A 41,477-nucleotide genomic window follows, 5' to 3' on the forward strand; every position below is an offset into this window, starting at 1 on the left:
CCAACCCACGGGACGCAATCGTACAGACGGGGCAGAGGCCCTTCCCGACGAACGGAAAGGGCCTCTGACCTGCGGTGGAGCCAAGGGGACTCGAACCCCTAACCCCCTGCTTGCAAAGCAGGTGCGCTACCAATTGCGCCATGGCCCCTCGGTGACGCGGGCGCCACGCGGGTGATTCAGTTCGAGCTGTTGGGGGTGGTCGCGGGCAGGTCGGTCCCGCTCACCCCACCACCGTTGGTGGCCTCGGCCCACAGTCGCTGGTCGGCGCCCTGGGCGTCGAGCTTTTTCTTCACGATGCCGGCGGTGAGCGCGGTCAACGCGACGACGAGGATCTTCTTCACGCAAGCCACCTCAGCGGTCGATGATCGGATGGTGGGCCTAAGAGGACTTGAACCTCTGGCCTCTTCCTTATCAGGGAAGCGCTCTAACCGTCTGAGCTATAGGCCCGTCGCCGATCCGGCGGCGCCACCTTCACGGCGGCGCGAGAGACGAGGTTACCCCACCGTCCCGTCTACGAACAAAACGGTATGCCGCCCACGCAAGTGCGCGGACGGCATACCGGATGTGGGTGGTTCGGTCAGTCGTCGGTGAGGGTCAGCTGGAGGCCGCCGACGAGGCTGCTCGACACGTTGTAGAGGAAGGCCGCGAGGGTCGCGAGCGCCGTCATGAGGATGACGTCGATGACGCCGACGACGATCGCGAGCGAGACGACCCGGCCGAAGCCGAGGAAGTCCATGATGTCGAAGGTGTTCTCGCCGTCCTGGATGATCTGGCCGACGAGGCCGTTGACCTGGTCGAAGACGCCCATGCCGGCGAGGATCATCCACAGCACGGAGACCATGACGACGCCGGCGATGCCCAGGGCCACCGACAGCAGGAACGACATCTTCATCGCCGACCACGGGTCGACCCGCGAGACGGTGAGCCGGACGCGACGGCCGCGGGGGGACGGAGCCGACGCTGGTGCCTGCGCGGACGGGGCCGGCGTGCTGGCGCGATGGGTGTCGGACTCCGACCTCGCCATCGACCGGGTGGGCTCAGGGGACGAAGAGCTCGACGCCGAACGCATCGAGGTCCCTGCCTGGTCTGCCGTGCTCACTCGCCGTCTCCGTCACGCTCGTCGTCGCCAGCGGCGCCGTCCTGGGGTTCCGACGGTACGCCATCGGTTGTGCCGAGGTCATCCTCCGCACCTGTGACCGCGGACGTGTCGTCCGGGTCCGGTCCGTCGGGGCCGGCGGCCTCGACCGCCGTCTCGAGGGGCGCGTCGACGGGGGTGCCGTCGACCGGGGAGACGCCCTCGGCGTCGGCCTCGGCGACCTCCTCCTCGACGGCCTTCTCGGCGTTGCGGGCCACCCCGACGATCGCGTCGTTCTTGTTGGGCTTGGCGAACCACACACCACCGGTGTTGCGTCCGGTGAGGCGGACCTCGTCGACCCGGGAGCGGACGATGTTGCCGCGCTCGAACACGACCATGACCTCGTCGTCCTCGTCGACGGTGAGGGCGCCGACGAGGTCGCCGCCCTTCTCGGTCTGCTTGGCGACGGTGACACCGAGGATCGCGCGACCCTTGACGTTCCACTGCGAGGCCTTGGAGCGCTTGGCCATGCCCGTCTCGAAGACGACGAAGACGTCGGGGTCGGTGCCGTCGTCGATGACCGACATCGCGAGGAGCGAGTCGTCGCCGCGGAACTTCATGCCGGTGACACCGGAGGTCGAGCGACCCATGGGCCGCAGCGTCGCGTCGTCGGCGTGGAAGCGGACCGACTGGCCCGTGCGGGAGACGAGCAGCAGGTCGTCGGCGGAGGACGTCAGCCCGGCACCGACGAGCTCGTCGCCGTCGCGCAGGTTGACGGCGATGAGGCCGCCCGAGCGGGGCGAGTCGTACTCGGAGAGGCGGGTCTTCTTGACGAGCCCGTTCCGGGTGGCGAGCACGAGGTAGGGCGTCTGCTGGTAGTCCTTGAGCGCCAGCACCTGGGCGATCTGCTCGTCGGGCTGGAACGCCATGATGTTGGCGACGTGCTGGCCCTTGGCGTCACGGCTCGCGTCGGGCAGCTCGTACGCCTTGGCCCGGTAGACCCGGCCCAGGTTGGTGAAGAACAGCAGCCAGTGGTGCGAGGTCGTCGTGAAGAAGTGCGCGACCACGTCCTCGCCGCGCAGGGACGCGCCCTTGACACCCTTGCCGCCGCGCTTCTGCGAGCGGTAGGCGTCGACCTTGGTCCGCTTGGCGTACCCGCCCCGGGTGATCGTCACGACGACGTCCTCCTCGGGGATGAGGTCCTCCATCGACATGTCGCCGTCGAAGCCGTGGATGACGGTGCGGCGTTCGTCGCCGAACTTCTCCACGATCCCCGCGAGCTCCTCGGAGATGATGCTCCGCTGGCGGTCGGGCTTGGCGAGGATGTCCTCGTAGTCCTCGATCTCGCGCTGGATCGAGTCGTGCTCGTCGATGATCTTCTGGCGCTCCAGGGCCGCGAGGCGGCGCAGCTGGAGCTCGAGGATCGCGCGGGCCTGGATCTCGTCGATCTCGAGGAGCTCGATGAGCCCGTCACGGGCCGCCTCCGCGGTCGGGGAGCGGCGGATGAGGGCGATGACCTCGTCGAGCAGGTCGAGCGCCTTGAGCAGCCCGCGCAGGATGTGGATGCGGTCCTCGGCCTCCTTGAGGAGGAAGGCCGTGCGGCGCTGGATGACGTCGATCTGGTGGTCCACCCAGTAGCGGATGAACGAGTCGATCGGCAGGGTGCGCGGCACGCCGTCGACGAGCGCGAGCATGTTCGCGCCGAAGGAGGTCTGCAGCTGGGTGTGCTTGTAGAGGTTGTTGAGCACGACCTTGGCGATCGCGTCGCGGCGCAGCACGATGACGAGGCGCTGGCCGGTGCGGCCGGAGGTCTCGTCACGGATGTCGGCGATGCCGTGGAGGCGGCCGTCCTTGACGTGCTCGGCGATCTTCTGGGCGAGGCTGTCAGGGTTGACCTGGTAGGGGAGCTCGGTGATGACGAGGCACTGACGGCCCTGGATCTCCTCGACCTCGACGACCGCGCGCATGATGATCGAGCCGCGGCCCGTGCGGTAGGCGTCGTCGATGCCCTTGCGGCCCATGATGAGCGCGCCGGTGGGGAAGTCCGGCCCGTGCACCCGCGACATGACGGCCTCCAGGGCCTCCTCGCGCGACGCGTCCGGGTTCTCGAGCTGCCACTGCGCGGCCGCGGCCACCTCACGCAGGTTGTGCGGGGGGATCTGCGTGGCCATGCCGACCGCGATGCCGGACGAGCCGTTGACGAGCAGGTTGGGGAAGCGCGCCGGCAGGACCGTCGGCTCCAACGTCTTGCCGTCGTAGTTCGGGGCGAAGTCGACGGTCTTCTTGTCGATGTCGCGGACGAGCTCCATCGACAGCGGCGCCATGCGGCACTCGGTGTAGCGGGGGGCGGCGGCGGGGTCGTCGCCCGGGCTGCCGAAGTTGCCCTGGCCCTGCACGAGCGGGTAGCGCAGCGACCAGTCCTGGACGAGCCGCACGAGGGCGTCGTAGATCGCGCTGTCGCCGTGCGGGTGGTACTGGCCCATGACGTCACCGACGACGCGGCTGCACTTGTTGAAGCCGCGGTCGGGCCGGTAGCCACCGTCGTACATGGCGTAGACCACGCGGCGGTGCACGGGCTTGAGCCCGTCGCGCACGTCCGGCAGCGCGCGGCTGACGATGACGCTCATCGCGTACTCGATGTAGGAGCGCTGCATCTCCGTGTTGAGGTCGACCGGCTCGATCCGGTCGGTCTCGCCCGGGGAGCGGTCGGGCGCCACGGAACCCTGCTCGCCCGGGTCCTCCACGTCGAGGTCGTCCATGCCGTCGATGTCGTCAGCCATCAGTTCCCTTGTCTCTCAGTGCAGGTCAAAGCAGTGGGCGCGCGGCGAGCGGCGCGCTGGTGTCCGCAATGTTGGTCGGCTTCCCGGCCAACATTGCGGACGCTGTGGGGTGCCGCCCGGCTGCGTCCGCAGCAGTGGTCGAGATCTCGACCAGGGTTGCGGACGCAGGCGTGAGGGGGGCGGACGGCATACGCATGCCGGTCAGATGTCCAGGAAGCGCACGTCGCGCGCGTTGCGCTGGATGAACGAGCGGCGCGACTCGACGTCCTCGCCCATGAGGACCGAGAAGATCTCGTCGGCGGCGGCCGCGTCGTCGAGCGTGATCTGGAGCAGGACCCGGGTGTCGGGGTTCATCGTGGTCTCCCACAGCTCCTGGTAGTCCATCTCGCCGAGACCCTTGTAGCGCTGGATCCCGTTCTCCTTGGGCATGCGCCGGCCGCGGCTCTGGCCCTCGGCGACGAGCGCGTCCCGCTCGCGGTCGGTGAACGCGAACTCGTGCGCCGCGTTGCTCCACTTGATGCGGTAGAGCGGGGGCTGCGCGAGGTAGACGTAGCCGGCCTCGATGAGCGGCTTCATGAACCGGAAGAGCAGCGTCAGCAGCAGCGTGCGGATGTGCATGCCGTCGACGTCGGCATCGGCCATGATGACGATCTTGTGGTAGCGGGCCTTCTCGATCGTGAAGTCCTCGCCGATGCCGGTGCCGAACGCCGAGATGAGCGCCTGGACCTCCTGGTTGCCCAGGGCCCGGTCGAGACGGGCGCGCTCGACGTTGAGGATCTTGCCGCGGATCGGGAGGATCGCCTGGTTGTACGGGTTGCGGCCGCGCACGGCCGAGCCGCCGGCGGAGTCGCCCTCGACGATGTAGACCTCGGAGACCGCCGGGTCCTTGGCCTGACAGTCGCGCAGCTTGCCCGGCAGGCCCCCGGACTCGAGGACGCGCTTGCGGGTGGCCTCGCGGGCCTTGCGGGCGGCGAGGCGCGCGGTCGCGGCCTGGATCGCCTTGCGGACGATGTCGCGGCCCTCGGCGGGGTGGCGCTCGAGCCAGTCGCCGAACGAGTCGGTCATCGCGCGCTGGACGAAGCCCTTGACCTCGGAGTTGCCGAGCTTGGTCTTGGTCTGGCCCTCGAACTGCGGCTCGCCGAGCTTGACGCTGATGACGGCGGTGAGGCCCTCGCGGACGTCGTCGCCGGTGAGGTTCTCGTCCTTGTCCTTGAGCTGGTTCTGCTCGCGGGCGAAGTCGTTGATCATCCTCGTGAGCGCGGAGCGGAAGCCCTCCTCGTGGGTGCCGCCCTCGTGGGTGTTGATCGTGTTGGCGTAGGTGTGGACCGACTCGCTGTAGGAGCCCGTCCACTGCATGGCGAGCTCGAGGCTGAGCTCGCGCTCCTGGTCCTCCACCTCGATGCTGATGATCTCGGGGTGCACGGGCTCGGACTTCTTGCTCGACACGAGGTGGGTGACGTAGTCGACGAGGCCGTTGTCGTAGCGGTAGGAGACCTTGCGCTGACGACTCTCGTTGCCCTCGACCGCGTCGGACTCGGCGTCCTCGGGGGTCTCCTGGACGCGCTCGTCGACGAGGTTGATCGTCAGGCCCTTGTTGAGGAAGGCCATCTGCTGGAAGCGGGCCCGGATCGTCTCGTAGTCGTAGTCGACGGTCTCGAAGATCTGGTCGTCGGCCCAGTACGTGATGGTGGTGCCGGTCTCGTCGGTCTCGCCGACCTTCTCGAGCGGGGCGATGCGCTCGCCGTGGTCGAACTCGATGCGCCACACGTGCCCCAGCTGGCGGACCTCGGCGATGAGCCGGGTGGCGAGGGCGTTGACGACGGAGGAGCCGACCCCGTGGAGGCCACCGGACACCTTGTAGCCGCCGCCACCGAACTTGCCGCCGGCGTGGAGCTGGGTGAGCACGAGCTCGACGGTGGAGACGCCGTAGGCCTCGTTCATGCCCGTCGGGATGCCTCGGCCGTTGTCGGCGACGCGGACGCCGCCGTCCTCGAGGAGGGTGACGTCGATCGTGTCGGCGTGGCCGGCGAGCGACTCGTCGACGGAGTTGTCGACGATCTCCCAGACGAGGTGGTGCAGGCCGCGCTCACCGGTGGACCCGATGTACATGCCGGGGCGCTTGCGGACCGCCTCGAGACCCTCGAGCACGGTGATCGCCGAGGCGTCGTATGCCGCGTCCTCGGCGACCGCGGACGACTGCCGTCCCGGGGTGGTCGTGCGTCCCGTCGGGTCCGGGGTGGGCGCAGGCGCCGCTGTGGGCGCCACTGCGGGTGCGGGGCCGGTGCCGTCGGACGTCGTCACCGACGTCGCCTCGGGTGCCTCGGGTGTCTCGATGCTGTTGTCCTCGGGCGTGCTGGGCACGGTGCTCCTTCAGCTGGTCTGGCTCATGCCGCGCGCCCGGGGCGCAAATGCACCCTGGGCGCGACGTTCACCCCGAAGTTTACCCGTCAGGACCGTCAGCGCACGCCAGTGGAGGCCCGTGAAGGCGGTTTCTTCGACGGATGAGACCGGTTTCCGACCCGGCATACGGCCCCCACCCCTCTGAGGCCGTCTGAGGCGCGTTCTCGAGCAGGCCGACCAGGGCCCAGCGGGGGCGAGAGTGGGCTCAGCGACCGGTCGTGAAGAAGGTCCAGGTGCCGTCCCCGGCGATCCCGACGCGGTAGCCGGTGTAGCCGCCGTCGTCCTGACGCATCTTGGTCGCGGCCGCCCGGGTGACGAGGCCCGCGGAGACGACGACGTCCCACTCGGCGTCGGTCTGGGCGAACTGCTCCGAGAAGACGCGCGGCTGGATCGTCCCGTCGAACGTCTCGGTCGGCGGCAGGGTGAGCAGGGTCGCGAGGGCGACGAAGTTCTGTGGGGTGCGCGCGGTGAAGATCGCCGCGGGCGCCTGGTCGCCGGCGAGCCCGGTCGTGTCGGCCTTGGCCATCGCGACGAGGGTGGCGGCGTCGCAGGCCTTGGCCGCGGCGTGCACCTTCTTGGCGGTGGCGGCGGCGGCGCTGGTCATGCCGCTGGTGTTGGGGGCGCCGGCCTTCGACGCGGGGCAGCTCGTCCGGGTGGGCGACGGCGTCGCCGAGGGGGCGCGCGTGGCGGTCACGGACGGGCTCGCGGTCGGCGTCGGGGTCACCGAGGGGGTGGCGCTCGGCGTCGTCGTGACGGTCGGGGTGGCGCTGGGGGTCTCGCTCGGGGTGGGGGTCTCCGACGGCGAGGCGCTCGGGGCCGTCGTGCGCGACGGCGCCGCGGTCGGCTCGTCGTCCGAGCACGCGCCGAGCGCGAGGACGGCGACGAGCATCGGCGCGGCCATGCGGAGGGTGCGGCGGGCGGACAGGAGGGAACCCCGGGTCGTCATGGAGGTCACTGTAACGGGAGTGACTGGTGTGACTAGTTCGCCACGCGGCGGACGGGCTGGGCGGCGGCCGTGCGTTCCACCACATCGCGCACCACGGTGGGCAGGGCGACCGTGTGTCGTCCGTCGCGGTCGACGTAGACCTGAGCCCACAGCCCGTGGGCGGCGATCGCGTCGCTCCCCTCGGCGAAGAGCCCGAAGGCGAAGGTCACGCTCTTGGTCCCCACCCGCTCGACCCGGACGCCGACGTCGATCGGCTGCGGGTAGGCCAGCTCGGAGTAGAACCGGCACGAGGACTCGGCGACGACACCCATCGCCTCCGAGACCGTCTCGTCGATGCCGGTCTCCCGGATGAGCCAGGCGTTGAGGACGGAGTCGAACAGCTCGTAGTAGACGGCGTTGTTGAGGTGGCCGTACATGTCGTTGTCGGACCACCGCGTCGAGACCCGCTGGATCTCGGGGAAGTCCGAGCGCTCGAGGGTGCGGGGGTCGGGCTCGTCCGAGGTCATGCCGCTCAGGCTAGCCGCGCACCTGATCTGGCTTGCGAGCCGAGCGTCTCGTTGCGTCTGCGCCAACGGCTGCTGGAGCGACCACTGACGCAGACGCAACGAGGGGGGTTGCCGGGGGTGGGCCGGGGGGCGCGGGGGTCAGAAGGCGGGGAGTACCGAGCCGTCGGCCCAGGTCTTCGTGAGGTAGGCCTTGACCTCGGGGGAGTGGAGCAGCTCGTCGAGCTTCTTCAGCGCCGGGTTGGACTCGTCCGCGGCCTGCACCGCGAGGAAGTTGGCGTACGGGTTGCCGTCCGCCTCCTCGACGAGGATCGCGTCCTTGGACGGCGACAGGTCGGCCTCGAGCGCGTAGTTGCCGTTGATGACGGCGACGTCGAGGTCGTCGAGCGAGCGCACGAGCTGGGCCGGGTCGGTCTCGACGAACTTGAGCTTCTTGGTGTTCTCGTCGACGTCGTAGATCGTCGCGTTGGTCGCGTCCTTGCCGGCCTTGAGCGTGATGACGCCCGCCTTGGCGAGGAGCTCGAGCGCCCGGCCCTGGTTGGACGGGTCGTTGTTGATGCCGACCTGGGCGCCCTCCGGGAGCGCGGCGACGTCGCTCACCTTCTTCGAGTACAGCGCGAACGGCTCGATGTGCACGCCCTCGTAGTGCGCGAACTCGTAGCCCCGGTCCTTCACCTGCGCCTCGTAGTAGGGCAGGTGCTGGTAGTAGTTCGCGTCGAGGGTGCCCTCGGCGAGCTGGACGTTGGGCTGGACGTAGTCGTCGAAGGACTTGATCTCGAGGTCGAGCCCTGCCTCGGCGGCGAGCTCCTTGTCGACGAACTCGAGGATCTTGGCGTGCGGCGTGGGCGAGGCCCCGATGACGAGCGTGGTGACGCCCTGGTCATCGGCCTCGGGGGCACTGCTGTCGCCACCTCCGGCGCCGCAGGCCGTGAGGCTCGCGGCGACGAGGAACGAGGCTCCGGCGGCGAGGCCACGACGAGGGAAGGAGGGCATGGGGATTCCTTTCGGTATGCCGGCCGGTCGGCCGACGGGGGTACGCCGGGGTGAGCGGCGGATCACGGGGCCGACGACACTGTCGGGAGCGGACGGCATACGCCGTCCGGAGGTTCAGCGGTGGTCGACGGCGCGCGCGACGCGGTCGCCGGTCACCTGGACGAGCTGCACGACGACGACGAGCAGCACGACGGCCGCGATCATCACGTCGGTCTGGAACCGGTTGTAGCCGTAGGACATCGCGGTGGCACCGAGGCCACCACCACCCACGGCGCCGGCCATGGCGCTGTAGCCGATGAGCGCGATGACGGTCGTGGTGAGCCCGGCGACGATGCCGGGCAGGGCCTCGGGCAGGAGGACCTTGCGGGTGACGTCCCAGCGGGTGGCGCCCATCATCGTGGCGGCCTCGACCTTGCCGGACGACACCTCACGCAGCGAGGTCTCGACGAGCCGCGCGAAGAACGGCACGGCGCCGATGGTCAGCGGCACGATCATCGCCCGCCAGCCGACGGTCGTCCCCGCGACGAAGCGGGTAAACGGGATGATCGCGATCATCAGGATGAGGAAGGGCAGCGAGCGACCGAGGTTGACGACTCCCCCGAGCACGCGGTTGAGGCCGGGGCGGGGGGCGATGCCTCCCGGGGAGCTGTTGTGGAGCAGCACCCCGACGACGACGCCGAGCAAGGCGGTGATCGCCGCCGACCCGACGGTCATGGCCAGGGTCTCCGCGAGCGCGACCGGCAGCCCCTCGGTGATGACGGGGTTGTCGAGCCATTCGGCCTCGGTCCTCATGCCGCCACCTCCGGGTGCAGGTTGGCGCCGTCGAGGACCTTGTGGGCGCTCGCGACCTGGCTGGGGTCGGCGAGCTCGACGAGGAGGCGCCCGACCCGGCGGCCGGCGATGGTCTCGACGGTCGCGGCGGCCACGTCGGACTCGATGCCCTCGCGGCGGAGCAGGGCGAGGATGCCGTCGATGGTGCCGACCGTCGCGTCCGGGTGCCCGAGGGCGACCTGGAGGCGGGTGAGGCCGTCCGCCGCGGGTTCGACGAGGGGGATGAGCTCGCGGTGCAGGCGGTTGGACGGGTCGGAGATGAGCGCGCCGAGGCGGCCCTGCTCGATCACGGCGCCGTCGCCGAGCAGCGTCACGGCATCGCAGACCTCGCGCACGACCGACGGCTCGTGGGTGATGATGACGACGGTGATGCCGAGCCGGTCACGCAGCTCGCGGAGCAGGCCGAGGATCGACCCGGTGGTGGCGGCGTCGAGGGCCGACGTCGGCTCGTCGCACAGGAGGATCTCGGGGTCCGCGGCCAGGGCACGGGCGATCCCGACGCGCTGTTGCTGGCCCCCGGAGAGCTGGCCGGGGTGGTTCCGGGCCCGGTCGGACAGGCCGACGAGGTCGAGGAGCTCGGTGACGCGGGCGTCGATGCGGGCCTTCTCCCAGCCGGCGATCTCGAGCGGCAGGGCGACGTTGTCGGCCGCGGTGCGGGAGTCGAGCAGGTTGGCGTGCTGGTAGACGACGCCGAAGCGCCTCCGCGCCGCCCGGAGCTGGTCACCGCGCAGGACGGTGATGTCCTCGCCGGCGACGACGACCTCGCCCGAGGTCGGGCGCTCGAGCCCGGTGAGGCAGCGGATCAGCGTCGACTTGCCGGCGCCGGAGCGTCCGACGATGCCGTGGATCTCGCCCCGGGGGACGGTGAGGGAGACCCGGTCGAGCGCCGTGACGGTGCCGCTGCGGGACTCGAAGGTCTTGGTGAGGTCCCTGACGGCCAGCGCCGGGGATGCTGATGAATCGTCAACCACACTTTCATAATCAAGGGTTATCCGTCACATAAGCAAATCGGTCCCACGCGCTGGTCCGGGTGGGGCCGGCATACCGCTTGCGTCCGCAGGAGTGGTCGGGTTCTCGACCAAGGTTGCGGACGCTGCCCGGGCCCGGTCGGCTTGCGTCTGCGCGGATGGTGAGGTTTCTGACCATCCACGCAGACGCTGCCAGCACCGGTCGGCTTGTGTCCGCAGGAGTGGTCGGGTTCGCGACCAAGGTTGCGGACGCTGGGGTATGCCGCCCGCTCGCCGCGGGGTCAGCCAGCAGCCGCCGGCGTGGGCGGGGACGTCGCGGGGGAGGCGCCGAGGGTGCGCTCGCCGACGAGGACGCTGGGGATGATGCCGAGCACGATCGACACGAGGACCTCCGTGCCCACCGGGTAGCGGACCGAGTGCGGCTGCCACGACCGGACCGTGCGACCGGAGGCGAGCCGGACGGTGTGCAGGACGAAGGCACCGTGGTACTCGACGTGCGTCACGACGGCCGGCGCCCCGTGCACCCCGGGGCCGGGCAGCTTGAGCGAGACCTCGTGCGGGCGAAGCACGATCTCGGCCTGAGCCGTGTCCCGGCGCACGGTGACGAGGCCGAGCTCGCAGGCGAGACCCTCCTCGACGAGCGACGCGGGCAGGAAGTCGGCGTCGCCCATGAACGACGCGACGAAGCGGCTCACCGGGCGCTCGAAGACCTCGACCGGGGTGCCGAGCTGCTCGATGACGCCCTCGCGCATGACCCCGACCCGGTCGCCGACGGCGAGCGCCTCGGTCTGGTCGTGGGTGACGAGCACGGCCGTGGTGCCGGTGGCGCGCAGGACGTCGACCGTGTCGGCGCGCACCCGCGCCCGCAGGGACTCGTCGAGCGACGAGAACGGCTCGTCCATGAGGACGACCGCGGGCCGGGGGGCGAGCGCCCGGGCGAGCGCCACCCGCTGCTGCTCGCCGCCGGACAGCTCGTGGGGGTAGCGGTCGGCGACGTGCGAGAGGTGGACGAGGTCGAGCACCTCACGCACCCGGGCGTCCTGCTCGGCGCGCGGGCGGTCGGCGAGGCCGAAGCGGATGTTGTCCCCGACGCGCAGGTGCGGGAAGAGGGCGTGCTCCTGGAAGACGAGCCCCACCCGGCGCTGCTCCGGGGGAACCCAGGACGGCCCGGCGACGACCCGGCCGCCCACGGTCACGGCCCCGGAGTCCGGGCGCTCGAGGCCCGCGATGAGCCGCAGGAGGGTCGACTTGCCGCAGCCGGACGGGCCGATGAGCGCAAGGATCTCACCCTGCGGCATCGACAGGTCGAGGTCACAGACGGCGGGGGTGTCCCCGTACGACTTGGTGACCCCGTCGATCCGCAGCGCGTCGGTCATGACGTCACCTGCTGGTGCGGCTCGGCGAGGCGCACCTGCCGCACGAGGAACCACACCGGCACGATAGCGAGCGCGACGATGAGGAGGGCGGGCAGGGCCGCCTGCTCCCAGAAGTTCTCGTTGGCGAGCTCGTAGACCCACACCGAGAGCGTCGTGAAACCGAAGGGTCGCAGCAGCAGCACCAGCGGCAGCTCCTTGACGGCGTCGACGGCGACGAGCACGAGCGCGACGGCGATGCCCGAGCGCGACAGCGGCAGGTGGACCCGGCGCAGCACCCGCATCGGGCTCGCCCCGAGCGAGAAGGCCGAGTTCGTCACCGACGCGGAGATCGTCGCGAAGCTCGCGTCGACCGCCTGGTAGGCCGGTGCAAGGAACCGGACGACGTAGGAGGCGAGGATGCCGAGCACCGAGCCGGTGACCACGAGGCCGGTCCCGCCCGGCACCCCGAGCGCCTCGAGCCAGCCGTCGACCGCGGCGAAGGAGACGAGGACGCCGATCCCGATGACGGCGCCGGGAACGGCATACCCGAAGGTCGTGAGCTGCGCGGCACCCCGGGCGAGGCGACCGCCCGTGACGCGCACCCCGTGGGTGACGAGCAGCGCCAGCCCGACGCAGGCGACCGCGGCGAGCGCGGCCATGACCGCGCTGTTGGTGAGGTTGGTCGCGAAGCGTCCGGTCGAGAGCGAGGAGGAGTCGGCCAGGGTCGCGCTCACCGCCCACCACAGCAGCTGCACGACCGGCAGGAGGAAGCCGGCGGCCAGCACCGAGGCCGCCGCCGCGAACGCCCACCAGCGGGAGGCCCCGGTGAGCACGTGCGGCGCGGCCGGCGGGCGCTGGCCGCCACCGCGGGAGTCGTAGCGGGCGCCGCCGCGCAGGATCCGCTCACCGGCGAGCACCATGACGGCGAAGACGAGGACGAGCACCGAGAGCTGCGCGGCCGACGCGAAGTCGAAGCTGCCCTTCCACGTGAGGTAGACGCCAACCGAGACGGTGCGCACCCCGAAGTACTGGACCGTCGCGAAGTCGGTGAGCGTCTCCATCATGACGACGGCGAGCCCGCCGGCCAGTGCGGGTCGCGCCAGCGGCAGCAGCACCTGCCGGAAGGCCCGCCACGGCGTGGCGCCGAGCATCCGGGCGGCGTCCCAGGTCGCCTGTCCCTGCCCGCGGAAGGCCGCGCGGGACAGCAGGAAGACGTACGGGTACAGCGTCAGCGACAGCACGACCGGCGCACCGAGCCGACCGGCGAGCAGCTCGACGAACGCGGACCCGCCGAAGACGTCGCGCGACGCCCGCGCCGGCCCGCCGGCCGCGCCGAACGTCGAGAGGAAGAGGAAGCCGAGCACGTACGCCGGCATCGCCAGCGGCAGGACGAGCAGCCAGGAGAACGCCCGCCGGCCGGGGAAGTCGTATGCCGTCACGAGCCACGCCAGCCCGACGCCGAGGAGCGCCGTGCCCACCCCCACCCCCGCGAGGAGCAGGACGGTCGTGAGCAGCATCTCGCCGAGGTCACCCGGCCAGGCGGGGCTGCCCACGGAGGCGACCGCGGCGGCGAGCACGGAGAGCACGGGCACCGAGACGACGAGCGCGATGACGACGACGGTCGCCGACCACCAGGGTCGGCCCGTCCCCACGAACCGCGCCCGGGTGCTCGAGCGGGTGCTCGGCCACGTGCTCACGGCGTGCTCACCGCGTGCTCACTGCGGGTCGGTCACTTGTAGCCGGCCTCGGAGAGGACCTTGACGGCCTCGGCGTTCTGCGAGCCGTACGCCTCGGCCGACAGCGGCATGCGGGTGAACTCGCCGAACCCGGCGATGACCGGCTCCGGCTTCACGGACTCGTTGACGGGGTACTCGTGGTTGCCGTCGACGAACGCGCTCTGGCCCTTGGTGGCGAGCCACTCGATGAGCTGCTGCGCCTGGGCGGGGTTGTCGGAGGACCTGACGACGCCTGCCCCCGAGATGTTGACGTGGGTGCCGGCGCCGGACTGCGAGGCCCAGAACGGCTTGACCTTGAGGTCGGCCTTCTTCTCGAGCTCGCGGGCGAGGTAGTAGTGGTTGGTGATGCCGACGTCGCACTGGCCGGCGTCGATCGCCTTGAGCAGCTCGACGTCGTTGGACTTGATGTCGACGCCGTTGGCCACCCAGCCCTTGACGGTGGCGAGCGCCTGGTCGCGGCCGTCGAGGTCGATGAGGCTCGCGACGAGGCTCTGCGTGTAGGCCGAGGTGGAGTCGCGCATGCAGAGGCGGTCCTTCCACTTCGGGTCGGTGAGGCCGGCATACGTGTTCGTCGCGTCGAAGTCGGTCGGCTTCACGGCGTCCGGGTTGTACATCGTCGTGCGGGCACGCATCGCGAGGCCGTACCACTGGTTGCCGCTGTCGCGCAGGTCGGCGGGGACGGCCTCGGTGAGGGTGGTGGAGTCGAGGGGGCGCAGGACGCCCTCCTTGCCGGCGTTCCAGAGGTTGCCGGCGTCGACGGTCATGTAGACGTCGGCCTCGCCGTCGGTCCCCTCGGCCTTGATCCGCTGGAGCAGCTCGGCGTCGTTGCCCGAGATGAACTCGACGCTGATCCCGGTCTCGTCCTGGAAGTCCTTGAACGCGCCCTCGAGGTCGTAGTGGCGCGCGGAGTAGATCTGCAGGTCGGCGGTGCTGCCACCGATGCCGAGGACGCCGCACCCCGCGAGGGGCAGGACGGTCGCCGTGGCGACGAGGCCGGCGGTGAGGACGCGAGCGGTGCGGGGCACAGGGACTCCTGGTCTGGTCGGCGTACCCCACCATTCAAGCGGAGTTAGGTAAGCCTGACCAAATCCCAGTACCATCGATCGCTGTGACGGCCCCCGCCCTGCCCCGGCACCGCGTCGCCCTCGTCGGGCGGCTGCGGTCGTTCGGTGGCGCCACCGCCCTGTCCTGGGCGGGCTCCGCGGGGCTCGAGACGATGACGTATGCCGCCCTGGCCGACCGCGTCGACTCCCGCCGGGCCGCTTTGGGGTCGGCTCCACGGCTCGTGCTCCTCGAGGCGGCCAACGACCTCGAGACCGTGACGACGCTGCTCGCGGCCCTGGCCGGTGGGCACCCGGTCCTCGTCACCTCGCCGGGCTCGGACGGTCTCGTCGCGGCCTACGACCCGGACGTCGTGGCGCGCGGCGCCGAGCTCACGGAGCGACGGACGGTGAGCGCGCACGCGTTCCACCCCGACCTCGCCCTGCTCCTCTCGACGTCGGGCTCGACCGGGTCGCCCAAGCTCGTCCGGCTCAGCGCGGCCAACCTCGACTGCAACGCGGGCCAGATCGCCGACGCGCTGGCCCTCGGGCCGGACGACGTCGCGGCGACGACACTGCCGCTGCAGTACTGCTACGGCCTGTCGGTCCTCCTCAGCCACCTGTCGGTCGGCGCCGGGGTGCTGCTCACCGACCTGTCCGTCGTCGACGCCTGCTTCTGGGAGGCGTTCGGCGCCGCCGGGGGGACGACGCTGGCCGGGGTGCCCTACACGTTCGACCTGCTCGACGCCGTCGGGTTCGCGTCGATGGACCTGCCCTCGCTCCGGCTCCTCACCCAGGCCGGCGGGCGGATGGACCCCGCGACCGTGCGGCGCTGGGCCGCGCTCGGCGAGGAGCGCGGTTTCGAGCTGTGCGTGATGTACGGCCAGACCGAGGCGACGGCCCGCATGGCGACCCTGCCGCCGCGGCTGGCGGGCACGCACCCCTCGTCGGTCGGGGTCGCCGTGCGCGGCGGTCACTTCCGGATCGAGCCGCTGTCACCCTCCGAGGACGCTGCCCCGGGCGTCGGCGAGCTCGTCTACACGGGCGGCAACGTCATGATGGGCTACGCCGAGTCGCCCGCCGACCTGGCGCGCGGTACCGAGCTGCACGAGCTCCGGACCGGAGACCTCGCCCGGTTCGACGCCGACGGGCTCGTCGAGATCGTCGGCCGCCGCACCCGGGTCGCCAAGGTCTGCGGCCTGCGGATCGACCTCGACCGGGTCGAGACCGACCTCGCGGACGACGGCCACACGGCATACGTCCTGGACGGTGGGGACCGCCTGCTCGTCGCGCTCGTGGCCGTCGACGACGCCGTCCCGGACCGCGTCCGCCGTGCGGTGAGCGAGCGGTATGCCGTCCCGCGCTCCGCCGTGGCCGTGCTCGCGCTCGACGCGGCCCCCCGCACCGTGTCGGGCAAGGTCGACCGCCCCACCCTCGCCGCCCAGTTCGCCGCGCCGCCGCCGACTCACGCCCCGGCCCCGGCCCCGGCTTCCCAGCGTCTGCGCGGATGGTCAGAAACCTCACCATCGACGCAGACGCAAGCGGGGGGTGCGGGCGCGGGGGGTGCGGGCGCGGGGGGTGCGGTGGACGAGGTGCGGGCGCTCTACGCGGTCGTCCTCGACCGGCCGGACGCCACCGTCGACGACTCGTTCGTCAGCCTGCGCGGCGACTCGCTGTCCTACGTGGAGATGTCGGTGCGGCTCGAAGGGTTGCTCGGGACGCTGCCCCCGTCGTGGCAGGTCCGCTCGGTCGCCGAGCTCGTGCGCCAGGCGCAGCCGCAGGGCGTCCCGGTCGAGGCCGAGCCGGGACCGGTGCGGCGCTGGCTGCGCGGGCGGGTCGTCGAGACCTCGGTGCTGCTGCGCGCCCTCGCGATCGCGGTCATCGTGCTCACCCACGCGGGCGTCCTCGAGGCCCGGGGTGGGGCTCACGTGCTGCTCGCCGTCGCCGGCTACGCGTTCGCGCGCTTCCAGCTCGCCGGTGCGCGTCGCAGCGACCGCGTCGCCCACGTCCTCGAGTCGCTGACCCGGATCGCCGTGCCCAGCGCCGTGTGGATCGGCCTGCTCGTCCTCATCGACGAGCGCTACACCGGGTGGAACGCCGCCCTGCTCACCTCGGTCCTCGGCGACGACGTCGACGCGCAGTGGCGCTACTGGTTCGTCGAGGTGCTCGTGCACCTGCTCGCCGGGGTCGCGGTGCTGCTGAGCGTGCCGGCCCTCGACCGGCTCGAGCGCGCCCGGCCCTTCGCGGTGCCGGTCGGCCTGGCGCTGCTCGGGCTCGTGTTCCGGTTCGGGCTCGTCGACGTCGGCTCGCACCACGTCAACGGACGGCCCGCCGCGGTGCTCTGGCTGTTCGCCCTGGGGTGGGCGATGGCCCGCGCGGACGCGCGGTGGCAGCGGTGGCTGCTCACGGCATACGTCGCCGTGGTGGTGCCCGGCATCTTCGGTGACCCGACCCGCGAGCTCACCATCGCCGTGGGACTGCTCGTCCTGCTGTGGGTGCGTTCCGTGCGGGTGCCGGCGTTCCTCGTGCCGGTGCTCGTGCCGCTCGCGTCCGCGTCGCTGTTCATCTACCTCGTGCAGTGGGAGGTGCTGGGCCGCGTCGGCTACTCGCTGCTCGGCGCCGTGGCGGCGGTCGTCGCGGGCTGGATCGTGTGGCGCGGGTCGACCCCGCTCGTCGAGCCGGTCGCGCGGTGGGTCGGTCGCCGGGTGTCGCGACGGATGGGGACGCCGGCGCGCTCGGGCTCCGGCGCGACGCTCAGCTGAGGATGTCCTGCCGGCGGAAGCGCCGGTAGCCGAGCCCGACGAAGAGCACCGTGTAGAGGACCGACCACAGCGCGCCGTGACGAAGGTCGGTCCAGTCCACCGGGCCGGAGACGAGCAGGTCGAGCCACGCCCGGGAGTAGTGCGCCGGCAGCGCCTTGCGCCAGTCGCCGAGGGCGTCGATCGAGTCGAGGATGCCCGAGACGATGAGCAGGATGAGCGCGCCGCCCACCGCGGCGAGCGGGGTCTGGCTCCGGACGCCCACCCAGAACGAGAAGGCACCGATCGGCGCGATCATGACGAGGACGTAGCCAACCGCGAGCGCCATGCGGGGCAGCCACTCGCCCCAGGGCAGTTCGCCACCGCCGAGGATGCTGAACGGCTCGGTGCCGTAGGCGAGGGTGCCGACGAGGAAGGCCCACGCGGGGAGGGTGACGACGAGCGCCGCGGTCGAGAGGAACCCGATGACGAGCTTGCTCGTGAGCAGGCGCGCCCGGGTGACCGGCGCCGTGAGCAGGTAGCGCAGCGACGCCCAGGACGCCTCGGCCGGGACCGGGTCGCCGGCGAAGAGCGCGGCGACGATGAAGAGGAGCAGCTCGGCCGAGACGAAGAAGGCGAACACGGTGAAGTTCGGGCCGCCACCGGTCGCGAGGTCGACGAGCCGGACGGTGGGGTCGCCGGATCGGCCGGGGTCGTCGTCGAGGGAGAACGCCGCGACGAGGATGAGCGGCAGCGCGAAGACGATCCCGATGATCCAGAGCGTGCGACGCCGTCCGAGCTGGCGGCGCAGCTCGGCCCGCCAGGACAGGGGCCGGCTCATCGGGCCCGCACCTGGCGCAGGCGCTCGACGAGCGAGCCGTCCGGGGACCCGTCGGCGGACGGGGCCTGCGAGGACGCGATGACCCCGAGGAAGACCTCCTCGAGGTGGCGCCGGCTGCCGACCCCGACGACCTCGGCGCCGGCGTCGACGACCGCGCGGACGACGGACTCGCGGGGCCGGTCAGAGACGACGGTGAGCGTGGGCTTCGACGGGTCGTCGATGACCTCGAGCGACCGGGTGCCCTCGGCGCCCTCGAGGGCCGCCCGGGCGGGGCCGAGCGAGGCGAGGGAGGCCAGTTCGAAGACGGTGGTGTCCTCGCTCGAGAGGAGCTCGGCGACCGGCCCGGCGGTGACGACCCGCCCGGCGTTCATGACGACGACGTGGCTGCAGGTCAGCTCGACCTCGGCGAGGAGGTGGCTGGAGACGACGACCGTGCGTCCGGACGCGGCGTAGGACTGGAGGATCGGGCGCATCGCCGCGATCTGGGGCGGGTCGAGTCCGTTCGTCGGCTCGTCGAGGAAGAGCACCTCGGGCCGGCCGAGCATCGCCTGGGCGATGCCGAGTCGCTGTTTCATGCCGTGGCTGTAGGTGCGCACCGGACGGTCGAGGGCGCCACCGAGCGCGGCGACGCCGAGGGCGTCGTCCATGCCGGCCTCGGCTGGGGGACGGCCGGTGGCGGCCCAGTACGCCTGGAGGTTCTGCCGGCCCGTGAGGTGGGGCAGGAACCCCGGCCCCTCGACGAGAGCTCCCACCCGGCCCAGGACCTCCGAGCCCGGGTGGACCGGTCGGCCCAGGACGTGGACCGTCCCCGAGTCCGGCGTGATGAGGCCGAGCATCATCCGCATCGTCGTCGTCTTGCCGGCCCCGTTCGGACCGAGCAGGCCGACGACCTGGCCCCGCTCCGCGCGCCAGGACACGTCGTCGACGGCCCGGTGGCCGTCGGCATACGTCTTGACGAGCCGGTCGACGACGAGCGGGATGTCGGCGTACTCCTCGCGCACGTGCTCCCGGTGCCGGCGTCGGCTCCGCAGCAGCGCCGACCCGCCGATCCCGCCGAGCAGGGCGAGGATGCCGCCGGCGAGGGCGATCGACTCGGTGTCCCGCTCGGTCGTCGACGGGAGGATGCGGCCGTCCGCCGTGGGGACGGTGAGGGTGGGGGTGGCGAGGGTGATGCGGTCGGCACGCGCCTGCCGGGGGGTGGTGAACGCCGTGTCGGTCGTCGTGACGAGCACGCGCCACCGGCTCCCCGCGGCCATCGACCAGACCGACGCGGGGAGGTCGACGGTGACGTCCGTGGCGCGACCGGGAGTCAGCGCCACCCGGACCGGGGCGGTGAGGGAGCGCTGCTGGACCGCGTCGGTGCCCTCCACCCGCCAGAGCGAGACGAAGAGCGTCGCCTCCTCGCCGGTGGACGTCACCCGGAGCCGCACGCTCGGGGTGCCCACGACCGTGAGGGAGCGTTCGAGGACGGCGCTGTCGAAAGCCGTCGACATGCCGGGGAGGGCGGCGAGCCGGTAGGTCGGCAGCTCGAGCGAGCCGAGCCCGGGGAGGGAGGTCATCGAGCTGGGCTGGCCGCCCGGGGGCGTGAGGAGGGCGGCCGGCTCGGCGGGGGCGCGCAGCGGCACCTGGCGAGGGGTGCCCCGCAGCCCGGGGTACGCGTCGAGGGTCGCCACCGGGGCGGTGTCGCTGCGCCGGGGGACCGGCAGCGAGTAGGTGAAGGCCGGGACGGGGAGCGGGTCGGTCCGGCTGCCGGCGAGGTACGTGCGCAGCCAGGTCCGTGCGGCGCCCTCGTCGAGGCCGGGGTTGGAGGAGGCGCCGTCGTGCCCGCCGTCGGTCCAGCGCACGGCGTGGCGGGTCCCCGCGGCGGCCAGGCCGGCGGCGTTGGCGTCGGCCTGGTCGAGCCCGAAGAGGGTGTCGGCCTCGCCCTGGACGAGGAGGGTGGGCGCGGTGACGGCGCCGATCGTCCCGCGCGGGCTGTTGCGGCGCAGGGTCGCGGTGAGCGCGGCGCTCGGACGGCCGCTCTCGGCCGCGTCCTGGAGCTCGGCGCAGAGCGCCAGCTCGAACCGGCCGCACAGGACCTCCGCCGGCGCCGCCGACTCCCCCACTGATTGCGCATTCCGGCCGGTGGAACCCGACTTATTGCGCATTCCGGTGGCACCGCGGACCGCTGCCGGTTCCGCGGTCTGACCGGAATGCGCAATAAGTCGGACGGCAGCCGGGGCCACCGCGGCGGGGGCGGCCGACGGGCCCGGGGCCGAGGAGGGGGGGGCCATGGCGGCGGGGGCCGTGGTGGTGGCGGACGTCGACGGGGCGCCGGGGAGTGAGCCGACGCTCGCGCCGAAGAAGCGGGCGCCCCACAGCTGCTTGTACGGGCCGGGCGTCGTGCTGCCCGCTGCCGCCTGGGGGAAGAGGGCGCTGGAGAGGTCGTTCCACGTGATGGCGGCGACCGTGGCGTCGACCCGCTGGTCCACCCCCGCGAGCATGAGCGCGAACGCACCACCGTACGAGCCGCCCACGACCGCGACCCGCGGGTCCCCCGCGCCGTCCTGCCTCACCTCGGGACGGGCACCGAGGAGGTCGAGGAGGACCGTGCCGTCGGCGATCTCGTGGTCGGGAGAGTTGAGGTGGATCCGGCCGCCGGAGCGACCGAAGCCGCGGGCCGTGAAGGTGAGGACGACGTGGCCGTCCGCGGCATACTGCCGGGCCTCGCGGTCGACGGACTGCTTGCTGCCACCGAAGCCGTGGGCGAGCAGCACCGCGGGTCGGGGCTCGTCCCCCTCGGGGAGATAGAGGCGGGTGTCGAGCCGCACGGGTGTGCCGTCGGTCTCCGGACCGACGTCGACGAGCTGGTCGGTCGTCCTGACGTCAGCGGCGGTGGTGGCCGAGACCGAGGCGGCGGGCCCCGCGAGGACGGACACCCCGGCGAGGGCGCCGACCACGGTCGCGAGGGCTCGACGACGACGTGCCTGAGCGAGCCGCTGCATGGGCTCATCCTCTCGCGACGACGTCCGGGGGGTCAGTGCTGTGCCTACCGCACACCCGACGAACGCTTCGGCCCCACGACTTGGTTCCGCTCACTCCCCAGGGTGGTTCCGCGCGGCGCCCGCGGCCCGGTCGGGGATCAGGCCTCGAGGGTGCGGTCGAACAGCTTGCGCACCTCGCCCGGGAGCGACGGTTCGGGGATGGTGACGTCGAGCGGAGGCGAATCGCAGCTCACCCCGTAGCAGAAGCGGTCCGGCTGGGCCGGCCCTCCGGCGAACGACTGCAGCGTCGGCGTCGGCCCCGCGAGGAGCGAACGCCAGGCGGACGCGTCGGCGTCGGGCAGCTCGTCGAGGCTGATGGTGCGCTCGCGGACGAGGCCGGCGAACCCGCCGGTCCGGCGGACCTGGACCTCGACCGTCCCTCCCGGCACGCCCGCGCCCGCGCCCGCGTCAACGTCAGCGTCATCGGTCGCCAGAACAGCCGTTGGCGCTGACGCGACGGAGCCGCCGGTGACCCCCACCGAGCGCCACGCGGACCGCACCGCCTCGACCTCCGCGGAGTCCTCGCCGTGCGCCACGACGGCCGCCTCCTCGGTGAGCGCGGCGAAGGCCTCGAAGTCGCAGTCCGCCTTGATGTCACCGGTGATCGCGGCATACCAGATCGCGCCCGGACGCTCCCAGGCGTTGCCGCCGAGGCTGGTGGCCACGAGGTGGAAGGCCTTGTTGGGGATGCCGGAGTTGATGTGCACCCCGCCGTTGTCGTCGTCGGTGACGACGAAGTCGCGCATGTGCCCCGGCTGCGGGTCCCGGCCCAGCCGCGGGTCGTCGTAGGCGGTGCCCGGCTCCTTCATCGAGCGCAGCGCCACCCCCTGCACGGTCGGTCCGAGCAGCTCGGCGCCGATGAGCCAGTCGGACTGCTCGGCGCTCAGGCCGAGGGCACGCTGCTTGACAAGGATGCCGAAGACGTCGGACACGTGCTCGTTGAGCGCGCCTGCCTGGTCCTGGTAGACGAGGCCGGAGGTGTACTGGGTGACGCCGTGCGCGAGCTCGTGCCCGATGACGTCGAGGCTGCGGGTGAAGCCGAGCAGCACCTCCCCGTCCCCGTCGCCGAAGACCATCTGGGTGCCGTCCCAGAACGCGTTGTCGTAGTCGGTGCCGTAGTGGACGGTCGCGAGCAGCCCGAGACCCTTGCCGTCGAGGCTGTTGCGCCCGTATGCCGCGTGCCACAGATCCCAGGTCGCGCCGAGCCCGTCGTACGCCTCGTTGACCGCGGCGTCGTCGCTGGCCGGGTCGCCCTCGGAGCGCACCACCGTGCCGGGCAGCGAGGTGCCCCCCGCCGCGTCGTGGACGACCCGGTTGGGGGCGACCGACGTCGCCCTGTTGGCCCTGCGGCTCACCCGCGGCTCGGGTCGCAGGGCTCGCTCACGGGCTCGCTGCTCGTGGCGGAGCGCGTCGATCCGCAGGGTCTCGCGGGCGTGCTGCTCGAGGTGCGGGTCACCCGAGGTGGCGAGCGCCTCGAGCAGGTAGGGCGGCACGATCCCGCACCACGCGGGCGCGGTGGGTGCGGCCAGGACTGCCCTGGTGGGGTGCTGCGGCTCGTGCGTCGTCATGTCCCCATCCTCACCCCCACCTCCGACAGGCGCGCGTCGAGGACTCGGGCAGATCGAGAGGTCACGACACGCCGCGTGCGGCTCGCCCCAGCGGGGTGTCGTGCCCCTTCGACCTGTCAGGGTGGTGGGACCCAGCCTCCCGACCCAGGACTCCAGCATGAGCACCCCCTTGCCCCGCCGTGCAGCCCTCCGATCCGCCGCCGCGGCCGTCGTCGTCCTGGCGTCGGGACCCACCGCCGCCTGCTCGCTGCCGGGCGGCACGGAGGACCGCGAGGACGGCGACGAGCGCGACGAGCGCGAGGACCAGCCCCACGAGCTCCGGTTCAGGCCGCCGGGCACCGCCGGCGCCGTGGACCCGGCCGGCCCGAAGCTCGACGAGGTGACCGCTGCCGCCTCCCGCGCCCTGCTCGACCGCGCCAGCACGGTGGTCGTCAGCTCGGCCGAGGACGCCGAGGTCGAAGCCGGAGTGGCCGCTGCGCTCCACCTCGGCGTCCCCCTCCTCGTCGCCGGCCCCGCACTGGCCGGCGAGCTCGACCGGCTCGCCACCCGCACGGTGATCCGGTATGCCGCCCGCGCACCTCGCTCGCCCGCCCCCTCCTCCGGCCCCGACGAGCTCGGTGACCGCGAGGTCGTCGAGGGCACCGCCGTGGCCGACCTCCCGGACCTGCCCGGCCTCCCGGCGACACCGCGGACGGGGGCGGCGACGGTCCTGCTCCGCGCAGGCACCCCGCTGCCGCCGGCGCTCGAGCCCTGGCTGCACCTCGCCGGCTCACCACCCGTGGAGGTCGGCGTGACCGACGTCCGCACCTCGACCCCGGCGCGTGAGGCCCTGACCTCCCGCCCGGACGGCCCGGTGCTCGCCCTGGGGGCCGGTTTCGGTGAGGACCACGTGCTGGCCCAGCGGGTGCGCACCACGGCGCACGCCCCCGAGCTGCCCGGCGGCGGGCTCCTGCCGTTCCCGGACCGGATGATGGTCGCGCTCTACGGCCACCCGCTCACCGCCGCGCTGGGGATGCTCGGCGAGCAGAAGCCTGCGGAGGCGGTGAAGCGAGCCACCGAGCTGGCGGAGGAGTACGCCGCGCTCACCGACACGCGCGTCGTCCCCGCGTTCGAGCTCATCGCCACCGTCGCCTCCGTGTCGCAGCAGGACGGCTCCTACTCCAACCGCACGAAGATCTCGACCCTGCTGCCGTGGATCGAGGCCGCCGAGGAGGCCGGGCTCTACGTCGTGCTCGACCTCCAGCCCGGCCGCTCCGACTTCCTCACCCAGGCCAAGGCCTACGAGGAGCTGCTCCGGCGCCCCTGGGTGGGCCTCGCGCTCGACCCCGAGTGGCGGCTCCGCCCGGACCAGGTGCACCTCACCCAGATCGGCTCGGTCGGCATCGAGGAGGTCAACGAGGTGGGGGCCTGGCTCGCCGGGATCGTCCGCGACCACGACCTGCCGCCCAAGGTGCTCACCCTGCACCAGTTCAACCTGAGGATGATCCGCGACCGCGAGCGCCTCGACACCTCCCTCGACGAGATCCAGTGGCTCCTGCACGCCGACGGCCAGGGGTCGCAGGGGGCGAAGCAGGAGACGTGGACCGCGTTGCGCCGCACCCTGCCCGAAGGGGTGTGGCTCGGCTGGAAGAACTTCGAGGACGAGGACCAGCCGATGCTCACCGTCGAGCAGACGATGGACCGGGTCGACCCGCGCCCCTCCTTCATCTCCTACCAGTAGGCAGAGCGGCAGGCTCAGCCGTACGTGTCGCGCGGCCCGCGGCCGTCCTGCACGCGGCGCGCACCCTTGGACCACGACGGTGCCGACGGTCCGACGACCCGGATCTGGCTCACCGTCCCCTCGCCCACCTCGCGGGCGAGCGAGGCCATGAGGGTGTTCGCCATGAGCCGCAGGTTCGTCGCCCAGGCGGTCGAGTCGGCCCGCACGGTGAGGACGGTGTCGACGAACTCGACCGGGTGGCAGTGCTGCGCGACCTCCGTCCCGACGATCGAGGGCCAGCGGCCGATGACCGAGCCGACGGCGACGTCGACCTTCCACCCGCGCTCGCTGACGAACGCGTCGAGCTCGTCGCCGAGCGTCTGCGGGTCACGACCGCCGCGCCGGCTCTCGCCGCCGACCCCCGGCATGTCCTTGAACCGCCGCTTCGGCTTGACGCCGGGACGCAGCCCTCGCGCCCGGGCCGCCGCGCGCGCCCGCAGCAGCGCGTCCGCCGGGGCGCCGATCGCGTCCTCCGGTGTCGGCCCGGCGTCCGGGTCGGGCCCCGGCCCACCACCGGGACCGGTCACGTCACTCACGCGCGGTCACCTCACCCAGCGACACGGCATACGTGCGTCCGCGCAGCTCGACCGGGACGTCCTCCTCGACGGCCGCGGTGATGAGCACCTGCTCACAGTCGCCCACCATCGCGGCGAGCCGCGCGCGGCGTCCCGAGTCGAGCTCGGCGAAGACGTCGTCGAGGATGAGGACCGGGTCGTCGCCGAGGTCGTGCCGGAGCAGGTGGTATGCCGCGAGCTTGAGTCCCAGCGCGAAGCTCCAGGACTCGCCGTGGCTGGCGTAGCCCTTGGCCGGGAACTCGCCGAGGGTGAGGACGACGTCGTCGCGGTGCGGCCCGACGAGGGTGACCCCCCGCTCGATCTCCTGCGGCCGCACCTCGGCGAAGGCCTCGAGCAGCTCGGCGTGCAGCTCCGCGATCTCGGGGACCTCGCCGGCGGCGATCCGGGCGGCCATCTCCTCGCGCACCGAGGCGCGGTAGCTCACCCGGGCGTCGGACTGGCCCGCGCTCACCTCGTCGTAGGCCTTGCCGAGCAGGGGTCCCAGGTCGCGCAGGAGCCGCAACCGGGCGTAGAGCAGGGGGGCCGCCACGCCGGCGAGCTGGCCGTTCCAGACCTCGAGCGTGCGCAGCGCGTCCTCGCGCTCGCTCTCGACGTCGGTGCCCTCGACCGGGCGCCGCTGCTTGCCACGCCCGCGCAGCACCGGCGCCGCCGACTTGAGCAGGGCGTTGCGCTGCTTGAGGATCTTGTCGTAGTCGCCCCGGGCCCCGGCCCAGCGCGGCTGGCGGGCCACGAGCAGGTCGTCGAGGAAGCGGCGGCGCTCCGACGGGTCGCCCTTGACGAGCGCGAGGTCCTCGGGCGCGAAGAGCACGGTGCGCACCTGGCCGAGGACGTCCCGTGGGCGGGTCATCGGCGACTTGTTGAGCCGCGCCCGGTTCGCCCGGCCCGGGGTGATCTCCAGCTCCACCATCGACTCGCGGCCGTCACGCACGACCGCGCCGCGGATGATCGCCTGGGCTGCGCCGAACCGGACCAGCGGCGCGTCGTGGGACACGCGGTGGCTGCTCAGCGACGCGAGGTAGCCGATCGCCTCGACGAGGTTGGTCTTGCCCTGCCCGTTGAGGCCGACGAAGGTCGTGATCCCGGGCTCGAGCGGGAGCTCGGCGCTCGCGTAGCTGCGGAAGTCACCGACCGTGAGGTGTCGGACGTACACCCGGGACTCAGGACTTCTTGGCGGCGCGCTTCCGCGTCGACGCGGTGCCGGACGTCGGGCCGGAGGGCGACCCCGTCGACCCGGAGCCCGAGGACGGGCCGGCAGCGGCGGCCTGGCGTCCCTTGGCAGCGGCCTTGGTGGCGCTCTTGACCGGCTTCTCCTTGCGAGCCGCCTTGGCCTTGGCGGTGTCGGCCGTCTTGGGCCCGGCTGCCGCCTCGGCGCGCAGGGTGTCGCCCTCGCCGATCGACATGACGTGGTGGCCGCCGAACTGGCCGCGCAGGGCCGCGACGGCCTGCATCGTCGGGGAGGACTGCTGGCGCGAGGCGAAGCGGGCGAACAGCGAGGCCGAGATGACGGGCATGGGCACGGCGTGGGCGATGCCCTCCTCGACGGTCCAGCGACCCTCGCCGGAGTCGGCGGTGTAGTCGGAGACGTCCTCGAGGTCGGGGTTGTCCTCGAGCGCCTTGACCATGAGGTCGAGCAGCCACGAGCGCACGACCGTGCCGCGGCTCCACGCCTTGAACGATCCGGGGACGTCCTTGACGATGTCCTTCTTCTGGAGCAGCTCGTAGCCCTCGGCGTAGGCGTGCATCAGGCCGTACTCGATGCCGTTGTGGACCATCTTCACGTAGTGGCCGGCGCCGATGTCGCCGGCGTGGACGAAGCCCTCGTCGCGCGGGCCCTCGGGACGCAGCGCGTCGAAGATGGGCATTGCCCTCGCGACGTTGGCCTTGGTGCCGCCGACCATGAGCCCGTAGCCGTTGTCCAGGCCCCAGATGCCGCCGGAGACGCCGCAGTCGAGGTAGCCGATGCCCTTGGTCCTGAGCAGCTTCTCGTTCTCGATGTCGTCGGTGAACCGGCTGTTGCCGCCGTCGATGACGAGGTCACCCTTGTCGAGGAGGTCGGCCAGCTTGGCGACGGTCTCGCGGGTCGGGTCACCGTGGGGGACCATCACCCAGACCACGCGCGGGGCCTCGAGCTTCTTCACCAGCGCGGCGAGGGTCCTGACGTCCGAGACCTTCGGGTTGCGGTCGTAGCCGACGACCTCGTGCCCGGCGCGACGGATGCGCTCGCGCATGTTGCCGCCCATCTTGCCCAGGCCGATGAGTCCCAGTTGCATGTGGCTGCCCCTTCAGGTGACGGACGGTGGTGTGCGCGCAGTGCTGGTCAGGCTACGCCGGTCAGCTCGCGAAACGGACCGGCATGATGACGTAGCGGTAGCTCGTGTCAGGCTCGCCGTCGATCTCGGCCTGGCCGCTGAGGACCGCCGGCCGTGAGGGCTGCGTGAACGACAGCCGGCTGAACTCCGTGCCGACGGCGCCGAGGCCGTCGAGGAGGAAGCCGGGGTTGAACGCGACCTCGATGTCGGGGCCGGTGAGCGTGGCCTCGACGGCCTCGCTCGCCTGGGCGTCCTCGCCGGTGCCGGCCTCGATGGCGACCTGGCCCTCGCTGAAGCGCAGCCGGACGGGGGTGTTGCGCTCGGCGACGAGCGCCACGCGCTTGACGGCCTCGACGAGGTCGGCGGTCGCGACGACCGACTCCGTCTCGGAGGTCGACGGGAAGATCGAGCTGACCTTGGGGTACTCGCCGTCGAGCAGGCGCGTCGTCGTGCGGCGGGAGCCGGCCTCGAAGCCGACGAGCCCGTCGCCACCGGCCGCCGAGCCGAGGGCCACGTCGATCGAGCCGCTGGCGCCCAGCGAGCGCGCGGTGTCGGAGAGGGTGCGGGCCGGGACGAGCACGATGTGGCTCGCGGCGCTGTCGGTGGGGTTCCACGTGAGCTCGCGCATGGCCAGGCGGTAGCGGTCGGTGGCGAGCAGCGTCATCTTGTCGCCCTCGATCTCGACGCGCACACCGGTGAGGATCGGCAGGGTGTCGCCGCGGTCCGCCGCGATCGCGACCTGGCCGACGGCCTGGGTGAAGAGGTGGCCGTCGATGGAGCCGCTGGGCTCCGGCGAGGTCGGCAGCGTCGGGTAGTCGTCCGAGGGCATCTGCAGCAGGCTGAAGCGGCTCGAGCCGCAGACGACCTGGACCTTCGAGCCGTGGACCTCGACGTCGACCGGCTTGTTGGGCAGGTTGCGCGAGATGTCGGCGAGCAGCCGGCCCAGGACGAGCACGGTGCCGGCGTCGCTGACCTCGGCGGGGACGGTGAGCCGGGCGGAGACCTCGTAGTCGAACGCGGAGAGCGTCACGGTGCCCTCCTCGCTGGCCTCGATGAGGATGCCGGCGAGCACGGGGACGGGCGGACGCGCAGGAAGTCCACGGGCCACCCAGGTGACCGCCTCGGCAAGGACTTCACGCTCGACGCGGAACTTCACGGCATACCGACCTTCACTGTGGTGCTGCAGCGGGCACGCTGCAGGCGTTGGCGCACGCAGGGTCACGGCGCGGGCGTACGGGAAGGATGACATTAGTGCACGCCGGCCTCGGGGGTGACGTGAGCCCGAGGGTGTCGTTCCCGCCCCGGGCGGGGCGTGGATCCACAGGCAGGTCATCGGGGCAGGACAGGAGAGAGGGAGATCTCGTCACAGTTGTAGGAGGTGTGGATCCTGTGGACAACCCGGTGTCCGTGCAGGCCAGGCCCACAACGCCCCGGTGGACGAGCGGTGGACCGCGTGTGGAGCGAGGGCGGTCACCTGTTGACGACGCGTATGCCGTCCGCTCGCGTCCACCGGAACGTCCCGCCCCGTCCACGTCGCGGAGGGGGGTTGTCCACAGTCATCCACAGGCTCATGGGGATGAAGGGTTTGTCCAGGGTGCGGGGATGCGCCGTTGTCCACAGACTTGTGCACAGCCCGTGGACGGGGGCACGAGGACGCGCCCCGCTCGCGTCGGGACGTCCGGCACGCGGCCGGGAGGTGTCGGGGAGATGACGGAGACCCCACAGCTGTGGATGAACCTGTGGACGGCGGGTGGACCGACACCCGGGCCCGTCAGCGGGACTGCTGCTTGATCCGGTTCGTCAGCTCGGTGACCTGGTTGTAGATCGCGCGACGCTCGGCCATGAGCTGGCGGATCTTCTTGTCGGCGTGCATCACCGTCGTGTGGTCGCGGCCGCCGAACTGCTGCCCGATCTTGGGGAGGGAGAGGTCGGTGAGCTCACGGCACAGGTACATGGCGATCTGCCGGGCCGTGACGAGCACGCGGGAGCGGGACTGCCCCTGGAGGTCCTCGAGGGTGAGCCCGAAGTACGCGGCCGTCTGCGCCATGATCGTCGCGCTCGTGATCTGGCTCGAGCTGTCGTGCGGGATGAGGTCCTTGAGGACGATCTCGGCGAGGGAGATGTCGACCGGCTGCCGGTTGAGGCTCGCGAACGCGGTGACCCGGATGAGGGCACCCTCGAGCTCGCGGATGTTCGTGCTGATCCGCGAGGCGATGAACTCGAGGACGTCGTCGGGGACGCTGAGCTTCTCCTGGGCGGCCTTCTTGCGCAGGATCGCGATGCGGGTCTCGAGGTCGGGAGGCTGCACGTCGGTCATGAGGCCCCACTCGAAGCGGCTGCGCATCCGCTCCTCGAAGCCGCTGAGCAGCTTGGGGGGCAGGTCGCTGGTGATGACGACCTGCTTGTTGGCGTTGTGCAGGGTGTTGAACGTGTGGAAGAACTCCTCCTGCGTCTGCACCTTGCCCTGGAGGAACTGGATGTCGTCGATGAGCAGCACGTCGACGTCGCGGTAGCGGCGCTGGAAGTTGGCCGCCTTGTCGTCACGGATGCTGTTGATGAAGTCGTTGGTGAACTCCTCGGAGTTCACGTAGCGCACCTTGACGTGCGGGAAGAGGTTGCGGGCGTAGTGCCCGATCGCGTGCAGCAGGTGGGTCTTGCCCAGACCAGACTCGCCGTAGATGAAGAGCGGGTTGTAGGCCTTGGCCGGCGTCTCGGCGACGGCGAGGGCGGCCGCGTTGGCGAACCGGTTGCTCGCGCCGATGACGAAGGTGTCGAAGGTGTACTTCGGGTTGAGCCGGGTCAGCTCGACCTGCTCGGGGACCGTGACCCCCGGCCGGGGGCGCAGGGCTCCCGGGGAGCGGGTGTGCGCGACCGACCGTCCGGTGCGCGAGGAGTCGCCGTCGTCGTCGTCCTCGACCAGGGCGATCCCGTCGAGCTCGGCACGACGCTCGGCATGGCGCCCGTCGCCCTCGGTGCCCGCCGCGGGGCGCGGCTCGGTGGTCGTCGAGCCCGAGGGGGCGTCGGCCGGGGGGTCCAGGACGGGGACGTCGCCGAGCGAGGAGTCGACGGTGACCGCGAGGCGCACCGTGTGGCCGAGCTGGCTGCTCAGGGTCTCCGTGACCCGGTCGCGCAGGCGCGTCTCGACGATGTCCTTGGTGAAGTCGTTGGGGACGGCGATGAGCGCGGTCTCGTCGAGCAGGCCGACGAGCCTGGCCAGCGAGAGGAAGGCCCGCTGCTGCACGGGGATGCCGTCCGAGTCGAGGGCGTCCAGCGTCGTTCGCCAGATCTGGTCCATCCCCACGTCCGGCACCTGACCACTCTTCCTTCTGCTCGTTGTCGTGCGTGCCTGGAGATGTCCACAGAGTTGTCCACAGACTGTGGGTATGCCGGGTGACGCTAACAAGGGGGCGACGGTGCGGCAACCCGTGGCGCCCTCGAGACCGGTGTGTCCGTCGGCCACGGCGTGTCGCGCTCGGACCTGCGCACGGTGAGGTGAGAGCATAGGCGGTTGTCCTGCACCACGGCGCGCGGCGACCCGAGTTTGACCCGTACGGGCCCCCTCCCGTACCGTGGCATGGCCTGTTGGTGCGGCCACTGACGCCTGCCCACAGCCACTGAGCCAGCACCACCAGACTGCCCCGACCATGCAGGACCCGTGCCGTATGGGTCCGTCCCGTGAGAAGAGTTCACCGTGAGCAAGCGTACGTTCCAGCCCAACAACCGCCGCCGGGCCAAGACCCACGGCTTCCGCCTGCGGATGCGCACCCGCGCCGGCCGCGCCATCCTCGGTGCCCGTCGCCGCAAGGGTCGCTCCGAGCTCTCCGCCTGAGGCCCCGGTGCTGCCGGCGCCGAACCGACTGCGAGAGCGATCGGACTTCGCGACGGCCATCCGTGCCCCCGGTGCGACACGAGCCGGATCGAGGATCCTCGTGGTGCACGCCAACGTGACCGACTCTCGTGCGGGACTCCCGCCGCGGGTCGGTTTCGTCGTGTCCAAGGGGGTCGGCAACGCGGTCGTCCGCAACCGGACCAAGCGCCGGCTGCGCGCCGCGGTCGCGACCGAGCTGGACGGCATACCGCGTGGTGCCGACGTCGTCGTGCGTGCCCAGCCGGCTGCCGCCCAGGCGACGTTCGCGGAGCTCTCCGATGACCTGAAACCGTTGCTGCACAAGGTGATTCGCCGACTCGAGGTCGCCAGATGACGTTCGGTCAGGTCGCTGCCAAGCCGCTCGTGTGGCTCGTGCGCGCCTACCAGCTCGTCCTCTCGCCGCTGACCCCGGCCACCTGCCGCTACTACCCCTCCTGCTCCGCGTATGCCGTGACGGCCCTCAGCCGGCACGGCCTGTTCCGCGGAACCTGGCTCACGATCGGTCGGTTGGGCAGGTGTCACCCCTGGACCCCCGGCGGTGTCGACCACGTCCCCCCGCTGCCGGGTCAGCCCAGCGACGAGGAGCTCGTCGCGCGCCACATCCCCCACGAGACCACCACCTGACCCACGCGCACCGCAGCACTGTGTGGGCCCACCCCGGCGGAGACGCCGGAACAACCGAAGGACAGCATGGGAGACTTCTTCAACACCCTGCTCCGCCCGATCGAGCTCCTCGTCGCGTGGATCATGTACGGGTTCCACCAGGCGTTCACGTCGATCGGCCTCGACCCGGCGTCGGGCCTGGCCTGGGGCCTGTCGATCATCGGCCTCGTCATCGTCATGCGGGCCGCCATGATCCCGCTGTTCGTCAAGCAGATCAACGCGTCGCGCAAGATGCAGATGATCCAGCCCGAGCTGCAGAAGATCCAGAAGAAGTACAAGGGCAAGAGCGACCCCGAGTCCCGCCAGGCGATGACCCAGGAGACGATGGCGCTCTACCGCAAGGAGGGCACCAACCCGTTCTCCTCGTGCCTGCCGATCCTCGTGCAGTCGCCGTTCTTCTTCGGTCTCTTCCGCGTCCTCAACGGCCTCGAGAAGATCTCCACCGGTGACAACGAGCCGATCGGGCCGATCACCCAGCAGGTGGCCGGCCAGGCCGAGTCCGCGACGCTCTTCGGCGCGCAGCTGTCCGACACCTTCCTCAGTGCCGACAACACGGCGACGTACATCGTCACGGTCATCCTCATCATCCTCATGTCGGCGACGACGTTCACGACGCAGCGCCAGCTGATGACGAAGAACATGCCGGCGTCGGCGCTGGACAACCCGTTCGCGAAGCAGCAGAAGCTCATCATGTACGTCATGCCGGTCGTCTTCGCGGTCTCCGGCATCAACTTCCCGATCGGTGTCCTCCTCTACTGGTTCACCACCAACCTGTGGTCGATGGTCCAGCAGTTCTACGTCATCCGGAAGATGCCGGCCCCGGGGTCGGCGGCCGAGAAGGCCCTGCACGAACGGCTCGCCAAGCGGGGGAAGCCGATCCCCGGCGAGGCCGAGCGCAAGGCCGCCGAGGCGGCCGAGGCCGAGGCCGCCGCGGAGCGCACCCGCCAGCGGGTCCAGCCCAAGGGCAAGAAGCGGGCCAAGAAGAAGGGTCCGGCGGGCGCCGCCACCGACAAGCCGGTGCAGGGACCCACGGCCCCGCCCGGTGATGCGCCCACGACGGGTGACCAGCCCACTCCGGCCGACCGGGCCCCGGGGCTCGACAAGGCTCCGCGGCCCGCCAAGGCGGCCGGCACCGCCAAGTCGGCCCGGACCGGCAAGAGCGCACGACCAGGCAAGGCCGCCCAGACCGAGAAGTGACCACCCACGGCCGCATCAGGTCTCTGACCTGCGACGATGCGGCTCCGGACCGGCGAACCACGGCGTTCGCCGCCATGAGAGGAACCACCCGATGAGCGACACCAGCACCCCGCACGACCTGGCCGAGCAGGAGGAGTCGAGCGACTCCGCCGACGAGAGCACCGCGTCCCCGACCCCGACCGAGACCACTGACTCGGTCGGCACGGACACCGAGGACGTCGTCAGCGGCGAGGAGGCCCTCGCGTCGACCGACGAGGCGGACGGCGACGGTGCCGGGGCGGGCGACACCGCCGAGGGCTCGTCCGAGCCCAGCGCGCCGGCCGACCTCGAGAAGGAGGGGGAGGTCGCCGCCGACTTCCTCGAGAACCTCCTCGACATCTGCGACCTCGACGGGGACATCGACGTCGACATCGACGGCGACCGCGCGGCCGTGGCCATCGTCGACTCCGAGGACGGTCGCGTCCCCCGGCGCCTCGTCGGCGAGAACGCCAAGGTCCTCGACGCGCTCCAGGAGCTGACCCGGCTCGCGGTGCAGTCGGCCACCGGCCACCGCAGCCGGCTCATGCTCGACGTCGCCGGCCACCGCGCCGGACGTCGTGCCGAGCTGGTCGAGGTCGCGAAGGACGCCATCGAGGCCGTGCGGCAGTCCGGCGAGAAGACCGCGCTCGAGCCGATGACCGCGTTCGAGCGCAAGGTCGTCCACGACGAGGTCCTCGCCGCCGGTCTCGTGTCCGAGTCCGAGGGCGTCGAGCCCCGTCGGCATGTCGTCGTCCTACCCGCGTGAGCAATGTTTCACGTGAAACGGTGAGTGGCGAGCAGGACGACGCCCCCGCCACACCTCCAGCCGCACCTTCGGGTGCGGCTGTGGTGTTCGGGGACCGCGCGCCGCTCGCGGACCGGTTCGTGGCGATCCTCGCGGACACCGGGGTGAGCCACGGGCTCATCGGTCCGCGCGAGGTCCCCCGGCTGTGGGAGCGGCACGTCCTCAACTGCGCCGTCATCGAGGACGCGTTCCCCGCCTCTGCGCGCCTCGTCGACGTCGGGTCGGGCGCGGGCCTGCCGGGGATCGCGCTGGCGATCGCCCGTCCCGACCTCGACGTGCACCTCGTCGAGCCGATGCAGCGCCGGACCGACTGGCTCAGCGACACGGTGGCGCAGCTCGGGCTCGCCAACGTCACGGTCCACCGCGGTCGGGCCGAGGAGCTCGTCGGTGTCGTCGCCGCACCCTGGGTCACCGCCCGCGCCGTGGCACGCGTCGCCAAGCTGGCGCGTTGGTGCGTCCCCCTGCTCGATGGTCGCGGGACCCTCGTCGCCATGAAGGGCCGCTCCGCTCAGGAGGAGCTCGAAGCCGACCGGCGCGACCTCACCAGGCTGGGGCTGGTCGATGCGGCGGTCCGTCAGCACGGCGAGTCGGTCCTGGACGAGCCGACGATCACGCTCGACCTCACCTTCGAGCCGCGTCCCCGCCGGAGCAAGGCCGCTGCGAAGGCGGCGTCCAAGGGCCGCCGCGGGACACCGGCTCCTCCCACGACCTGATCGCTGGGACGCAGGCCGGGCTGGACCGGGCGCGAGCAGTCCATGGAGGTCTCAGGCCGTCGGGTTCCGCTCGGATGTTTCACGTGAAACGGTGCGGTGAGGGGTGAGCGCGGCAGCGCCCGACGAGAGCGTTCCCGTGAACCATTGCGCCAACAGCGCAACCGGGGCCACGCCGGAGCGGCGTTTTGGTGTGGCGGTCGGTGCTCCTGTTGGATGGGGGTCCGTGACCGACGACCGTGAGGTGGATCTGCGACGATGGCAGTCGAGACCGAACGCCGCGTGACCCCCGGACTGGGCTTCCCGGCCCTGCCGGGATGCCCCACCGCCCCTCTGGGGTGGCCCCTCGACGACGGGGTGGTCCGTGACGACGTTTCACGTGAAACATCCGTCGCAGCCCGCGTGGAGCCGGCGCCGGCCGCGACCGACGTTCCTGTGGCGGAGGTCGCAGAGGACGATGTTTCACGTGAAACGGACAGTGCCACTGCCCTCGACGCAGCTGCCGCCGAGGTGCCAGCCACCGACCTCACCGACCTCGCCGAGGGGAGCGAGGCCGAGCGGGCCGCCGACGCACTGGCCAACGTCGCACGCGACGCGCACGAGGACGACCTCGCCGGCATACCCGCCGCGGGCAGCGACACCCCGCTCGCCCAGGCGGTCGCCGCGGACACGCGCAAGCGGATCAGCCTGACCGGACGCGACCTGCCCCGCCCAGCATCGACCCGCGTGCTCACCGTGGCCAACCAGAAGGGTGGGGTGGGCAAGACGACGACGACGGTCAACGTCGCCGCCGCGCTCGCCCAGGCCGGCGCCACCGTGCTCGTCATCGACCTCGACCCGCAGGGCAACGCCAGCACGGCTCTGGGCATCCCCCACCATGCCGAGGTGCCGAGCATCTACGACGTCCTCGTCGACGGCGACCCGTTGAGCACGGTCGTCCAGGCGTCCCCGGACATCCACGGCCTGTGGTGCGCCCCGGCCACGATCGACCTCGCCGGAGCGGAGATCGAGCTCGTCTCGCTCGTCGCCCGCGAGACGCGACTGGGCAAGGCCGTCCGCGCGTACGTCGCCGAGCTCACCGAGCGTGGCGAGGCGCTGGACTACGTGTTCATCGACTGCCCGCCCAGCCTGGGTCTGCTCACCGTCAACGCCTTCGTCGCCGCGAGCGAGGTCTTCATCCCCATCCAGTGCGAGTACTACGCGCTGGAGGGGCTCTCGCAGCTGCTCAAGAACATCGAGCTCATCCGCGACCACCTCAACCCGACGCTGCACGTGTCGACGATCCTGCTGACGATGTACGACGGCCGGACCCGGCTGTCGGCGCAGGTGGCCGACGAGGTCCGCAGCCACTTCCCGGACCAGACGCTCAAGGCGACCGTGCCGCGTTCGGTGCGCATCTCGGAGGCACCCAGCCACGGAGAGACCGTGATGACCTACGACCCCAACAGCAGTGGCGCCCTCTCGTACCTCGAGGCCGCGTCCGAGATTGCGGCGCAGAATGCCGCGGAGAAGAACGAGGAGCGCTCATGAGTGACAAGCGACGTGCCCTGGGTCGAGGCCTGGGAGCGCTCATCCCCCCGGGCGGCGCCGGGGTCGGTGCGACCCGTCCCACCGACGTGTTCTTCAAGGAGCGACCCGACGTGACGTCGCCGCTCGAGACCCTCGAGCGCCCCGGCGCCGGCGGGTCCGAGCCGACCAACCCGCCCGCCGAGCACACCCGCCCGAACGGCTCCGACCCGACATCGTCGCAGGTCAGCGGGGAGAACGGGCACTCCTCGACGTCCGCCGAGGAGCCGGCACGCAACACCCCGGACGGACCCGAGCTCGTCGCTGTGCCCGGCGCCCAGTTCGCCGACGTGCCCGTCGACGCCATCCGCCCCAACCCCCGCCAGCCGCGCACCGTCTTCGACGAGGACGACCTCGCCGAGCTCGTCCACAGCATCCGCGAGATCGGCGTGCTCCAGCCGATCGTCGTGCGCCGCGTCCCCGAGGACGCCACCGACGTCCCCGAGGGCGTGCAGTTCGAGCTCATCATGGGCGAGCGCCGCTGGCGGGCCAGCCGCGAGGCCGGCAACACGACGGTCCCCACGATCATCAAGGCCACCGAGGACGACGCCCTCCTCCGGGACGCCCTCCTCGAGAACCTCCACCGCAGCCAGCTCAACGCCCTCGAGGAGGCGGCCGCCTACCAGCAGCTCCTCGACGACTTCGGCTGCACCCAGGAGGAGCTCGCGACCCGGATCGGCCGCTCGCGCCCGCAGATCAGCAACACCCTGCGCCTCCTCAAGCTGCCCCCGATGGTCGCCCGCCGCGTCGCCGCCGGCGTCCTGTCCGCCGGCCACGCCCGCGCCCTGCTCGGCGTCGGGGACGGTGCCGCCATGGAGCGCCTCGCCCAGCGCATCGTCGCCGAGGGTCTCTCCGTCCGCTCCGTCGAGGAGATCGTCTCGCTCGGCGTCGAGGACGAGAAGCCCGCACGACGCCGACCGCGCGCCGGCGGACGCCACCCGCAGCTCGACGACATCGCCGCCGGGCTGTCCGACCGCCTCGAGACCCGGGTCGGCATCACCCTGGGCAAGTCCCGCGGCAAGGTCACCATCGACTTCGCCTCCGTCGACGACCTCAACCGCATCCTCGACGCGATGCACCTTCGGGACTCCGCCTGAATCACGACCAGGTGCGCCGGGCGCCGACCTGCGCCGCAGGGATCGTGCCCGTTCGCCGCTGGCTGGGCCTGGCGGGAGCGCGGAGCGCGCTCAGCGCGCGCAGCGCGGATGGGACTGCGGCGAACGGGCATGATCCCGGAGGTGCGGCAACAACGTGCTGAATCCTGAATAACGTTGTGGCACAACGGTCCTGGAAACAGCGAAGCCCCCGGCCGGAACCGGGGGCTTCGTCGTTTCTGGGTCTCGTCAGGTGAGGAAGGGCTCGAGCTCGCGGAGGAGCTTCGGCTTCGGCATGGCGCCGACGATCGTCTTGACGATCTCGCCGTCCTTGTAGACGTGCATCGTCGGGATCGAGGTGATGCCGAGCTTGCCGGTGATGGCGGGGTTCTCGTCGGTGTTGAGCTTCACGACGTCGAGGGTGTCGGCGTGGTCACGCGCGATCTCCTCGAGGACGGGGGCGATCGCCTTGCACGGGCCGCACCAGGGCGCCCAGAAGTCGACGAGGGTGACCTTGGTGTTCTTGATGACGTCGGCGTCGAACGACGCGTCGTCGGTGGTGCGGGTGGCTCCCATGGCGGGGGTCCTTCCTGGGTTGTCGCGGTTCAGGGGTTCAGGGGGTGGGTGGAGGTCAGTGGGGGTCGGTGGCCGGGTCAGGGCGCGATGAGAGCGGCGTCGGGAGCGGGGGCGCCGGCGTGCTCGGAGGCGGCGAGGAACCGCTCGGCGTCGAGGGCGGCGGCACAGCCGGAGCCGGCAGCGGTGATCGCCTGACGGTAGGTGTGGTCCACGAGGTCACCGCAGGCGAAGACACCGGGGAGGTTGGTGCGCGTCGAACGGCCCTCGACGAGGACGTAGCCCTCGGCATCGAGAGCAACGCGGTCGACGTCGTCGGTGGTCTGGAGCAGCTCGTTGCGCGGGTCGTGCCCGATGGCGATGAAGAGGCCGGTGACGTCGAGCTCGCTCGTCGCACCCGTCTGGATGTCGCGCAGGGTGATGCCCGAGAGCTTGTCGCCGCCGTGGATGGCGGCGACCTCGCTGTTCCACGCGAAGCGGATCTTGTCGTTGGCGAGGGCGCGCTCGGCCATGATCTTGGAGGCGCGCAGCTCGTCGCGACGGTGCACGATCGTCACGGTCCGGGCGAACTTGGTGAGGAAGGTGGCCTCCTCGACGGCCGAGTCGCCGCCACCGATGACGGCGATGTCCTGGTCGCGGAAGAAGAAGCCGTCGCAGGTCGCGCACCACGAGACGCCGTGGCCGGACAGGCGCTTCTCGTCGGGGAGCCCGAGCTCGCGGTAGGCGGAGCCCATGGCGAGGATGACCGACCGGGTGCGCCAGGTGCGGCCCTCCCCGTCGACGACGGTCTTGAACTCACCCTCGAGCGAGACCGACTCGATGTCGTCGGTGATGATCTCGGTCCCGAAGCGCTCGGCCTGCGCGCGCATCTCGTCCATGAGGTCCGGACCCATGATGCCGTCACGGAAGCCGGGGAAGTTCTCGACCTCGGTCGTGTTCATCAGGGCGCCACCGGCGGTGACCGCGCCCTCGAAGAGCACGGGCTGGAGGTTGGCGCGAGCGGCATACACCGCCGCGGTGTAGCCGGCCGGGCCGGAGCCGATGATGATGACGTTGCGGACGTCCTGGTCGTCGGTCGCGATCGCAGTCGCGTCGGCGGAGGAGCTCACGAACACCGTCCCTTGTGTCTTTCATGGAGGATCACCGCTACATACGGTGGTCTGGTCCAACCGATCCTAGGCGCTCGGTGTTCCCGACCCGCAGCCCGACCCGCGGTCAGGACAGGGGGACCGGGCCGGCGAGCAGTGACGGGTTGCCGGTGGTGCACTCACGGCGCACGGCGTATGCCGTCCGCTCACCCTCGACGGTCACGACGAGCACCGCCGCAGGCGCGCCGTCGACGCGGGCGAGCTCGACGTCGGCCGCCGTGTCACGCGGCAGGCCGAGCGCCTCGAGGCACGAGCGGACCCCGAGCTCGCTCCCGATCGGACCGATGGCGGGGGACTCCGCGGTGAGGGGGCCGGTCTGGGGGCTCACCTCCGGGCCGATGATCCGGGCTGCCACCTCGGTCGACAGGCTCGTCGAGGAGTAGTCGCGCTCCGAGAGCCGCACGACGACCGGACCGGGCAGCGTCACCACCCCCGAGGTGTCGCGTTCCTGGCCGGAGTCGGCTCCTGCGGCCCCCTGCTCCTCACCACTGCCCCCGGCAGTCGACTCGCTCGCGGTGTCGCCCGCCCCCGCTCCCATGCCGAGCAGGTCGTCGGCGAGGACGCCACCACCGATGACGAGGACGGCCGCCACGGCGAGCTTGCCTCCGTGCCGGGCCAGCCAGGAGCCGCGATCCCGGCCACTGGTTTCACGTGGAACGCCGGCCGAGCCCGGCGCCGCGGGCTCGACGTCGAGCGGACCGAGGTCGGACAGGGAGGCGTGGATCCGGGCCACGAGGTCGTCCGGCATCGGCCCGGGGTCGGGCATCGAGCGCAGCAGGTCGCGCATGCCCGTGGGGTCCGGCTCGTCGTCGCGCACGCTCACCACCCTCTCCTCGTTCCCGTCCCTGGTCGGTCCACCGGTCTCGCGCGCTCGCAGCGGCAAGCCGAGCGATGTCGTGAGTAGGACGTCACGGGCGCACCTCGGGTTCCCGTGTCGCGCCGAGCAGCTCCGCCAGCGCGGCCCGGCCCCGGGCGCACCGGGACTTCACCGTGCCCTCGGCGACACCGAGCGTCTGCGCGGCCTCGCTCACCGGCATACCGTGCATGTCGACGAGCACGAGGGCGAGCCGCTGGTGCTCGGGGAGCCGAGCGAGTGCCGCGCGGACGTCCATCCCGGTCTCGGCCTCGTCGTGCCGGTCGTGCGTGTCGGCGATGTCGAGGTCGGCGGCGTCCCCGGCCCGGCGCAGCACGTCGCGTTCGCGGCGCAGCCGGTCGAGGCAGGCGTTGACGACGATCCGGTGCAGCCACGTGGAGACGGCGGCGTCGCCGCGGTAGGACTCCGCCCGGCGGAACGCGTTGACGAAGCCGTCCTGGACGCCGTCCGCGGCGAGCTCCCGGTCGCCGGTCGTGCGCACGGCCACCGCCCAGAGCCGGTCGCGGTGACGGCGGAAGATCTCCCCGAACGCGTCGGGGTCCCCGGCGACGTGGCGGGCCATGAGGTCGCGGTCGGGGGCGTCCTCCAGCCCGTCCATGTCAGTTCTTGACCTCGACCTCGCCGAGGATGGCGCGGAAGCGACCGCCGTCGTCGCGGGTGAGGCTCGTGAACCAGACGATGACGTACTGACCGATCGTGCCGGCGGGCACCGGGAAGGACACGGTGCCGTCGGCTCCCGGCTTGGCGCCGACCTTCGTGGCGCCCTCGAGCGAGCGCTCGCCGCTGACGTAGACCTCGACGTCGGCGCGCAGGCCCAGCGTGAGGCTGATCGTGCGGGCGGCGACGTTGGGCCCGAGGTCGACGCTCACGCCGACTCCGCTCTTGAGGCCGCCGAGGCGCGCCGAGCCGTAGCCCTCCGACTGCCAGGCCGTCGACCGGTCGCCGTCGAAGACGCGCGGGGCACGGGTGCCGTTCTCCTTGCCGTCGCCCTCGGGGTCGAAGCCGTCGGCCGCGAGGATCTGGAGGGCCTCACCGGTGGTCGCGCTGGCGCTCGCCGTGGGCCCGCCGCTGCTCGCCGAGGGGCGGGCGGAGGGGGAGCCGGCCGAGCTGCCGGGGACCCCGCCGAAGTCGAGGTCGGTGTTGGAGCCGATCTGCATGACACCGCGGATGCCGATGACGAGCGCGAAGACGAGGAAGGCTGCGACGATGCCGAGTGCGAGCCGGGACTCGCGCCGGTTGAGCGGCTGGGCGGGGACCAGGGGAGCCGGTGCCTCGAGGTGGGTGTCTCGGCCGGTGCCGGGGCGGACGCGGTCTCCGTCGGTGGCCAGTCCCGGGGCGTTGGGGGCGGTGATCCGCTCGCGGAACTCGCGACGCTCCGCGGCCTTCTCGGCGGCGCGCTCGCCGACCTGGCGTCCGAGCGTCCCGACCTTGGTTCCGGCCCGGTTGACGGCTCCGGCGACGACCGAGCTCGCGCCGGCCAGCGCCGCCCCGGTCGCGGCGGCTGCCGCCGCAGCGCCCTCC

At 71.9% G+C, this 41,477-nt stretch carries 35 protein-coding genes and 2 tRNA genes; 10 read left to right on the forward strand and 27 right to left on the reverse strand.

Going from position 1 to position 41,477, the window contains the following annotated elements:
* Positions 1–75: 75 nt before the first annotated feature.
* From N801_RS11900 to N801_RS11960, 14 genes are all read right to left on the reverse strand, one after another.
* Positions 76–148: transfer RNA gene (locus tag N801_RS11900), tRNA-Ala, on the reverse strand.
* A 28-nt stretch (positions 149–176) separates the two neighbouring features.
* On the reverse strand, positions 177–341 hold the full coding sequence (locus tag N801_RS20760; protein WP_156996738.1) for a DLW-39 family protein: 165 nt from the start codon (positions 339–341) through the stop codon (positions 177–179).
* A gap of 29 nt (positions 342–370) precedes the next feature.
* A tRNA-Ile gene (locus tag N801_RS11905) sits at positions 371–447 on the reverse strand.
* A 130-nt stretch (positions 448–577) separates the two neighbouring features.
* A complete protein-coding gene (locus N801_RS11910; protein WP_245618416.1) occupies positions 578–1,024 on the reverse strand; it encodes a DUF3566 domain-containing protein in 447 nt (148 codons plus the stop codon).
* 71 nt (positions 1,025–1,095) lie between these two features.
* The gene (gene gyrA / locus N801_RS11915) at positions 1,096–3,855 is read right to left on the reverse strand and encodes a DNA gyrase subunit A (protein ID WP_035938047.1); all 2,760 of its coding nucleotides are present in this window, start codon (positions 3,853–3,855) and stop codon (positions 1,096–1,098) included.
* 201 nt (positions 3,856–4,056) lie between these two features.
* Positions 4,057–6,156, reverse strand: a complete 2,100-nt coding sequence (gyrB, locus tag N801_RS11920; protein WP_084108835.1) for a DNA topoisomerase (ATP-hydrolyzing) subunit B — start codon at positions 6,154–6,156, stop codon at positions 4,057–4,059.
* A 304-nt stretch (positions 6,157–6,460) separates the two neighbouring features.
* The gene (locus N801_RS11925) at positions 6,461–7,201 is read right to left on the reverse strand and encodes a hypothetical protein (protein ID WP_035938052.1); all 741 of its coding nucleotides are present in this window, start codon (positions 7,199–7,201) and stop codon (positions 6,461–6,463) included.
* A gap of 32 nt (positions 7,202–7,233) precedes the next feature.
* On the reverse strand, positions 7,234–7,707 hold the full coding sequence (locus tag N801_RS11930; protein ID WP_035938055.1) for an acyl-CoA thioesterase: 474 nt from the start codon (positions 7,705–7,707) through the stop codon (positions 7,234–7,236).
* Positions 7,708–7,845: 138 nt separating this feature from the next.
* On the reverse strand, positions 7,846–8,697 hold the full coding sequence (locus tag N801_RS11935; protein ID WP_035938058.1) for a MetQ/NlpA family ABC transporter substrate-binding protein: 852 nt from the start codon (positions 8,695–8,697) through the stop codon (positions 7,846–7,848).
* A gap of 114 nt (positions 8,698–8,811) precedes the next feature.
* Entirely contained in the window at positions 8,812–9,489 is a 678-nt protein-coding gene (locus N801_RS11940; RefSeq protein ID WP_035938060.1) for a methionine ABC transporter permease, read from the reverse strand.
* Positions 9,486–10,499 carry a methionine ABC transporter ATP-binding protein gene (locus tag N801_RS11945; protein WP_035938061.1) on the reverse strand — a complete coding sequence of 338 codons (1,014 nt, stop codon included), beginning with the start codon at positions 10,497–10,499 and terminating at the stop codon, positions 9,486–9,488. The genes N801_RS11940 and N801_RS11945 overlap by 4 nt, the downstream gene beginning before the upstream one ends.
* A gap of 278 nt (positions 10,500–10,777) precedes the next feature.
* A complete protein-coding gene (locus N801_RS11950; RefSeq protein WP_035938064.1) occupies positions 10,778–11,872 on the reverse strand; it encodes an ABC transporter ATP-binding protein in 1,095 nt (364 codons plus the stop codon).
* Positions 11,869–13,548 carry an ABC transporter permease gene (locus N801_RS11955; protein WP_052112926.1) on the reverse strand — a complete coding sequence of 560 codons (1,680 nt, stop codon included), beginning with the start codon at positions 13,546–13,548 and terminating at the stop codon, positions 11,869–11,871. Before N801_RS11955 ends, N801_RS11950 begins: the two co-directional genes overlap by 4 nt.
* 32 nt (positions 13,549–13,580) lie before the next feature.
* Positions 13,581–14,612 carry an extracellular solute-binding protein gene (locus tag N801_RS11960; RefSeq protein ID WP_052112927.1) on the reverse strand — a complete coding sequence of 344 codons (1,032 nt, stop codon included), beginning with the start codon at positions 14,610–14,612 and terminating at the stop codon, positions 13,581–13,583.
* An 83-nt stretch (positions 14,613–14,695) separates the two neighbouring features.
* On the opposite strand from N801_RS11960, the gene N801_RS11965 reads away from it, so the two are divergent.
* Positions 14,696–17,389: an AMP-binding protein gene (locus tag N801_RS11965; protein ID WP_052112928.1), complete on the forward strand. Its 2,694-nt coding sequence runs from the start codon at positions 14,696–14,698 to the stop codon at positions 17,387–17,389.
* Here the strand turns inward: N801_RS11965 and N801_RS11970 are convergent.
* The 3 genes from N801_RS11970 to N801_RS11980 form a co-directional block, all read right to left on the reverse strand.
* A complete protein-coding gene (locus N801_RS11970; RefSeq protein WP_035938066.1) occupies positions 17,382–18,206 on the reverse strand; it encodes an ABC transporter permease in 825 nt (274 codons plus the stop codon). The genes N801_RS11965 and N801_RS11970 overlap by 8 nt on opposite strands.
* Positions 18,203–21,190, reverse strand: coding sequence for an alpha/beta fold hydrolase (locus N801_RS11975; RefSeq protein ID WP_035938069.1), 2,988 nt, complete (start codon positions 21,188–21,190; stop codon positions 18,203–18,205). Before N801_RS11975 ends, N801_RS11970 begins: the two co-directional genes overlap by 4 nt.
* Before the next feature lie 137 nt (positions 21,191–21,327).
* A complete protein-coding gene (locus tag N801_RS11980; RefSeq protein ID WP_052112929.1) occupies positions 21,328–22,797 on the reverse strand; it encodes a protealysin inhibitor emfourin in 1,470 nt (489 codons plus the stop codon).
* A 157-nt stretch (positions 22,798–22,954) separates the two neighbouring features.
* Here N801_RS11980 and N801_RS11985 point away from each other — a divergent pair, with 157 nt between their 5' ends.
* Entirely contained in the window at positions 22,955–24,517 is a 1,563-nt protein-coding gene (locus N801_RS11985) for a hypothetical protein (RefSeq protein ID WP_035938071.1), read from the forward strand.
* Positions 24,518–24,531: 14 nt separating this feature from the next.
* Here the strand turns inward: N801_RS11985 and N801_RS11990 are convergent, their stop codons facing one another.
* The 5 genes from N801_RS11990 to dnaA all read right to left on the reverse strand — a co-directional run bounded on the left by N801_RS11990 (position 24,532) and on the right by dnaA (position 30,735).
* Positions 24,532–25,092 (reverse strand): DciA family protein, encoded by a 561-nt coding sequence (locus tag N801_RS11990; protein WP_035938074.1) that lies wholly within the window; start codon positions 25,090–25,092, stop codon positions 24,532–24,534.
* The gene (gene recF / locus N801_RS11995) at positions 25,085–26,281 is read right to left on the reverse strand and encodes a DNA replication/repair protein RecF (RefSeq protein ID WP_035938076.1); all 1,197 of its coding nucleotides are present in this window, start codon (positions 26,279–26,281) and stop codon (positions 25,085–25,087) included. Before recF ends, N801_RS11990 begins: the two co-directional genes overlap by 8 nt.
* Before the next feature lie 7 nt (positions 26,282–26,288).
* Positions 26,289–27,401: a phosphogluconate dehydrogenase (NAD(+)-dependent, decarboxylating) gene (gnd, locus tag N801_RS12000; RefSeq protein ID WP_035938079.1), complete on the reverse strand. Its 1,113-nt coding sequence runs from the start codon at positions 27,399–27,401 to the stop codon at positions 26,289–26,291.
* Positions 27,402–27,462: 61 nt separating this feature from the next.
* Positions 27,463–28,596 (reverse strand): DNA polymerase III subunit beta, encoded by a 1,134-nt coding sequence (gene dnaN, locus N801_RS12005; RefSeq protein ID WP_035938082.1) that lies wholly within the window; start codon positions 28,594–28,596, stop codon positions 27,463–27,465.
* Positions 28,597–29,211: 615 nt separating this feature from the next.
* Positions 29,212–30,735, reverse strand: a complete 1,524-nt coding sequence (dnaA, locus tag N801_RS12010) for a chromosomal replication initiator protein DnaA (RefSeq protein ID WP_035938084.1) — start codon at positions 30,733–30,735, stop codon at positions 29,212–29,214.
* A 396-nt stretch (positions 30,736–31,131) separates the two neighbouring features.
* Here dnaA and rpmH point away from each other — a divergent pair, with 396 nt between their 5' ends.
* The 8 genes from rpmH (at position 31,132) to N801_RS12050 (ending at position 37,364) form a co-directional block, all read left to right on the forward strand.
* A complete protein-coding gene (rpmH, locus tag N801_RS12015; RefSeq protein WP_035938086.1) occupies positions 31,132–31,269 on the forward strand; it encodes a 50S ribosomal protein L34 in 138 nt (45 codons plus the stop codon).
* A gap of 7 nt (positions 31,270–31,276) precedes the next feature.
* The gene (gene rnpA, locus N801_RS12020; RefSeq protein ID WP_035938088.1) at positions 31,277–31,642 is read left to right on the forward strand and encodes a ribonuclease P protein component; all 366 of its coding nucleotides are present in this window, start codon (positions 31,277–31,279) and stop codon (positions 31,640–31,642) included.
* Positions 31,639–31,932, forward strand: coding sequence for a membrane protein insertion efficiency factor YidD (yidD, locus tag N801_RS12025; protein ID WP_035938090.1), 294 nt, complete (start codon positions 31,639–31,641; stop codon positions 31,930–31,932). The genes rnpA and yidD overlap by 4 nt, the downstream gene beginning before the upstream one ends.
* A gap of 66 nt (positions 31,933–31,998) precedes the next feature.
* Positions 31,999–33,168 carry a membrane protein insertase YidC gene (yidC, locus tag N801_RS12030; RefSeq protein WP_084108832.1) on the forward strand — a complete coding sequence of 390 codons (1,170 nt, stop codon included), beginning with the start codon at positions 31,999–32,001 and terminating at the stop codon, positions 33,166–33,168.
* A 91-nt stretch (positions 33,169–33,259) separates the two neighbouring features.
* A complete protein-coding gene (locus tag N801_RS12035) occupies positions 33,260–33,952 on the forward strand; it encodes a Jag family protein (protein ID WP_035938092.1) in 693 nt (230 codons plus the stop codon).
* 80 nt (positions 33,953–34,032) lie between these two features.
* Complete coding sequence (gene rsmG / locus N801_RS12040) at positions 34,033–34,704, forward strand: 16S rRNA (guanine(527)-N(7))-methyltransferase RsmG (protein WP_245618417.1); 672 nt, start codon at positions 34,033–34,035, stop codon at positions 34,702–34,704.
* A gap of 507 nt (positions 34,705–35,211) precedes the next feature.
* Positions 35,212–36,231 carry a ParA family protein gene (locus N801_RS12045; protein ID WP_439330537.1) on the forward strand — a complete coding sequence of 340 codons (1,020 nt, stop codon included), beginning with the start codon at positions 35,212–35,214 and terminating at the stop codon, positions 36,229–36,231.
* Positions 36,228–37,364 (forward strand): ParB/RepB/Spo0J family partition protein, encoded by a 1,137-nt coding sequence (locus N801_RS12050; protein ID WP_035938095.1) that lies wholly within the window; start codon positions 36,228–36,230, stop codon positions 37,362–37,364. Before N801_RS12045 ends, N801_RS12050 begins: the two co-directional genes overlap by 4 nt.
* 246 nt (positions 37,365–37,610) lie before the next feature.
* Here N801_RS12050 and trxA read toward each other — a convergent pair whose 3' ends face one another.
* The 5 genes from trxA to N801_RS21080 all read right to left on the reverse strand — a co-directional run.
* On the reverse strand, positions 37,611–37,937 hold the full coding sequence (gene trxA / locus N801_RS12055; RefSeq protein ID WP_035938097.1) for a thioredoxin: 327 nt from the start codon (positions 37,935–37,937) through the stop codon (positions 37,611–37,613).
* Positions 37,938–38,014: 77 nt separating this feature from the next.
* A complete protein-coding gene (gene trxB / locus N801_RS12060; RefSeq protein WP_052112930.1) occupies positions 38,015–39,049 on the reverse strand; it encodes a thioredoxin-disulfide reductase in 1,035 nt (344 codons plus the stop codon).
* Positions 39,050–39,149: 100 nt separating this feature from the next.
* Entirely contained in the window at positions 39,150–39,899 is a 750-nt protein-coding gene (locus N801_RS12065) for an RsmA family anti-sigma factor (RefSeq protein WP_169744265.1), read from the reverse strand.
* Positions 39,900–39,990: 91 nt separating this feature from the next.
* On the reverse strand, positions 39,991–40,554 hold the full coding sequence (gene sigM / locus N801_RS12070) for an RNA polymerase sigma factor SigM (RefSeq protein ID WP_035938101.1): 564 nt from the start codon (positions 40,552–40,554) through the stop codon (positions 39,991–39,993).
* A gap of 1 nt (position 40,555) precedes the next feature.
* The coding region (locus N801_RS21080) for a hypothetical protein (RefSeq protein ID WP_035938103.1) at positions 40,556–41,477 on the reverse strand (922 nt) is incomplete at its 5' end.

Source organism: Knoellia aerolata DSM 18566 (assembly GCF_000768695.1).
Lineage (GTDB): Bacteria > Actinomycetota > Actinomycetes > Actinomycetales > Dermatophilaceae > Knoellia > Knoellia aerolata.

Coding starts and splice junctions, on each gene's coding strand:
- N801_RS11910 (WP_245618416.1), bottom strand. CDS start 1,024: ATGGCGAGGTCGGAGTCCGACACCCATCGCGCCAGCACGCCGGCCCCG.
- gyrA (WP_035938047.1), bottom strand. CDS start 3,855: ATGGCTGACGACATCGACGGCATGGACGACCTCGACGTGGAGGACCCG.
- N801_RS11925 (WP_035938052.1), bottom strand. CDS start 7,201: ATGACGACCCGGGGTTCCCTCCTGTCCGCCCGCCGCACCCTCCGCATG.
- N801_RS11930 (WP_035938055.1), bottom strand. CDS start 7,707: ATGACCTCGGACGAGCCCGACCCCCGCACCCTCGAGCGCTCGGACTTC.
- N801_RS11935 (WP_035938058.1), bottom strand. CDS start 8,697: ATGCCCTCCTTCCCTCGTCGTGGCCTCGCCGCCGGAGCCTCGTTCCTC.
- N801_RS11940 (WP_035938060.1), bottom strand. CDS start 9,489: ATGAGGACCGAGGCCGAATGGCTCGACAACCCCGTCATCACCGAGGGG.
- N801_RS11950 (WP_035938064.1), bottom strand. CDS start 11,872: ATGACCGACGCGCTGCGGATCGACGGGGTCACCAAGTCGTACGGGGAC.
- N801_RS11970 (WP_035938066.1), bottom strand. CDS start 18,206: ATGAGCCGGCCCCTGTCCTGGCGGGCCGAGCTGCGCCGCCAGCTCGGA.
- N801_RS11975 (WP_035938069.1), bottom strand. CDS start 21,190: ATGCAGCGGCTCGCTCAGGCACGTCGTCGTCGAGCCCTCGCGACCGTG.
- N801_RS11980 (WP_052112929.1), bottom strand. CDS start 22,797: ATGACGACGCACGAGCCGCAGCACCCCACCAGGGCAGTCCTGGCCGCA.
- N801_RS11985 (WP_035938071.1), top strand. CDS start 22,955: ATGAGCACCCCCTTGCCCCGCCGTGCAGCCCTCCGATCCGCCGCCGCG.
- gnd (WP_035938079.1), bottom strand. CDS start 27,401: ATGCAACTGGGACTCATCGGCCTGGGCAAGATGGGCGGCAACATGCGC.
- dnaA (WP_035938084.1), bottom strand. CDS start 30,735: ATGGACCAGATCTGGCGAACGACGCTGGACGCCCTCGACTCGGACGGC.
- yidD (WP_035938090.1), top strand. CDS start 31,639: ATGACGTTCGGTCAGGTCGCTGCCAAGCCGCTCGTGTGGCTCGTGCGC.
- yidC (WP_084108832.1), top strand. CDS start 31,999: ATGGGAGACTTCTTCAACACCCTGCTCCGCCCGATCGAGCTCCTCGTC.
- N801_RS12035 (WP_035938092.1), top strand. CDS start 33,260: ATGAGCGACACCAGCACCCCGCACGACCTGGCCGAGCAGGAGGAGTCG.
- N801_RS12050 (WP_035938095.1), top strand. CDS start 36,228: ATGAGTGACAAGCGACGTGCCCTGGGTCGAGGCCTGGGAGCGCTCATC.
- trxA (WP_035938097.1), bottom strand. CDS start 37,937: ATGGGAGCCACCCGCACCACCGACGACGCGTCGTTCGACGCCGACGTC.
- sigM (WP_035938101.1), bottom strand. CDS start 40,554: ATGGACGGGCTGGAGGACGCCCCCGACCGCGACCTCATGGCCCGCCAC.